At 73.6% G+C, this 56772-nt stretch carries 48 protein-coding genes (2 of these 48 running past the window's edge); 21 read left to right on the forward strand and 27 right to left on the reverse strand.

Annotated elements, in window-relative coordinates:
- A protein-coding gene (locus ACXNSR_RS35990; RefSeq protein WP_458639521.1) for a class I SAM-dependent DNA methyltransferase crosses the window boundary here: on the forward strand, positions 1 to 549 show its 3' portion. The gene continues 192 nt to the left of window position 1, outside the view; 549 of the gene's 741 nt are visible here — the last part of the coding sequence; the start codon falls outside the window, past its left edge; it ends in the stop codon at positions 547 to 549.
- A 164-nt stretch (positions 550 to 713) separates the two neighbouring features.
- Positions 714 to 1100, forward strand: a complete 387-nt coding sequence (locus ACXNSR_RS35995) for a hypothetical protein (RefSeq protein WP_458639522.1) — start codon at positions 714 to 716, stop codon at positions 1098 to 1100.
- A 3-nt stretch (positions 1101 to 1103) separates the two neighbouring features.
- Here ACXNSR_RS35995 and ACXNSR_RS36000 read toward each other — a convergent pair whose 3' ends face one another.
- Positions 1104 to 2141, reverse strand: coding sequence for a PP2C family protein-serine/threonine phosphatase (locus ACXNSR_RS36000; RefSeq protein WP_458639523.1), 1038 nt, complete (start codon positions 2139 to 2141; stop codon positions 1104 to 1106).
- 375 nt (positions 2142 to 2516) lie between these two features.
- On the opposite strand from ACXNSR_RS36000, the gene ACXNSR_RS36005 reads away from it, so the two are divergent.
- Together ACXNSR_RS36005 and ACXNSR_RS36010 are read left to right on the forward strand one after the other, a co-directional pair.
- On the forward strand, positions 2517 to 3407 hold the full coding sequence (locus ACXNSR_RS36005; RefSeq protein WP_458639524.1) for an SAM-dependent methyltransferase: 891 nt from the start codon (positions 2517 to 2519) through the stop codon (positions 3405 to 3407).
- Positions 3404 to 4567 (forward strand): terpene synthase family protein, encoded by a 1164-nt coding sequence (locus ACXNSR_RS36010; RefSeq protein ID WP_458639525.1) that lies wholly within the window; start codon positions 3404 to 3406, stop codon positions 4565 to 4567. The genes ACXNSR_RS36005 and ACXNSR_RS36010 overlap by 4 nt, the downstream gene beginning before the upstream one ends.
- A 57-nt stretch (positions 4568 to 4624) precedes the next feature.
- Here ACXNSR_RS36010 and ACXNSR_RS36015 read toward each other — a convergent pair whose 3' ends face one another.
- From ACXNSR_RS36015 to ACXNSR_RS36035, 5 genes are read right to left on the reverse strand one after another with little or no spacing between them, the layout of a single operon-like run.
- On the reverse strand, positions 4625 to 6031 hold the full coding sequence (locus tag ACXNSR_RS36015) for a cytochrome P450 (RefSeq protein WP_458639526.1): 1407 nt from the start codon (positions 6029 to 6031) through the stop codon (positions 4625 to 4627).
- On the reverse strand, positions 6028 to 6648 hold the full coding sequence (locus ACXNSR_RS36020; RefSeq protein ID WP_458639527.1) for a GTP-binding protein: 621 nt from the start codon (positions 6646 to 6648) through the stop codon (positions 6028 to 6030). The genes ACXNSR_RS36015 and ACXNSR_RS36020 overlap by 4 nt, the downstream gene beginning before the upstream one ends.
- Positions 6629 to 6988, reverse strand: coding sequence for a DUF742 domain-containing protein (locus ACXNSR_RS36025; RefSeq protein ID WP_458639528.1), 360 nt, complete (start codon positions 6986 to 6988; stop codon positions 6629 to 6631). Before ACXNSR_RS36025 ends, ACXNSR_RS36020 begins: the two co-directional genes overlap by 20 nt.
- Positions 6985 to 7395: a roadblock/LC7 domain-containing protein gene (locus ACXNSR_RS36030; protein WP_458639529.1), complete on the reverse strand. Its 411-nt coding sequence runs from the start codon at positions 7393 to 7395 to the stop codon at positions 6985 to 6987. Before ACXNSR_RS36030 ends, ACXNSR_RS36025 begins: the two co-directional genes overlap by 4 nt.
- A gap of 3 nt (positions 7396 to 7398) precedes the next feature.
- Entirely contained in the window at positions 7399 to 8931 is a 1533-nt protein-coding gene (locus tag ACXNSR_RS36035; RefSeq protein WP_458639530.1) for a sensor histidine kinase, read from the reverse strand.
- Positions 8932 to 9320: 389 nt separating this feature from the next.
- Here ACXNSR_RS36035 and ACXNSR_RS36040 point away from each other — a divergent pair, with 389 nt between their 5' ends.
- Positions 9321 to 10496, forward strand: a complete 1176-nt coding sequence (locus tag ACXNSR_RS36040; protein WP_458639531.1) for an epoxide hydrolase family protein — start codon at positions 9321 to 9323, stop codon at positions 10494 to 10496.
- Positions 10497 to 10542: 46 nt separating this feature from the next.
- On the opposite strand, the gene ACXNSR_RS36045 is transcribed toward ACXNSR_RS36040, so the two are convergent.
- A complete protein-coding gene (locus ACXNSR_RS36045) occupies positions 10543 to 11166 on the reverse strand; it encodes a TetR/AcrR family transcriptional regulator (RefSeq protein ID WP_458639532.1) in 624 nt (207 codons plus the stop codon).
- Between the two features lie 73 nt (positions 11167 to 11239).
- Between ACXNSR_RS36045 and ACXNSR_RS36050 the strand changes: the two genes are divergently transcribed.
- On the forward strand, positions 11240 to 12028 hold the full coding sequence (locus tag ACXNSR_RS36050) for an SDR family NAD(P)-dependent oxidoreductase (RefSeq protein WP_458639533.1): 789 nt from the start codon (positions 11240 to 11242) through the stop codon (positions 12026 to 12028).
- A 102-nt stretch (positions 12029 to 12130) separates the two neighbouring features.
- Here ACXNSR_RS36050 and ACXNSR_RS36055 read toward each other — a convergent pair whose 3' ends face one another.
- Entirely contained in the window at positions 12131 to 12565 is a 435-nt protein-coding gene (locus ACXNSR_RS36055; RefSeq protein WP_458639534.1) for a hypothetical protein, read from the reverse strand.
- Positions 12566 to 12827: 262 nt separating this feature from the next.
- On the opposite strand from ACXNSR_RS36055, the gene ACXNSR_RS36060 reads away from it, so the two are divergent.
- The 4 genes from ACXNSR_RS36060 to ACXNSR_RS36075 all read left to right on the forward strand — a co-directional run bounded on the left by ACXNSR_RS36060 (position 12828) and on the right by ACXNSR_RS36075 (position 16583).
- The gene (locus tag ACXNSR_RS36060) at positions 12828 to 14126 is read left to right on the forward strand and encodes a sensor histidine kinase (RefSeq protein ID WP_458639535.1); all 1299 of its coding nucleotides are present in this window, start codon (positions 12828 to 12830) and stop codon (positions 14124 to 14126) included.
- Positions 14127 to 14141: 15 nt separating this feature from the next.
- Positions 14142 to 14864, forward strand: coding sequence for a response regulator (locus ACXNSR_RS36065; RefSeq protein WP_458639536.1), 723 nt, complete (start codon positions 14142 to 14144; stop codon positions 14862 to 14864).
- Positions 14865 to 14939: 75 nt separating this feature from the next.
- Positions 14940 to 15722 carry a crotonase/enoyl-CoA hydratase family protein gene (locus ACXNSR_RS36070; protein WP_458639537.1) on the forward strand — a complete coding sequence of 261 codons (783 nt, stop codon included), beginning with the start codon at positions 14940 to 14942 and terminating at the stop codon, positions 15720 to 15722.
- Positions 15723 to 15836: 114 nt separating this feature from the next.
- Positions 15837 to 16583 (forward strand): DJ-1/PfpI family protein, encoded by a 747-nt coding sequence (locus ACXNSR_RS36075; protein WP_458639538.1) that lies wholly within the window; start codon positions 15837 to 15839, stop codon positions 16581 to 16583.
- A 23-nt stretch (positions 16584 to 16606) separates the two neighbouring features.
- On the opposite strand, the gene ACXNSR_RS36080 is transcribed toward ACXNSR_RS36075, so the two are convergent.
- From ACXNSR_RS36080 to ACXNSR_RS36095, 4 genes are all read right to left on the reverse strand, one after another.
- Entirely contained in the window at positions 16607 to 16960 is a 354-nt protein-coding gene (locus ACXNSR_RS36080; RefSeq protein WP_458639539.1) for a UBP-type zinc finger domain-containing protein, read from the reverse strand.
- The gene (locus ACXNSR_RS36085) at positions 16957 to 18438 is read right to left on the reverse strand and encodes an ATP-binding protein (RefSeq protein WP_458639540.1); all 1482 of its coding nucleotides are present in this window, start codon (positions 18436 to 18438) and stop codon (positions 16957 to 16959) included. Before ACXNSR_RS36085 ends, ACXNSR_RS36080 begins: the two co-directional genes overlap by 4 nt.
- Positions 18435 to 20111, reverse strand: a complete 1677-nt coding sequence (locus tag ACXNSR_RS36090; protein WP_458639541.1) for an NAD(P)/FAD-dependent oxidoreductase — start codon at positions 20109 to 20111, stop codon at positions 18435 to 18437. The genes ACXNSR_RS36085 and ACXNSR_RS36090 overlap by 4 nt, the downstream gene beginning before the upstream one ends.
- 144 nt (positions 20112 to 20255) lie before the next feature.
- Positions 20256 to 21635 carry a helix-turn-helix domain-containing protein gene (locus ACXNSR_RS36095; RefSeq protein ID WP_458639542.1) on the reverse strand — a complete coding sequence of 460 codons (1380 nt, stop codon included), beginning with the start codon at positions 21633 to 21635 and terminating at the stop codon, positions 20256 to 20258.
- 221 nt (positions 21636 to 21856) lie between these two features.
- Between ACXNSR_RS36095 and ACXNSR_RS36100 the strand changes: the two genes are divergently transcribed.
- On the forward strand, positions 21857 to 22564 hold the full coding sequence (locus tag ACXNSR_RS36100) for a DUF4232 domain-containing protein (RefSeq protein WP_458639543.1): 708 nt from the start codon (positions 21857 to 21859) through the stop codon (positions 22562 to 22564).
- Here the strand turns inward: ACXNSR_RS36100 and ACXNSR_RS36105 are convergent.
- Positions 22559 to 23317 carry an ABC transporter ATP-binding protein gene (locus ACXNSR_RS36105; RefSeq protein ID WP_458639544.1) on the reverse strand — a complete coding sequence of 253 codons (759 nt, stop codon included), beginning with the start codon at positions 23315 to 23317 and terminating at the stop codon, positions 22559 to 22561. The genes ACXNSR_RS36100 and ACXNSR_RS36105 overlap by 6 nt on opposite strands.
- A gap of 196 nt (positions 23318 to 23513) precedes the next feature.
- Here ACXNSR_RS36105 and ACXNSR_RS36110 point away from each other — a divergent pair, with 196 nt between their 5' ends.
- The 6 genes from ACXNSR_RS36110 (at position 23514) to ACXNSR_RS36135 (ending at position 34556) form a co-directional block, all read left to right on the forward strand.
- Positions 23514 to 26801: an FtsX-like permease family protein gene (locus ACXNSR_RS36110; RefSeq protein ID WP_458639545.1), complete on the forward strand. Its 3288-nt coding sequence runs from the start codon at positions 23514 to 23516 to the stop codon at positions 26799 to 26801.
- Complete coding sequence (locus ACXNSR_RS36115; protein WP_458639546.1) at positions 26798 to 29659, forward strand: hypothetical protein; 2862 nt, start codon at positions 26798 to 26800, stop codon at positions 29657 to 29659. The genes ACXNSR_RS36110 and ACXNSR_RS36115 overlap by 4 nt, the downstream gene beginning before the upstream one ends.
- Complete coding sequence (locus ACXNSR_RS36120) at positions 29656 to 30618, forward strand: ABC transporter ATP-binding protein (RefSeq protein WP_458639547.1); 963 nt, start codon at positions 29656 to 29658, stop codon at positions 30616 to 30618. Before ACXNSR_RS36115 ends, ACXNSR_RS36120 begins: the two co-directional genes overlap by 4 nt.
- A 136-nt stretch (positions 30619 to 30754) precedes the next feature.
- Positions 30755 to 31387: a GNAT family N-acetyltransferase gene (locus ACXNSR_RS36125; protein ID WP_458639548.1), complete on the forward strand. Its 633-nt coding sequence runs from the start codon at positions 30755 to 30757 to the stop codon at positions 31385 to 31387.
- A 361-nt stretch (positions 31388 to 31748) separates the two neighbouring features.
- Positions 31749 to 33890: a PIG-L family deacetylase gene (locus tag ACXNSR_RS36130; protein WP_458639549.1), complete on the forward strand. Its 2142-nt coding sequence runs from the start codon at positions 31749 to 31751 to the stop codon at positions 33888 to 33890.
- Between the two features lie 219 nt (positions 33891 to 34109).
- Positions 34110 to 34556: a hypothetical protein gene (locus tag ACXNSR_RS36135; protein ID WP_458639550.1), complete on the forward strand. Its 447-nt coding sequence runs from the start codon at positions 34110 to 34112 to the stop codon at positions 34554 to 34556.
- 58 nt (positions 34557 to 34614) lie between these two features.
- Here ACXNSR_RS36135 and ACXNSR_RS36140 read toward each other — a convergent pair whose 3' ends face one another.
- A complete protein-coding gene (locus ACXNSR_RS36140; protein ID WP_458639551.1) occupies positions 34615 to 36093 on the reverse strand; it encodes a glycoside hydrolase family 15 protein in 1479 nt (492 codons plus the stop codon).
- 349 nt (positions 36094 to 36442) lie between these two features.
- Here ACXNSR_RS36140 and ACXNSR_RS36145 point away from each other — a divergent pair, with 349 nt between their 5' ends.
- A complete protein-coding gene (locus ACXNSR_RS36145; protein WP_458639552.1) occupies positions 36443 to 37942 on the forward strand; it encodes a hypothetical protein in 1500 nt (499 codons plus the stop codon).
- Positions 37943 to 37958: 16 nt separating this feature from the next.
- Here the strand turns inward: ACXNSR_RS36145 and ACXNSR_RS36150 are convergent, their stop codons facing one another.
- The 3 genes from ACXNSR_RS36150 to modA all read right to left on the reverse strand — a co-directional run bounded on the left by ACXNSR_RS36150 (position 37959) and on the right by modA (position 42303).
- On the reverse strand, positions 37959 to 39110 hold the full coding sequence (locus tag ACXNSR_RS36150; protein WP_458639553.1) for a methyltransferase domain-containing protein: 1152 nt from the start codon (positions 39108 to 39110) through the stop codon (positions 37959 to 37961).
- Positions 39111 to 39553: 443 nt separating this feature from the next.
- Positions 39554 to 41485 (reverse strand): ABC transporter permease, encoded by a 1932-nt coding sequence (locus tag ACXNSR_RS36155; RefSeq protein WP_458639554.1) that lies wholly within the window; start codon positions 41483 to 41485, stop codon positions 39554 to 39556.
- Positions 41482 to 42303 (reverse strand): molybdate ABC transporter substrate-binding protein, encoded by an 822-nt coding sequence (gene modA, locus ACXNSR_RS36160; protein WP_458639555.1) that lies wholly within the window; start codon positions 42301 to 42303, stop codon positions 41482 to 41484. Before modA ends, ACXNSR_RS36155 begins: the two co-directional genes overlap by 4 nt.
- 364 nt (positions 42304 to 42667) lie before the next feature.
- On the opposite strand from modA, the gene ACXNSR_RS36165 reads away from it, so the two are divergent.
- Both ACXNSR_RS36165 and ACXNSR_RS36170 read left to right on the forward strand, forming a co-directional pair.
- On the forward strand, positions 42668 to 43087 hold the full coding sequence (locus tag ACXNSR_RS36165; protein ID WP_458639556.1) for a TOBE domain-containing protein: 420 nt from the start codon (positions 42668 to 42670) through the stop codon (positions 43085 to 43087).
- Positions 43088 to 43250: 163 nt separating this feature from the next.
- Positions 43251 to 44495, forward strand: a complete 1245-nt coding sequence (locus ACXNSR_RS36170; RefSeq protein WP_458639557.1) for a molybdopterin molybdotransferase MoeA — start codon at positions 43251 to 43253, stop codon at positions 44493 to 44495.
- A gap of 19 nt (positions 44496 to 44514) precedes the next feature.
- On the opposite strand, the gene ACXNSR_RS36175 is transcribed toward ACXNSR_RS36170, so the two are convergent.
- The 8 genes from ACXNSR_RS36175 to ACXNSR_RS36210 form a co-directional block, all read right to left on the reverse strand.
- On the reverse strand, positions 44515 to 45219 hold the full coding sequence (locus ACXNSR_RS36175; RefSeq protein ID WP_458639558.1) for a M24 family metallopeptidase: 705 nt from the start codon (positions 45217 to 45219) through the stop codon (positions 44515 to 44517).
- A gap of 28 nt (positions 45220 to 45247) precedes the next feature.
- Positions 45248 to 45910, reverse strand: coding sequence for a class I SAM-dependent methyltransferase (locus tag ACXNSR_RS36180; protein ID WP_458639559.1), 663 nt, complete (start codon positions 45908 to 45910; stop codon positions 45248 to 45250).
- A gap of 87 nt (positions 45911 to 45997) precedes the next feature.
- Entirely contained in the window at positions 45998 to 46531 is a 534-nt protein-coding gene (locus ACXNSR_RS36185) for a pyridoxine 5'-phosphate oxidase C-terminal domain-containing protein (protein ID WP_458639560.1), read from the reverse strand.
- A 241-nt stretch (positions 46532 to 46772) separates the two neighbouring features.
- Entirely contained in the window at positions 46773 to 50960 is a 4188-nt protein-coding gene (locus ACXNSR_RS36190; protein WP_458639561.1) for a molybdopterin-dependent oxidoreductase, read from the reverse strand.
- A 175-nt stretch (positions 50961 to 51135) separates the two neighbouring features.
- A complete protein-coding gene (locus ACXNSR_RS36195) occupies positions 51136 to 52095 on the reverse strand; it encodes a GDSL-type esterase/lipase family protein (protein WP_458639562.1) in 960 nt (319 codons plus the stop codon).
- Between the two features lie 84 nt (positions 52096 to 52179).
- Entirely contained in the window at positions 52180 to 52758 is a 579-nt protein-coding gene (locus ACXNSR_RS36200) for a molybdopterin-dependent oxidoreductase (protein WP_458639563.1), read from the reverse strand.
- Between the two features lie 213 nt (positions 52759 to 52971).
- Positions 52972 to 53637, reverse strand: a complete 666-nt coding sequence (locus ACXNSR_RS36205; RefSeq protein WP_458639564.1) for a hypothetical protein — start codon at positions 53635 to 53637, stop codon at positions 52972 to 52974.
- 16 nt (positions 53638 to 53653) lie between these two features.
- Positions 53654 to 54001, reverse strand: coding sequence for a S26 family signal peptidase (locus ACXNSR_RS36210; RefSeq protein WP_458639565.1), 348 nt, complete (start codon positions 53999 to 54001; stop codon positions 53654 to 53656).
- Positions 54002 to 54144: 143 nt separating this feature from the next.
- Here ACXNSR_RS36210 and ACXNSR_RS36215 point away from each other — a divergent pair, with 143 nt between their 5' ends.
- Entirely contained in the window at positions 54145 to 54648 is a 504-nt protein-coding gene (locus tag ACXNSR_RS36215; RefSeq protein ID WP_458639566.1) for a hypothetical protein, read from the forward strand.
- A 13-nt stretch (positions 54649 to 54661) separates the two neighbouring features.
- Here the strand turns inward: ACXNSR_RS36215 and ACXNSR_RS36220 are convergent, their stop codons facing one another.
- Positions 54662 to 55093 (reverse strand): VOC family protein, encoded by a 432-nt coding sequence (locus tag ACXNSR_RS36220; RefSeq protein WP_458639567.1) that lies wholly within the window; start codon positions 55091 to 55093, stop codon positions 54662 to 54664.
- Positions 55094 to 55202: 109 nt separating this feature from the next.
- Positions 55203 to 56772, reverse strand: the 3' portion of a protein-coding gene (dacB, locus tag ACXNSR_RS36225) for a D-alanyl-D-alanine carboxypeptidase/D-alanyl-D-alanine endopeptidase (RefSeq protein WP_458639568.1). The gene runs 86 nt beyond the window's last position; the window shows 1570 of its 1656 coding nt (coding positions 87-1656); its start codon lies beyond the right edge, outside the window — the gene reads right to left on this strand; the stop codon is at positions 55203 to 55205.

Raw genomic sequence — 56772 nt, forward strand, 5'->3', positions numbered from 1 at the left:
GTGGTGGGCATCGAACTGTCCGAGCACATGGCAGCGGTGCTGCGGCGCAAGCTCGACGAGGAGACGCTCCCGGTGGTCGTCGGGGACATGGCCACCACCGTCGTGCCCGGCAGGTTCTCCCTGGTCTACCTCGTCTACAACACCATCACGAACCTCCTCACGCAGGACGAGCAGGTCGAGTGCTTCCGCAATGCCGCCCGCCACCTGGAGCCGGGCGGCCGATTCGTCATCGAGCTGGGCCTGCCGCCGCTGCGGTTCCTGCCGCCCGGCCAGGTCGCGGTGCCGTTCGACGTATCCGAGCAGCACCTCGGCTTCGACACCTTCGACCTCGTCGAGCAGATTCTCGTCTCGCACCACTTCACCCGCGACGGCGACGACGGCCGCTACCGCCGTGACAACTCCCGGCACCGCTACGCCTGGCCGGCGGAGCTCGATCTGATGGCACGGATCGCCGGGCTCGAGCTCGAACGTCGCGTCGCGGACTGGGACGGGGCGCCGTTCACCCAGGAATCCGCGAAGCACATCTCCGTGTGGCGCAAGCCGTCCTGAGCCCGGCCAAGGCCGTTTTCGGGAGGGGCGTCCGTCGCGCGCCTGTGACAGTCGGCGGACAGCCTCATGAAGTGCCGCGGTCAGGCTCATGGCAGGAGGGCAAAAGCGATATTTCGCCTCTAATCCTCCGGAACCCCCGCCGTCTCTTCATCGGAGTAGTTCTCATGGCTCGCACGTCACGGAAGCATTTCGCCCTGTTCGCCGTTTCGGCCGCGCTCGTCACGGGCGGCGCGCTGGTTCCCACCAGCGCGTTCGCCGCCCAGGCCGCACCGCACGCCGCCGAGGTGTACACGACGGGTGTCCACGCGGGCACGGTCGGCAAGAAGGACCGGGACGGGAAGGGCAGGTCCAAGGACAGACCCCGGGACATCGAGAACATGCCGGGCTGCAAGTTCTACCAGGGCAAGGTGTACTGCGAGCGCAAGCCCGACACCCCGAACCCGGCGCCGAAGCCCGCTCCGGTCCCGGATCCGGGCAAGGCGGCCCGGGAAAACCCGGACGGGGTGCCGGCCCCCGACGTGGGAGGGTTCGGTACCGAGCTGAAGCCCTGACGCTCACGGCTCGCACAGGCGTACGGCGAGGGCGGCGATGTCGTCGTCGAGCCGGCCCCTGCTGTGGCTGAGGAGGTCGCGGTGCAGAGCCGTGAGCAGCTCGTCCGGCGGCGTCGGGGGCTGGCGCCGCATCCAGGCCGCCAGCGGGAAGAACTCGCCGTCGCGGGCCCGGGCCTCGGCGATCCCGTCGGTGTAGAGGAGCAGCAGGTCGTCGGGGGCGAAGTCGAAGGTGTCGACGCTGTAGTGGTCGCCGATCAGCTCCGCGAGGCTGAGCAGGGGAGACGGGTTCGTGGACTCGAGGGTGAGGACCTGCCCGTGGCTCAGGAGCAGCGGCGGGGGGTGTCCGCAGTTGAGGATGTCGATGCGTTTGCCCCCGTGCGGGATCTGGACGAGAAGGGCCGTGGCGAAGCGCTCCAATGGCCCCTCGGGGGGGAAGGCGCCGTTGTAGCGGGTACTGCTGGCATCCATGCGGCGGGCGACGTCGACCATGTCCGGCTCCCCGTACGCGGCCTCCCGGAAGGCGTTCACGATCGCCGCGGCCGCCCCCACCGCAGGCAGGCCCTTGCCCCGTACGTCACCGATGAGCAGCCTGACCCCGAACGGCGTGTCGACCACTTCGTAGAAGTCCCCGCCGATGCGGGCCTCGGCCGCGGCCGCGAGGTAGAGCGACTCGATCTCGATGCCGCCGAAGCGGCGGGGCAGCGGGCTGAGCACCACCTGCTGCGCCGCGTCGGCGACGAGCCGCACCTGGAAGAGGGTGCGTTCCCGCTGGAGCCGGACGTGGCTTCCGTACGCGGCGGCCACGGTGACCGCGATGATTCCCGCGGCCGTCCACCACGTCCCCAGGTCGGGGAAGACGAAACTGAGGCCGATCATCAGGATGAGGCAGACCGTCCCGAGCAGGACGGTGGGCAGCACCGGCCACATGGCGGCGGCGAGGGCCGGCGCCGCGGGCAGGAGACGGCTGAAGGCCATTTCCGGCGGAGTGTTGTACGCCAGGCTGGCGATGACGACGGTCAGGATGACCGGCGACAGCCGCACAAGTCTTCCCGGGCCAGGGCGCCTGCGTAGCCGCGGCCGTCCAGACTCGATCACACTTCACAGGATATCTACGTAATCGGGTCATAGCCCCCTGGCGGCCGCCGCCCGCCGTTCCCCTTGCGAACAGAATCTGTCCGCAAGGGGCCGTGCGGAAGCGGACGGCGCTCGCGGGTCGGCCCCCTCGGGGCGGGACCGGGACGCTGCCCCGTGTTACTCCAGTGGGCTGACGTGCGGGATCTGAAGTGCCACGATGATCCGTGCTTCAACAGTGTGCCGGACGGGACGCGGTGAGTGCGGTGACAGCGTGTCCCGGAGGCAGCCCTACCCCACGAAAGGGCGGACACCCCCATGCGCGTCACCCCCCTCTTATCGTCCTTGGAAAGTCACCAGGGCGCGGCCGCGGACGACCCCATACGTCTCTACTACAGCCGCAAGACGCAGGAGATCCTGCACAAGTACGGCCCGGGCCCCCGTGTCCACTTCCACGTGGGCCTCTACCCGGACGGCCCGCCGGACAGCATCGCCCCCCAGCACGTGCTGCAGCAGCGGCTGTTCGACGCGCAGGAGCGGATCGTCGAGCACGCGGCCCGGTCGTGGGGCGCGTACGAGACGCCTCCCCGGCGCCTGCTGGACATCGGCTGCGGCCTGGGCGGGACGTCGCTGTACTGGGCGCAGGAGCACGGAGCGTCGGTCACCGGCCTCACCGTCGCGGCGGAACACATTCCGATCGTCGGGCACTTCGCCCGGCACGCCGGGGTGGGGGAGCGGGTCGAGCCCGTACTGGCCGACGTGCACGAGCTGGACGAGACCCGCGCGTACGACGCCGTCTACGCCAACGAGAGCAGCGGCTACACCGACCGGACCCGGCTCTTCGAAGTCGTCGCCAAGGCACTGGAGCCGGGTGGATGGTTCGGGATCCAGGAGCATTTCGCGGGCCGCTCGGCATGGCGCGAGTTCATCGACGGCTACTACAGAACGCGACTGGGAGTGAGAGAGGAATACCTCATCGCCGCCGAGGCGGCCGGCTTTGAACTCGTGCAGGAGGAGGACGTGACGGACTCGGTGGCGGAGTTCTGGGTGCAGTCCATGGCCTGGAACACCGCCGAACTCGACCGGCTCCGTGCGGGCGCCGATGCCGTGCCCGGGGCCTGGAGCGGCGAACGGCTCGAGCAGTCGACGCTCGCGCACAGCAGGTTCTTCCGGCTCTGGCGGGACCACGCGGTGCAGACGCGGCTTCTGCGCTTCCGGCTCGGGAGCCGCCGATGACGGCGTCACCCGCACCCGCACCCGCACCCGCACCCGCACCCGCACCCGCACCTGCACCCGCACCGGCGCTCGTACCCCGCCCCTCGCGCCTCGGTGCGCGCCTGCCCTCCTTCTACTGTCCCCTGGAGCGCGACCTCGTCCATCCCCGGGCGAAGCAGGTGGAGGCTCTGGCGGTCGAGTGGCTGGACGCCTTCGGCATCTACCCCGATCCGGTCGAGCGCGCATGGGGTCTCGCCACCCACAGCGCCGACTTCTCCTGCCGCATCATCCCCGACGGGGACATGGACGCCCTCGCGCTCTTCACCCAGTGGAACTACTGGGCCAACGCCGTCGACGACTGGCAGGATTCGGGATCCGACGAGGTGGGGACGGGCGCCGTCGTCGAACACGGCGTACGTCTGCTGCGCACCGTCGAGGACCCGGGGGCCCGCGTGCTGCCCGACGGGCCGATGACCCGCGCGCTGCTGGACCTCGTACGCCGCACCCACGCCATGCTCACGCCCTACGAGCTGCGCAGGTTCGTCGAGGGGACGCGCGACTGGCTGCTCGGAGCGGCCTGGCGCGCCGCCCGGGCCGAGTCCGGTGTCATGCCGGGGCTGAACGACTTCGTCGCCATGGGGCCGCTGGCGAACGGTACGCGCTTCTCGCTGACCTGGTCCGACGTCGCGCGCGGGGACCGGCTGCCGGCGGAGGTGCTCTGCTCCCGATCCCTGACGGCACTGACGGACGCGGCGGGGTTCGTCGTCAGCGCGGACAACGACCTGTTCTCCTACGACAAGGAGGACCACCTGGAGCCGAGGGAGGTGAATCTCGTCAATGTCCTCGCCCACCAGGAGAACTGCTCGCCCGCCGAGGCCGTGCCCCTCGCGGTGGCCCTGCGTGACCGGGTGATGGTCCTCTTCATGACGCTGCGGGCGCGTGCGGAGACCCGCGCGAACGCGGAACTGCGCCGTCACCTGGCGGCGCTTGGCCACTACGTGGCGGGCTCCATCACCTGGCAGAGCCGGGCACCCCGGTACGCGAGCCCGCGCAACCGGCACGAACTGCCCCTGCCGGACGCCCGGTTCGCGGTCCGGTTCGCCGAGGCCCCCAGCTTCACCGGGACCGGGCCGCCGGATGTGCCGGCCCTCGCTGCCTGGTGGCAGCGGATGCACGACTGAGCGGTACCGAGGGCCCCGGCCGGTGCGGTCGGGGCCCTGGGCCGGGCGGGGCGGCCGTCAGCCGAGCCGGAGCAGCCGCCGCCACCAGCTGACGGAGCGGTGGCGGCCCGCGACCGCGGGCGCTGCCGTCGGCTGCGGCGGGACGACCGCATGGACCGGGTGGCCGGCCGGCCGCTCGGCCGGCTGCTCCGCCTCGGGCCGCGCGTTCGATACGGGGCGCGGCGCGAACCGCACCGGCAGGGACAGCAGATGGCGTGACATGAGGGTGCCGCGCCACTGCAGTTCGCTCGCGTCGACCGCGAGCTGGAGGTCGGGCAACCGGTCCAGCAGGACCTCGATACCGGTGTCCGCGATGGCGCGGCCGATGTCCTGCCCCGGACACTCGTGCGGGCCGCTGCTGAAGGCCAGGTGGGAGCGGTTGCCGTGGACGGAGACCGAGGGATCGGGCCGGATCTGCGGGTCGGCGTTGCCCGCGGCCAGCCCGAGCAGGATCATGTCGCCGGCCTTGACCTCCCGGCCGCCGAGCAGGGTGTCACCGGTGGCCCAGCGCCCGATGATCGTGTTGATGGGCGGGTCGTCCCACAGGACCTGCTCCAGTGCGTCGGGCAGCGTCATGTGGCCTCCGGAGAGGCTGGCCCGGAAGCGCGGGTCGGTCAGCACGGTCCGCAGCGTGTTGGCGATCAGGTTGGCGGTGGTCTCGTAGGCCGCGATCAGTACGACGCGCAGGTGCATCAGCACCTCGGTGTCGCTCAGGTTCGCGGGGTGCTCGATCAGCCAGGAGGCGAGGTCGCGCATGGGCCTGGCCTTGCGCTCCACGACCAGGTGTTCCAGCGTGGAGGTGACGTACCGGTCGCTCTGGAGTGCCGTCTCTGTCCCCTGGAGCATGTCGCGCGCCGCGTTGACCAGCAGGGGTCCGTGCTCGTCGGGCGCCCCGATGAGCTGGGTCATGACCAGCATGGGCAGCTGGTCGGAGAAGGCGGACACCAGGTCGGCGTGCCCCTCACCCGCGATCTGGTCGACGAGCTGGTTGGAGAAGCGGGTCACGTAGCGGCGGATGCCGCGCTTGTCGAGGCGCTCCAGGGACTCCACCACGGCCGAGCGCAGCCGCTCGTGGACGGGTCCGTCGGTGAAGTTGCACACCGGCACCCAGGAGACCATGGGGCCGAGCGGGGTGTCGGCCGGTACCCGGCCCTCCTTCATGTCGCGCCACCCCCGCGGGTCGCGGGCGAAGCGCGAGGACGTGCGTGCCACGTCCAGGTTCTCCCGGTGGCCGAGGACCAGCCAGGCCGGGAGGTCCCCGCTGACCAGGACGGGGGCCACCGCCCCGTGTTCGGCGCGCAGCTTCTCGTACAACGCGAGGGGATCGGCCTGGGCCTCGGCTCCGTGGAGACGGTACAGGCCGCCGGCGGTGGCCGCCGCCGCGTGGGCGGGGCACTCGGGCGGTGGGGTGGGGCTGGTGCTCACATTGCCTCCTGGGTGGCTGCCTGGGCGTGCAGGTAGCGCATGAGGGTCAGCAGGACATCGCGGGACGAGTCCCGCCGTCTGGCGTCGCAGACGAGGATCGGGACGGCGGGCGGCAGGTCGAGAGCCTGGCGCAACTCCTCCACCGGATGCTCGGGTGCGCCGGGGAAGGAGTTGACGGCCACGACGAACGGGACGCCCCGCTCCTCCAGCCGCCCGATGACGTCGAAGCTGATCTCCGGTCGACGGGTGTCGAGGAGTACGACGGCACCGAGCGCGCCCTCGAAGAGCCCGCGCCACAGGAACCAGAAACGCTCCTGGCCGGGCGTGCCGAACAGGTACAGGACGAGCTCGTCGTTGATGCTGATGCGGCCGAAGTCCATTGCGACGGTGGTGGTGACCTTGCGGTCCACGCCCCAGGTGTCGTCGACGCCGACGCCGGCCCTGGTCATCGTCTCCTCGGTCGTCAGCGGCCTGATCTCGCTGACCGCGCCGACCAGGGTCGTCTTGCCCACGCCGAATCCGCCGACGATGACTATCTTCACGGCGGCCGCGGCCGTCTGCGGGAGTATGTCCGCCTCGCGCGGCCCGGCGGGCGGGTCAGAGCTTCTGAAGTCCATCGATCACTGCCTCGATCAGAGCAAGGTCGGGTAGCTGCGCGGCGGGAACGGGCGGGCGGACGTACACGCGGCCGGCGGCCATCAGGTCCCCGACCAGCACGGTGACGACGCTCACGGGCAGGCCCGCGTACGCGGCGATCTCGGCCACCGACAGCGGTGACCGGCACATCCGCAGGATGGCCGACTGCTCGGGCTGCATCTCGGGCCGGGCGGAACCCTTGGCCACGACCAAGGTGACGAGGTCCAGATGGACCTCGGTGGAGGGTCCACTGCGTCCGCCCGTGATGACGTAGAGCCGTTCCGGACTGCTGTCCTCCCAGCTTGCGGGCGGCTCGGTCACGCGTGCTGCCCGTCATGCCGGGGCGGGCTGCTCAGGTGGTCCCCCATTCGGGTCACCAGGTTGCGCATCTGCGCGCCCATCAGGCCCGCGTCCACGCCCTCGTCGGCGAGGACCGCGAGGTAGGAACCGTCGCCCGCGGCCATGAGATAGAAGAAGCCGCCGTCCATCTCGATCACGACCAGGCGCATCCGGCCCTCCGAGCGGGGCAGTTCCGCGGCCACCGCTCCGGCCAGGCTCTGCAGACCCGCACACGCCGCTGCCAGGCGGTCGGCCGTGTCGGTCTCGGCCCCGTGCTGCGCCACGCAGAGTCCGTCCGCGGACAGTACGATCACGTGCCGCGTCTGGGGCACTCCGGCCGCCAGGTCCTTGAGCATCCAGTCCATGCTGCTGATTCGCTGAGTCATCATCACTTACGCCCCCTTGGTAGCTGAACCCGACGTTCCTTCGGTGCCCGGCGCATCGTGGCCGGTCGTGCCGGACAGTCCGCTGTGGAACGCCTCCAGCCACATTCCGGGGCCGCCGTCGTCCGCCGGACGGGGCTCCGCCGCCGGACGGGCGTCGTAGGTGGCCACACGGTCCTTCCGGCGGCGCTGCGGCAGGCCGTTCGCGGTCCGCGCCAACGTCTCCGGCTGCTCGGCGGCCGGCGGCGCCGGCCTGGGCACCGGAGCCGGCCGGGGCACGCCGGCGCCCTCCGACGAGCGGTCGACGGGGTGCTCCCGCGGCGTGGCGGCCACGGCCCTGGGTCCCGAGGAGGAGCCGATGCCGTGGGCGAGACCGGTCGCGGACGTCGCCGTCGTGATCAGGTGCTGCGGCACGATCACCACGGCGCGGACGCCGCCGTACGCGGACGAGCGCAGGGAGACCTGGAACCCGTACGCCTGCGCCAGCCGGCCGACCACCGCCAGACCCAGCCGCGGCGTCTCGCCCAGGTCGTTGAGATCGATGCCGGACTGCGCCTGCGCGAGCATCCTCTCCGCCCGGCTGCGGGCCTCCTCGCTCATGCTCAGGCCGCCGTCCTCGATCTCCACGGCGATCCCCGACTGCACCTCGACGGCCGTCAGGTGGACCCGGGTGTGGGGCGGCGAGTACCGCGTGGCGTTGTCCAGCAGCTCCGCGAGGGTGTGGATCAGCGGCTCCACGACGGGACCGACGACGGCGACCTCGGTGACCGAGTGCAGATCCACCCGCTGGTAGTCGATGATCCTCGACATCCCGCCGCGCATCACGCTGTACAGGGTGACGGCCCTGCTCCACTGGCGGCCGGGGCGCGCACCGCCGAGGACCGAGATGGAATCGGCGAGCCGGCCGATCAGGGCGGTGCCGTGGTCGAGCCGCAGCAGGTCGCCGAACACGTCCGGGTTGTTGCCGTGCCGGTCCTCCATCTCGCGCATCTCGTGGGCCTGCTGATGGACGATCGCCTGCACGCGCCGGGCGACGTTCACGAAGGCCCGCTGTGCCGAGTCGCGCAGGCTCTCCTCGTTGTCGACCGCGTCGATGACGTGGGCCAGGACGGCCTGGAGGGCGGCTCTGAAGCGTGGGGTCAGGGCCTCGTCGTCGCCCCAGCGGCTGCCGTGGCCACCGCGCCCGCCCAGGGCGGTGAGCACCTCCTCGGCCGGCTGGCCCCTGCGCAGCCGCTCGATGGCCTCGGGCAGCACCGAATCGGACAGCCGGGCCGCCTCGGTCTGCTGCCGGGCCAGGGCGTGCTGGAGGGCGGCGACCTGGGCGCGCCCGGCGGCGAGCGCGCGGCCGCGCCGTCGTGCCTCGACGAAGACCGTAGCGGTGCACACGGCGGCGACGGAGATCAGGACGGTGCCGAGCGGCGCCGAGGAGGAAGCCGACGCCCCCGCCAGGCAGGCGACGGCCACGACCGCGATCGCGGGCAGCAGTCGGCTCGCTCTTCCCTCCAGGTGGGGACTTTCGGGGGGAGTACCTCTTTGCTCCATCGGCGTCCTCGAACTATCGAAAAGGGGGACCTTCTGACCGGTGGGCGGGAGCATAACGACGCCCAACTTCGCTGATGTGGGCTTTCGTTGGAGTTCATCGGACCGGAGGAACCGTTATGCGCCATCAATGGCGCCGAATTCCGGCGAGAGGAGGGGGCCGTACGCGGTGCGCGGCGGCGTAACGGGAGGTCGGCGGCGTGCCGAGCCCGTCGGCCGCGCCGGAATCCGCGCGCATGTTCCGATCGGCGTGGCCGTATCCCGCGGTCCGCCGGTGGCGCCCGGAGCCGAAATGCGGTACGGGGGCGGGTGCCGGGTGCCGGGAAACCATCACGCGTGTCGGGTGCGAGGATCCCCGGCCGGCGTGCGTCACCCCCGCTACCATGCGCCGCATGCCGGACGCCCCGACCAGCCCGCAGCCGTTCACCCCGCGGACCGCCCCCGCGGCGATCGAGGACCTGCGGGCGCGGCTCCGCGGGACGCGCTGGCCGGACGCGCCCGAGGACGCCGGGTGGTCGCTCGGGACCGACCTCGGCTACCTCCGCGACCTCGTCACCTACTGGGCGGACGGATTCGACTGGCCGGCGCAGGAAACGGCACTCGCCCGGCTTCCCCGCTTCCGCGCGTCGCCCGGCGGCATCGGGATCCACTTCGTGCACGCCCGGGCCGTCGCGCCGGCCGGGCCGGTGCTGCCGCTGGTCCTCGGCCACGGCTGGCCGGACTCGTTCTGGCGGTACACGAAGGTCGTCCCGCTCCTGACCGACCCCGGCGCGCACGGCGGCGATCCGGCGGACGCCTTCGACGTGGTCGTGCCCGACATGCCGGGCTACGGCTACTCGGACCGTCCCGCCGGCCCGCCGCTCGACTCCATCGCCGTCGCCGGACTGTGGGCCGAGCTCATGGACCTCCTCGGCTACCCGCGGTTCGGTGCCGCGGGTGGTGACATCGGCAGCCATGTGAGCCGATATCTCGCGCTCGACCACCCCGAACGGGTGGTGGCCGTGCACCGCACCGACGCGGGGGTGCCCGTCTTCACCGGCGATCGCGCGGACCTCGCGCCCGAGGAAATCGCCTGGCTCGACAGCGCCGCGGCCTGGGGCGGGACCGAGGGAGCCTACGCGGCCCTGCACCGCACGAAGCCCCAGACCGCAGCTGTCGGACTCAACGACTCACCGGCCGGTCTCGCCGCGTGGATCGTCGAGAAGCTGCGGTCGTGGAGCGACTGTGACGGCAACGTCGAGCGGAGCTTCACGAAGGACGAGATCCTCACCAATCTCACGATCTACTGGCTCACGGGGACGATCGGCCCGTCGATGCGCATGTACCGCGCGAACGCCGCGATCCCGCCCGCCCAGCACGCCCGCCGGGTCGAAGTGCCGTCCGGATTCTCGCTCTTCCCCGGTGACGTGGTCCGTCCGCCGCGGGCGTGGCTCGAGCGCACGGCGAACGTGGTGCGCGTGACCGAGCCCGCGCGGGGCGGGCACTTCGCCGCGTTCGAGGAGCCCGAGCTCTACGCCCAGGAGCTGCGCGCGTTCTTCCGCCCGTACCGGACGGCGGCGACGGGCTGAGGGTGGCGCCGCGTCCCGCGCCGGTGCGGAGGTGGGCGGCCGCCGGTCAGGCCGGGCCCAGGCCCGCGAGCAGGACGTCGAGGGCGAGGTCGGTCGCCTCGTCCAGCGGCGTGTCGTCGAGGAGGGAGCCGACGGCCAGGGCCGCGAGGCCGTGCACCACGGAGAAGGCGACCTGGGCGAGCCGCGCCGGATCGCCCGCCCGTACGACGCCCTCCTGCTGGGCGAGGGCGATCAGTTCGGCGGCGATGTCCAGGCTCCGGTGGCCGAGCTCGCGGAGCTCGGCGGTGGAGTGGTCGGCGTGCTTGGCCGTGAACATCAGACTCAGCAGTGGCGCGTGCGCGACGGCGAAGCCCACGTACGCGCGGCCCATGCGCGCGAGCCGGCCGGTGACCGGGCCCGGCTCGTCCACGGCGGCCCGCAGACGTGCGTTGAGCCGGGTGAAGCCGCCCACGGCGAGCGCGTCCAGGAGGGCCTGCCGGTCGCGGAAGTGGCGGCCCGGCGCCGCATGGCTGACGCCCAGGTCCCGCGCGAGCGCACGCAGGGAGAGGCTGTCCGCCCCCGAGGTCGCGAGCACGTCTTCCGCGCGCGCCAGCAGTGCCTCCCTGAGATTGCCGTGGTGATAGGGCGCATCGGCGTCGGCCAAGGCGGTCTCCTCCGTCGATGTTGTCATTGACAACAATGTTTGCTCTGCCTACATTTGAGTATCGACCATCGACCGGAGTCCCGGAACGGAGCGCCGACCCATGTCTATGACATACCGCGGAACCACAGCCCTGATCACCGGGGCCAGTGCCGGCCTCGGCGTCGAGTTCGCCCGGCAGTGGGCCGAGCGCGGAGCGGACGTCGTTCTCGTCGCCCGGCGCGTCGACCGGCTGGCGGACCTGGCGGCGGATCTGGAACGCCGGTACGGCATCACGGCCCGCCCCATCGCCGCGGACCTCGCCCGGCCCGGCGCCGCGGCGGCGCTGCGCGCGGAGCTCGACGAACGCGGCATACCGGTCCACACGCTGATCAACAACGCGGGCTTCGGCACCCACGGCCCCTTCGCCGGCGAGGACCCCACCCGGATCAGCGAGATGATCCAGCTCAACGTGCTCGCGGTCACGGAGCTGACCAGGGAGTTCCTGCCCGGCCTCACGGCCGACGGCCGGGGCGCCCTCGTCACCGTCGCCAGCGCGGCCGCCTACCAGCCGACCCCGGCGATGGCGGTCTACGGCGCCACGAAGGCCTTCGTCCTGAACTTCACCGAGGCCGTCGCGTACGAGACGCGCGCCTCCTCCCTGCGCGTGCTCGCCGTCTCACCGGGGCCGGTCCGCACCGAGTTCTTCGACGTCGTCGGCAGCCGGGACGCGGCCGTGGGCCGGATGGCCACCCCGGAGCAGGTTGTCACCGCGGCGCGCCGCGCGCTGGAACGCGGCAAGACCCCGCCCAGCATCGTCGTCGGCCTCGGCAACCGGCTCTCCGCCACGGCGTCCGCCCTGGCCCCCCGCCGCCTCGCACTGACCGTGGCGGGCCGTGCCCTCAAGGCGTGACCCGGCGCGCAGCACCGGCGTCCGCGGGGCGCACCCGAGCGCCGCAGGGCGGGCCGTCACAGGGGTGACGGCCCGCCCTCCGGTACTTCACGCGGGACCGGCCTACCAGGCGGCGCGGCAGTTCAGCAGCTTGGTGGCGCCGACCTTGCGGTCGCAGGCGTAGGCCTTCACGTCCTTCTTGTTCTTGAAGGTCCAGCTCCTCGTGCCGTTGACCACCGCCACGTGGTTCGTCACCTTGTGCCAGGCGCCGTCCTTCCAGTCCTGGTAGGCGAGCGCCAGGACGGCCTCGTAGCCGTCGCCCGCCACCTTGTCCTTGGCCGTGGCGCCCTGGAACGACCCGGAGTAGAGCTTCTCGCCGGTCCCCGGGATCGTTCCCGACACGTGGTACTCGTAGGTCCCGCTGATCTCGGCCTTGCCGCTGGTGGACGTCTTGTTGAAACCGATGGTGGCCGCGCTCGCGGTGCCCGCCAGCCCGATGACGAGGGCCGAGGCGACGGCGGAGGCTCCGACGAGCGTGCGCTTCACAGCAGTGGTCATGGCGGTGTCTGCCTTTCGCGGGGAATCAGAAGTCGGTGGGTGTGCAGCCGCCGCGGTCGGTTCCGGCGGTCGGCCCGACAGAAAGCTTGGCGGGCGGGCGGCCGCACGGCGGCACGCACCGGGATGATCCGGGTCTCCACCCGGTGCGGGTGGCGGGCGGCCTCCCTGCAACTCCGGCGGTAGCCGGACCGGGCGGGAGCGGTAGGCCCCGTCCTGCGACAGGCCCATGGTCCGGCCGCCCGGCGGCCCGTAGGCTGCGCCGATGCACGCTGGATCGGGATTCCTCGACAGGTTCGGGGGAAGCTGCCGGCCGCCGGCCGTCGACTCGTTGCTCGCGCTGGGCTACATCGGCGCAGGTCTGTTGCTGGGGCAGGAGCAGCCGCCTGCCGGATGGCGGTCCATGGACGGGATCGGGGCGCTGCTGACCGCCCTCGTGGGCCTGGTCATGATCGCCCGCCGTACCGCGCCCGTCGCGGTGTTCGCCGCCAGCGGCGCGCTGTGGGTGCTGTTCATCGCCTGCGGGTACTGGCCGGTGGTCAACTCGATGCCCCCGCTCCTGGGCCTGTACACGGTGGCGGCGACCCGTCGCCCCCGAACCGCCGTCCTGTGTGCGGTCGTTGTGGCGGGAGCGTGGCTGTACGCCGGGATCGGCAACATCGAACACAGCTCCATGCCGACCGTCCTCGCCCAGGCGGTCCTGTTTCCGGCCGTCGTCCTCGTCGTGGGGCGCGGCTCGGGAGCACTCGCCGAACGCAACAGACAGTTCGCCGAACTGACCGTCCAACTGCGCGGACAGCAGGAGGAGATCGCCCGCCAGGCCCTCACGGAGGAGCGGGTGCGCATCGCGCGGGAACTGCACGACGTGGTCGCACACCACATGTCGGTGATATCGCTCCAGGCCGGCATGGCCTCGTACGTGTTCCCCACGGACCCGGCGGCGAGCCGACGGGCCCTGGACACCATCGCCGACACCAGCAGGGAGGCGCTGGAGGAGATGCGCCGGATGCTCGTCCTCCTGCGCGTCGGCCAGGAAGGACAGCGGGACGGACAGGAAGGCGGACAGGAGGCCGGACAGGAGGCCGGACAGGGGGAGGACGGCGCCGCCTACGCCCCGGCCCCCGGGCTCGACCTGCTCGACCGGCTCCTGGAGCGGGTGCGGGGCGCGGGCGCCGAGGTGACCATGGAGACCGAGGGGACCCCGGTCCGGCTTCCGCAGGGCATGGCCCTGTGCGTCTACCGAGTGGTCCAGGAAGCCCTGACGAACGTGCTCAAGCACGCGGGACCGACCAGGGCGGCCGTGACCATCCGTTACGAACGCCGCACCGTCGTGGTGTGCGTGACGGACGAAGGTGACGGCACGTTCCGGCCAAACGAGGAGATGTCACCTGGTCACGGCTTGATCGGCATGAGAGAGCGCGCGAAGATCTACGGCGGGTCGGTCACCGCCGGCCCCCGCGCCCTCGGCGGATTCGAGGTACGGCTCACCCTTCCGGCGCCCACCTCCGGCGACCGGCCGGGCGACCTCCCGGCCCCGGGCACCGGGGACGTCCACCTCCGATGAGGACCGAATTCCCCGATGCCCACGGTACTGGTGGTCGACGATCAACTGCTCATCCGCGCCGGACTGGTGGCGCTGCTGAACGCGGCGCCGGGGCTGTCCGTGGCCGGCGAGGCGTGCGACGGGGAGGAGGCCGTCCGGCTGGCCGAGGACACCGCACCCGACGTCATCCTCATGGACCTCCGGATGCCGGGCACCGACGGCATCACCGCGACGCGGCGCATCCTGCACCGCGCGGGCGACACGGGTGACGCGCCGCCGAGGATCCTGGTTCTGACCACCTTCGACCTCGACGAATACGTCTACAACGCGCTGCGTGCGGGCGCCTGCGGGTTCCTGCTCAAGGAAACGCCTCCCGAGCGCCTGATCGCAGCCGTCCACACCGTCGCCTCGGGCGACATGCTCTTCGCGCCGACCGTCACCAGGCGCCTGATCGAGGCGTACCACCCCGGGCCGACGGCGCCGGGGACGATCGCCCCGGAATGGCACACCGTCACCGGCCGCGAACGCGATGTCCTGCGGCTCGTGGCCACGGGCGCGACGAACACGGAAGTCGCCCAGCGGCTCTTCATCAGCGAAGCCACCGCCAAGACCCACCTCAACCGCGCGATGGCCAAGCTCGGCCTCTCCAGCCGCGCCCAGGTCGTCGTCTTCGCCTACGAGACGGGGCTCGTGACACCCGGCGGCCCGACGAGCCTCCCCGGGTCCGGCTCCGGCCCCGCCGCGGGCGAGCAGGGCTGAAACGTCCGGGGAGTGCCGCGCACGGCGGCCTCCCCGCCCGCACAATGGAGGCCGGCGAGCGGGAGGGGAGCGGGCATGGCGGACGAGCAGGCCTCGGTGCGGGTGGAGCGGGACGGCCCCGTCCACACGGTGATCCTGAGCAGGCCGGGGGTGCGCAACGCCGTGGACGGTCCGACGGCCGCACGACTGGCCGCCGCCTTCCGGGAGTTCGAGGCCGATGCGGACGCGGCCGTCGCCGTGCTCTGGGGCGAGGGCGGAACGTTCTGTGCGGGCGCCGACCTCAAGGCCATCGGCACCGAACGGGGCAACCAGGTGCTCGACACCGGCGACGGGCCCATGGGGCCGACCCGGATGCGGCTGGGCAAGCCGGTGATCGCGGCCGTCGCGGGGCACGCGGTGGCGGGCGGCCTGGAGCTGGCGCTCTGGTGCGACCTGCGGGTCGCGGAGGAGGACGCGGTGTTCGGCGTGTTCTGCCGCCGCTGGGGCGTCCCCCTGATCGACGGCGGTACGGTGCGACTGCCCCGGCTGATCGGCGAGAGCCGGGCCATGGACCTGATCCTGACGGGCCGTCCGGTCCCGGCGGCCGAAGCGCACGCGATCGGGCTGGCCAACCGCGTGGTCCCCACGGGCCGATCGAGGCAGGCCGCCGAGGAACTGGCCCGCGAAATCGCCGGGTTCCCCCAGATCTGCCTGCGGCACGACCGGTTGTCCGTCCTGGAACAGCACGGACTGGCCGAGGAGGACGCGCTGGCGGGGGAGTTCCGGCACGGCCTGGTGCCACTGACGGCGGGGGAGACCCGGGCCGGAGCGGGCCGGTTCGCCGCCGGGGCCGGCCGGCACGGCGCCTTCGGTCAGTAGCGGCCGCCGGGGTGTGGCACCCGCCACAACCGGCACGGGGAACCCTTCCTCCGGCGGCTTCGACTCCTGTCGCAGAGCGGCGTCTCGGCCGCGCGCGTCGGAAGGAACCATCGGATGAACCGCAGGAACGTGCTCCGGGCCCAGGCCGCCGTCGGCGCCGCGGCCGCGTTGGGGGGTGCCGCCGGGGTGGCCGCGGCGGCCGAACCGCGATCCGCCGGCGCCGGGAAGCCGACGGGGCCGTTACGCGTCCACGTCGTCATGTACGAGGGAGTGGAGGAGCTCGACTTCGCCGCGCCCTACGAGGTCTTCTCGGCCGCCCGGTTCTTCACCGACCGGGAGATCGACGTCCGCTACGTCAGCGCCTCCGGGCCCGGTCCCGTACGTGCCGCCTACGGTACGCAGGTGAACGTGGAGCACGCCTGGGCCCCGCGCGCCGCGGACGTCCTCCTCGTACCGGGCGGCGGATACGCCCGCCGCGACAGCCCCGGAGTGTGGGCCGAGATCCGCAGCGGCGTCCTCCCGGGGAAGCTGGCAGCGGCGGTACGCCCGGGCCTGACCGTCAGCGCCGTCTGCACGGGCACCATGCTGCTGGCCGCCGCCGGGCTGACCACGAGGCGCCCCTGCACCACCCACCACAAGGCGCGCCCCGACCTGGAGAAGCAGGGCGGCCTCCTGAAGAACGCCCGCGTGGTGGACGACGGAGACCTGGTCACCGCGGGCGGCATCACCAGCGGGCTGGACCTCGCCCTGTGGCTCGTGCGCCGGGAACTGGGCGCGGACGCGGCGACCGCGGTGGAGGCCATGCTCGAGTACGAGGCCCGCGGCACGGTGTGGACGCCGCCCGTCGCCGCCGGCCGGTAGCCGCGGGTCGGACCGTCAGCGGTTCAGCGGTTCAGGCGCTGCGTCCAGTCCTCGGGGACCCGGCCGGCCGGGCCCGGGGCCGGCTGGTCCGCCGGGTGCTCGCGCGGAGCGGCCAGTTCGGGGCCGGAGTCGTAGAGCGCGTCCGTGTCGTAGTTCCAGAACCACTCCTCGCCCGGCTCGAAGCTCTGCACCAGGGGGTGGCCGGAGGACTTCCAGTGGGCGGTGGCGTGCTGGGCCGGCGAGGAGTCGCAGCAGCCGACGTGGCCGCACTGGGCGCAGCGCCGCAGGTGGAACCACCAGCCGCCCAGCTCGTCGCACTCGACGCAGCCGGTGCCGGTGGGCGCGGTGCCGGGGTCGATTCCCTCGATGTCGCTCATACGGGCTCCTCAGTGGTCGCGGTCGCGGTCTCGGATCCGGTCTCGGGGGCCGGGGCGGTCAGTGGCAGCAGCACCTGGAACCGGGTGTCCCCCGGGGCGGACTCGACCTGGAGGCTGCCGTGGTGCTTGTTCACGACGATCCGCCAGGAGATGTCGAGGCCCAGGCCGGTGCCTTCGCCGACCGGCTTGGTGGTGAAGAAGGGGTCGAAGATCCGGCTGCGGATGTCCGCCGGGACACCGGGCCCGGTGTCGCGGAACTCCACCAGCAGGCGGTCGCCCTCGCGCGCCGTGCGGACCGTCAGCGTGCCCTCGCCGCCGGTGCTCCCGATGGCGAACACGGCGTTGTCGATGAGGTTGGTCCACACCTGGTTGAGCTCCGCCGGGTAGGCGGGCACCTCCGGCAGGGAACGGTCGTACTCCTTGACCACCCGCACCCGGGAGCCGAGCTTGCCGGACAGCATCAGCAGGGTGCTGTCGAGGAGTTCGTGGACGTCGACGACCCGGTACGGGGCGCGGTCGAGCTGCGAGTACTGCTTGGCGGCGTCCACGAGATGGGAGATGCGGGTGGTGGAGTCGTCGATCTCGTCCATCAGCAGTTCGGTCTCGACCGTGTAGTTGAGCCAGCCGATCGCCGACGGCAGGATCTCCTCGGCCACGGTCGCCGCGACCTGGTCCAGCCAGTCCGTGTCCAGTCCGGCCTGCACGAAGGTCGGCGCGAGCCGCCAGCCCTCCGCGATGCCGTGGTCGTCCAGCCAGTCGGCGAGCTCGTCCTCACGGTCGGAGGCCTCCAGCGGGCTGAGCGCCGTCGCCTTCGCGACGCGTTCGACGGTGCGCTCCTGGATCTCGATGAGGTCGGCGATCGTCTCGCGCGAGTACTGGCCCTGGGAGATGTGGGCCAGCTTGTGCCGCATCTTGCCGACCCGTTCCCGCAGCGTCGCCGTGGCCCGGACGGCGGCCGCCGCCGGATTGTTGAGCTCGTGGGTGAGGCCGGCGGACAAGGAGCCGAGCGCCAGCAGCCGTTCGCGCTGCCCGATGGCCCGCTGGGTGTTCTTCGAGCCGAAGAACAGCCCCTCCAGCAGGTGCGCCGCCATCGGGAACCACTCCTGCATGATGTCCGCGAACGACTGCGCGGGCAGCACGAAGAACCGCGTCGGCTCGGTCACCCGCATCGAGTTGGTGTACGTCTGCGGCACCTGGTCGCCCAGGTAGGCCTGCATGGCCCCCGCGTACACGCCGCGCTGCGAGGTGCGGCTCACCTCGACGTCGTCGCCGCCGACCCGGCGGAACAGCACGACGGTGCCCTCGATCATCACGTAGAAGCAGGTGGCCGGGGAGCCCTCGGTGTAGACCGGACCGGGTTCGAACCGCTCCACCCGCCCCTCGGCGCACAGCCGTCCGAGCTGCTCCGGGGTGAGCTTCTCGAACAGGAACAGCGAGGCGATCTCCTGCGGGCTGCACGGCATGGGCCGGCCGCTCATGACTGCTCCAGGTACCGGTGGACGAGCATCACGGCCATGGCTCCCTCTCCGACGGCGGACGCGACGCGTTTGGCGGACTGGGCGCGCGCGTCGCCCGCCACGAACACGCCGGGAATGTTGGTCTCCAGGTGGTAGGGCGGCCGGTCCAGTTCCCATGCGGCCGGTGGCCGCCCGTCCGCGGTGAGGTCCGGCCCGGTCAGGATGAAACCGTGCTCGTCGCGCAGCACCGTACCGTCCAGCCAGTCCGTCAGCGGGGCCGCGCCGATGAACACGAACATCCACTGCGCGTCGACGAGTTCGCTCGCTCCGCCGTCCAGGTCGCGCAGGGTCAGCTGTTCCAGGTGCCCCTCGCCGTGCGCCGCCTCGACGACCGTCCGGGTGCGCACGGTGATGTTCGGCGTCTCCTCGATCTGCTGGATCAGGTAGTACGACATCGACGCCGTCAGGGACTCCCCGCGCACCAGCAGCGTCACGGACTTGGCGCCCCGCGCCAGGTACATCGCCGCCTGTCCGGCCGAGTTGGCGCCGCCCACGATGTACACGTCCTGCCCCTGGCAGGAGGCCGCCTCGGTGAGCGAGGAGCCGTAGTACACCCCGCAGCCGGTCAGCTGGTCGCAGCCCGGCGCGCGCAGCTGCCGGTACGACACCCCGGTCGCCAGGATGACGCTGTGCGCGGCGATCGCCGAGCCGTCCGAGAAGCGGACCACGCGCGCCGCGCCGTTGACCTCCAGCCCCGTGACCTCGCGCGCCGTGAGGATCTCGGCGCCGAACCGGCCGGCCTGGCGGCGCGCGCGCTCGGTGAGCTGGGCGCCCGACACGCCGTCCGGGAAGCCGAGGTAGTTCTCGATGCGGGAGCTCTGGCCGGCCTGCCCGCCGGTCGCCGACCGCTCGACCAGTACGGTGCGCAGCCCCTCGGAGGCCCCGTACACCGCGGAGCCGAGCCCGGCCGGGCCGCCGCCGATGACGACGAGGTCGTAGAAGTCGGCCGCGGGCGTCGTCGCGAGCCCCACGTGGGAGGCCAGTTCGGGTGCCTCCGGTTCGATCAGCGCGGTGCCCTCGGGCGTGATGACCAGCGGTAGCCGCTGCCCGTCGGCACCGGCCGCCTCCAGCAGCCGCCGCCCCTCCGGTTCGTCGGAGGAGTACCAGCGGTACGGCACCTGGTTGCGGGCCAGGAACTCCCGCACGTCCGAGGAGCGCGCCGACCAGCGGTGCCCGACCACCTTGGTGGCGGGTACCGGACGGTAGTCGCTGGTGCGCCAGGCCGTGATCAGGTCGTCCACGACCGGGTAGAGCTTCTCCTCCGGCGGGTCCCAGGGCTTGAGCAGGTAGTGGTCGAGGTCGACGACGTTGATCGCGTCGATCGCCGCGTTGGTGTCGGCGTACGCGGTGAGCAGCACCCTCCGGGCGCCCGGGTACACCGCCAGGGCCTGTTCGAGGAACTCGATGCCGTTCATCTGCGGCATCCGGTAGTCGGCGAGGATCACGGCCACCAGGTCGCCGCGCAGCTTCAGCTCGCGCAGCGCGTCCAGCGCGGACTCGCCCGACTCGGCCCGCACGATCCGGTACTCGGCGCCGTAGCGACGCCGCAGGTCACGGGCGATGGCCCGGGAGACCCCCGGGTCGTCGTCCACGGTCAGGATGACGGTCCGCGCTGTGTCGGCGGCCTGTGCCATACGTCGTCTCCACCCCGAGTGCTCTGGGCGGGCGGCACGGCGAGCCGCCCGCGCCGCTTCCCGCCCATCGTAGGGTCGATCCTCCGGGAACGCTCCGGGACGACGCGGAGAGTGCGCTCCGGGTACACACCCGATCGCTCCTGGTCAATGGACCGTCGTGCCCGCCCCGACCCATCCGTCGCCGCCGAGGGGGAACTCGTAGCCGGTGCGGCCCCCGCTTCCGCTGGTGCGGAACGGCTTGCCGTTGTGGTCGATCCTGAGAGTGCCGTGGCGGGAGCCGCTGGACCAGGACAGCTCCAGGTACCAGCTCACGTCGTGGGCGGAGGTGGCGGCCTTGACGTGGAACACCTCCGGATCCGACTCGCTCACCGAGAAGGGGAAGTCCCGCTGGCCCGGCAGGGGCGCGACGGCCGGGCGCGCGGAGTCCAGGGCCACGCCGAAGGAGCGGGTCGGGACGCCCGCGCCGCAGCCCACCCCCGGGTAGCCCATGGCGTAGTCGTTCCAGGGGAGCGGCGCACGCTTGGCGACCGTGCGGACGGTCAGGCCGTCCAGTACCACCGTGCCCGCGCCGGTTCCCTGCAGGGTGAGGGTGACGTACTGCTCGCCCGCGGGTACGGCCCCGGCTGCCGCCACCCAGGCGGGTGCGTCCCGTTCCACGGGAGGCGGTCCCACCTGGGCCGGGGGCTTGTCGATCAGGTAGTGCTGGCCGCAGGGGGCCTCCCAGGTGTGGGGGCGGGTCGTCACCTTCACCGGCGTTCCGGCGGCGGTGTCGCCGCCCCCGCTGCTGCCGTCTCCCGCTGCGGGGGCTGCCGGCGTGGTCTCCGATGACGAGGCTCGGGGCGCGGACGGCGACGACGACGGCGAGGCGGACGAAGGCGGGGCCTGGGCGGGCGACGTCCCGGCCGGGCCGTCAGGGGGCTGCTGCCCGGCGGGGGACCGGCTCATGGCACCGACGGGGCCGTCCCGGAGGTCGACGTCCTGTTCCGGCGGGCGCGCGTCGAGGGTGAGCACGCCGGCCAGGGCGGTGACGGCGGCCACGACCGTCACCGCGATCCCGGCGATCACGGCCCCGCGCGGGCGGCGACGCCGGGTCGGGGCGGTCGGCGCGGTCGGCTCGGCGGTGGTCCCTTCTGCGACCTCGGCCACCGCCTCGGCCGTTTCGGGTGCGTCCGTCACGTCGTGGACCTCGGCCGCGTCGACCGGAAGGGTTCCGGTTGCGACGGGTGCCCCGGCCACTTCCTGCACGGTGCCGCTCGTGTCCGCCCCCTTGCGCGGGCGGTTCGTATCGGCCCGCACCCAACTCCGGTGCAGGGCGAGGAGTTCCTCGGGCGAGGCCTTGCACAGGCGGGCGAGCCGTTCGACCGGTGCGTAGTCCGCAGGGACGACCTCGCCGCTGCAGTAGCGGTGCAGGGTCGACGCACTCATGTGGAGCCGCTTGGCGAGCGTTCCGTAGCTGAGGCCGGACCGGTCCTTCAACTCCCTCAGCAGCCCGGCGAACCCGGACCCAGCCGTGTCCTGCGACACCGTTCCCCCCACCCGTGTCCTGTCCCGCATCCCAGGAACAGGTTGTTTGCGCAGATCAGAGCCTGTGCAGGCATTCCAGCGTTCCTGATGGCCCAGCGGATGTGGCGGCTGGGACGGATCACCGCTCAGGCTGAGGTCATCCAAGCACACCGCTCCCGGCGGACGGTCCCGGCGGACCCCGACCGGGCCCTTCCGTCATGCCCCATGAGAGGCCGTCAGCCATGCACGCGTTCCACCGCACACCCCTCGTCCGAGCCGCCCGTACCTCCCGCCCGCACGCCTCCCCGCGCCTCGCGGGTGCGGCCGTCGCCTCCCTCGTGGTCCTCTCCCTCACCGGGTGCGAGGACGGTACGGGCTTCAAGGACGGGGGAGAGGCAGCCGCTTCGAGCCCCGCCGCGCAGGCCGCTCCGCCGCCCGCCTCGACCCCGGCGGCGGGCCCCAAGGGCTCGCCGACGCCGACGGGGCCGGCCCCCTCCGCTCCGACTGCCGCGGGGGGACAACAGCACGTCCTGTGCAACGGCGCGAACACCGGCGTCACGGTGCAGCCGGTCTCCCGGCCGCTCAACCACATGCTGATCACGGTGAAGAACACCGGCTCGAAGACCTGCGATCTGACCTACTACCCGGTGCTCCGCTTCGACGAGATGCAGTGGGTGCCCGCCGCGCAGCAGCAGACCCGGCCCCAGGCCGTGGTGTCCCTCGCCCCGGGCGAGTCGGGCTACGCGGGGGCCCTGCTGTCGGCGGCCGACGGCAGCGGCGAGGGCGGGACGACCGGACACCGGCTCACGATCGCCTTCCAGGGCAGGACGCCCCTCAGCAACGCGGGCGCGTCCGCGACCCCGCCCCTCCCGGCGGCCGGTGTCGCCTACGACAGCTCGCTGTCGGTCACGTACTGGCAGCGCAACAGCGCGGACGCGCTCGGTTCATGAGCCGGTCGGGACGATGCGGCCGTCACGCAGTTCCACGACCCGGTCGGCGAGCTCGATCAGGTTGGGGTCGTGGGTCGCGACGAGGATGGTCACCGACTCGCTGCGCACCACAGCGCGCAGCAGTTCCATGACCGAGCGGCCGGTCTCCGAGTCGAGCTGGCCCGTCGGCTCGTCCGCGATGATCAGGTCCGGGTCGTTGGCCAGGGCGCGGGCCACCGCCACGCGCTGCTGCTGGCCGCCGGAGAGCTCGCCGGGCCGCTGTTCGGCGTGGTCCGCGAGTCCGACCAGGGCCAGCAGGGTCCGGGCGCGCTCCTCGCGCTCCTTGGCGGGTACGCGCCGCAGCCGCATCGGAACACCGACGTTCTCGGCGGCGGTCAGGACGGGTATCAGGCCGAAGGACTGGAAGACGAAGCCGATGCGGTCGCGGCGCAGGGCGAGCAGGCCCGGCTCGTCGAGGGCCGCCAGGTCGGTGCCGTCGAGGGTGATCCGGCCGCCGCTCGGGGAGTCGAGGCCGCCGACGAGGTTCAGCAGGGTCGTCTTGCCGGAGCCCGACCGGCCCCGGAGCGCGGTGAGTTCGCCGCGGCGGACCTCGAAGGACACGCCGCGCAGGGCGTGGACGGCCTGCGGCCCGCTGCCGAAGCTGTGGTGCACGTCGTCGACGACCACGATCGGGGAGCCGTCGCGTTCGCGTTCGCCTCCGCCGTCCCGCCCCGCCCGCGTCGCGACCGTCGCCGGTGCCTGGTGATCCCTCATCGCGTCTGTTCCCCCGTCGAATCGTCCGCGCGGAGCGCCCGTCCCCGCGTCCCGCAGAATCTGCCGCTGCAGCTTTCTGATCGCATTTGCGCATCCGTCGCACCAATCACGCAAGCCCCTTCCCTCCACCGATCACATCTGACAGCATCGTCCGCTATCCGGTACTTCAGGTCCGGACGGGGGAGGAAAACAACACGTGCTCGGCTTCGTCGTGCGCCGACTGCGCGGGCGATGGCCGCTCGCCGTCGCCGTGCTGCTCACCGTACTGATCACCGCGACCACACTGACCGCGCTGACGGCATTCACCCGTGGCGTGGGCGAGGAAGGGCTCCGGCGGGCCCTGACCGGGACGGCGCAGCCCCGGACCACCGTCGTCATCACCAGCGGCCGGCCCGCCGATGCCCGCACCAAGGACGACGAGGCCGTACGGGCCTTCGCGGACGAGGTGTTCGGGCGGCTCCCGGTGGCCTCCGAGAGCGTGGCCCGCAGCCGCTCGTACGGACTGCCGGGTGTCGCCGCCTCCGGCCGCGACGCCGACCTGACCCTGCTCGCCGCCCTCGGCAAGGACCACGTACGGCTGCTCGCCGGTGCGTGGCCCGCCCCGGTCGCCGCACCCCCGGGCGCCGGCGCCCCGCCGGCGCCGACCCAGGTCGCCGTGCCGCGGGCGGCGCTCGCCCGGCTCGGCCTGGCCGAGTCCGCGCTGCCCGCCCCCGTCCGGCTGGACGACCGGTTCGGCGGCGCACCGCTGACCGTGCTGGTCACCGGTGTGTACCGGGCCGTCGATCCGGACGCCGCCTACTGGCGGCTCGACCCCCTCGGCGGCCGCGAGGTCCAGGCCGACACCTTCGCCATCTACGGCCCGTTCCTGGTGGACGACAGCGCCTTCACCACCGGCGGCCTCCTGCAGAACCACCGCCTCACGCTGCTCACCCCGGACCTGCGCACGGTCCGCACCGCCGAGGCCGAGGCCGTCCGGACCGCGACCGGCCCCGCGAGCGACACCCTCGAACGCGCCCGCTCCCTGCGGGCCGCCACCGAACTGCCCACCCTGCTGGCCGAGCTGGACGCCGGCACGGTCGTCGCCCGTTCCACCCTGCTGATGGGCGCGCTCCAGCTCGCCGTCCTGTCGACCGCCGCACTGCTGCTCGTCGCCCACATCCTGACCGTCCGCCAGGAACCGGAACGCGTCCTGCTCACCGCGCGCGGCGCATCCCGGCGCCGCCTCGGCGCGCTCACCGCGGCCGAGTCCCTGCTGCTCGCCCTGCCCGCGGCCGTCCTGGCACCCCTGCTCACCCCGCCCCTGCTGCGCCTGTTCGGCCGGTTCGGACCGCTCGGGCGGGTCCACCTGGAGATCCCGGACACCTGGCTGGTCTGGCCGGTGGCGGGCGGCTGCGCCCTGGCCTGCGTCCTGCTGACGACGCTGCCCTCCGTCCTGCGCGGGGCCTCCGCCGCCGTACTGCGCCGCGTGGGCAGCCGCCAGGCGCTCGTGACGGGCGCCGCCCGCTCCGGCGTCGACCTGGCCGTCGTGGTCCTCGCCGTCCTCGGCTACCAGCAGCTCTCGCAGTACGGCGGTACGGACGCCCCCGCGCCCGGAGCCTCCGCCGGCGGGCTCGGTGTCGACCCCGTCCTGGTCGCCGCCCCCGCCCTGGCCCTGTGCGGCGGCACCCTGCTGGTCCTGCGCCTGCTGCCGTTCGCGGCACGGGCCGGGGGACGGCTGGCGGCGCGCGGCCGGAGCCTGGGCCCCGCCCTGTTCGGCTGGCAGCTCGCCCGACGGCCCGGCCGGGCCACCGGGCCCGTGCTGCTGCTCGTACTCGCCGTGGCCAGCGGGATCCTGGCGCTCGGCCAGCACGCCGGGTGGTCCGCGTCCCAGCGCGACCAGGCCGACTTCGCGACCGCGGGCGGCCTGCGGATCTCCGGCAGCAGCATGTCCCCGATGGGGCAGGGCGGACGCTACGGGGCCCTGCCCGGCGGCGACCGCCTCATCCCGGTGGTCCGCCGGGAGCAGAAGCTGCCGGACGGGAAGCCCGCCGACCTCGTCGCGCTGGACGCCGCCAAGACGGGCGAACGGGTGCCGCTGCGCGAGGACCTGCGCGGCGGGCACGGCATGCGCGACCTGTTCACCCCGCTCGCTGCCGGCGAGCCGGGCGCCGCGGCCGCCGCCGCGGGCTCCGGTGTCACCCTGCCCGGCTCCCCGCGCCGGATCGACCTCGACGTGTCGGTCCGGTCCTCCGGGATGAGCTGGGCCGCCGTGAGCCTGCTGCTGCGCGACCGGTTCGGCGCCGTCTACGGGACGCCCTCGGTCACCCTGCCCCAGGGCGGCGACGTCACCCTCCCCTTCCTCCTCGACGCGCTGACCGGCGCCCCGGTCGGATCGACGGCCACCCCGCTGACCCTGGCGGGGATACGCCTCTCGTACGCAGGCGACGGAGACGACCCGGGCGACGGCAGCGAACTGACCCTGCGCCGGATCGCCGTCTCCAACACCGCGGACGGCGCCGCCACGGGCGTCGCCGCACCCGCGAACGCCGGCGGCTGGCGGACCTCGCTCCCGCAGGCGAGCGGCCCCCGGAGGGTCCCCGAGCCCGTCCCGGTCGCGGCCGGCTCCACGGACCTGCTGCGGCTGCGCTACTGGGGCGGCTTCGGCACCCTGCAGGGCGCCAACACCGTGGTGTTCCCCGCGCCCGCCGGCCCGGCCCCCACCGCCGTCCCCGCGGTCGCCACCACCCGCTACCTGGCGTCCCTGGGCGCCGCCGTCGGCGATACGGTCCCCGTTTCGCTGGACGGCGCCGGCGTCCAGATGCGCATCACCGCCTCCGTGGACTCCCTGCCCGTGGCCGGCCGCTCGGCGCTCGCCGTCGACCTGCACGTGCTCGGCCGGTACCTGCTGGAATCCGTCGGCCAGCAGCCGCCCACGCCCACCGAGTGGTGGCTGCCCGCCGACTCGGCCGCCGACCCGGTCCCGGCCCGCGCGGCGGACAAGCTGCGCGAAGGTGCCCGGATCGAACGCGTCCAACTGCGCGAAGAGATCACCGAACGGCTGCTGGACGACCCGCTGAGCGCCGGCCCGCAGAGCGCCCTGGCCGCCCTCGCCGCCGCCTGTGCGGTCCTGGCGGCCATCGGCTTCGCGACCTCCACCGCCGCCGAACGACGCGTGCGCGGACGGGAGTTCTCGGTCCTGCTCGCACTCGGCACCCCGCGCCGCTCGCTGGCCCTCGCGTCCGCCGCCGAGGGCGGGGTGCTGATCGCCATCGGGTCCGCGGTCGGGACCGGGCTGGGTGTCGCCCTCGTCCACCTGATGGCGCCCCTGGTCGTGCTGACACCCGCCGCCGGGCGGCCGTTCCCGCCCGTACGCGTGGACATGCCGTTCTGGCAGACCGTGCTCACGGTCGCCGCCATCGCAGCCGTTCCCCTGCTGTCGGCCGCGCTCAGCGGCCCCCGGGGCCGCGACATCGCCGCCCGGCTGCGTCCCGTGGAGGAGATGTGACCACCCCGCCGCCCGCCACCCCGCCGTCGGCCACCGCCCCCCGGCCCGCGCCCTGGGTCAGGACCCGGCTGAGGGCGGCGCCCCTGGCCACCCTGCTCGGTGCCGCGCTGGCCTTCGTCGCCGTCCTGCTGGCCGCCGCGCTGCCACGGGCCCAGGACCGGGGCGCCGACCAGGCCCTGCGGTCCTTCCTGGAACGCAGCGCAGCCGGCAACGCCAGCCTGCAGGTGGACGCTCCCTCCCCCGACAGCGGGCAGAGCGCCCAGGCCCTGGACGCCACGCTGGAGAAACTGCTCGAGCGGACCGGATCCACCTTCCGCGTGGACCCGGAGTCGACGGTCCACGGCGCACGCACCACCAAGCGGCAGGAGCTGCTGAATCCGGAACTCTCCCGTCCCTCCGGCTTTCCGCCCAGCATGAACCTCCTGCACGTCCGCCAGGCGGAGGCCCATGTGAAGCTGGCGGAGGGACGCTGGCCGAGCAGCACGCCCACGGCCCCCGCCCAGGCAGCCCCCGGGGAGACGGCGCCCCTCCAGGTCGCCCTCTCGCAGAAGGCCGCCGCGACCCTCGGCGCCCGCGTCGGATCCGTCCTGAAGACCGCGGCCCGAGTGGACACCACACCGTCCGTCGAGGTCGTCGGTCTCTACACCGTCCTCGACGAGAGCGACGACTTCTGGACGGACAACCTGGGGTGCCTCGCCCGCGCCTGCGAGCACTACTACAACGAGAGCCTCGCCTGGGACGTCGACGCCCTCGTCGGCACCGGGGACCTCGACCGGATGAGCACCTGGAGCCGCACCGCCGAGGACTTCTGGCAGCTGCCGGTGGACATCGGCCACCTGCGGGCCGACCGGCTCGACGCCACGAGGAAGGACATCGCCTCCTTCCTCGCCGGGCCCACCGCGGCCACCCTCGCCCGGGAGACCGGCCGCCCCGGGCTGCACACCACCTCGTGGCTGCCCGAGCGGCTGGAGGAAGCCCGCGTCCGGACCCAAGCCGCGGCGCCGCTCGCCGCGATCGGACCCGCCGGGGTCGGCGGCGTCGCCTTCGTCGTCCTGTGCCTGGCCGGCGCACTCGCGGCCGACCGCCGCGACGCCGAACTGCGACTGCTGCTCGCACGCGGCGGCTCGCGCGCCGCCATCGTCGGCCGGCTCATCGGCGAGGGCGCCGTCACCGTAATTCCGGCGGCCGCGGCCGCCACCGCGCTCGCCGTCCTGCTGCTGCCCACCCCCCGGCTCGCGCCCACCCTGCTCTGCGCCGCGGCCGTGGCCCTGCTCGCCCTGCTGGCCTTCCCCGTACGGGCGGCCGTACTGCTGACCCCGGCCCGCCCGGCCGGGCGGTGGCGCAGGCCCGTGGCCGAACTGCTCGTCCTCATCGCCACCGCCGCCGCCGTGGTGGAGGTCCGCCGCCGCGGGGTCGCCCCACCCGGCAGCGACCTCGACCCGCTGCTCGTCGCCGCCCCGCTGCTGCTCGCCCTGTGCGGCGGGCTGCTGCTGGCCCGGCTCCAGCCGGTGGTCACCGGATGGCTCGCCCGGGCCGCAGGCCGCGGCTCCGGACTCGTCGGCTTCCTGGGACTCGCGCGGGCCGCCCGCGGCCCGGCGACCACCGCCACGGGGGCCCGCGGCCGGACCGGCCCCTCCGTCCTGCCGATGGTCGCGCTGCTCGTCGCCATCACCACCGGGGGATTCGGTGCCGCCGTGCTGCATTCGGTGGAGTCGTCCCGGCTGGGGGTGGCCCGGCTCACCGTCGGCGGCGACGCGGCGATCTCCGCGTACGGGAAGACCCCGCTCCCGGCGGGGCTCGCGAAGGCCGCGGGCGAGCTGCCGGGCGTACGGACGTCCGTGCCGCTGTGGATCGACCACGACTCCGCCCTGCTCGGCACCTCCGTGAGGTCCAGCCAGGTCACCGTGATCGCCGCCGAGCCGGCCGCGTACGCGGAACTGTCCCGGGTCCTCGGCTGCGGATCCTTCGATCCCGCCCTGCTGGCCGCCGGCGGTACGCCGTCCCCCGGCGCCCCGGTGCCCGCGCTGTTCAGCGCGAGCCTGGCCGGACAGGCCAAGCAGGGCGGCACGTACACGGTGCAGCCCGGTGACGGCGGGGAGCTGAAGGTACGCGTCGTGGGCATGGTCAACTGCACCCCGGCCCATCCGGCGCGGGACGCCGCGACCGTCGTCGTGCCGGCGGGCGCCGCGACGGCCCTCATGGGCGGCGCCGACCGCGCCAACCGGTGGCTCGGCCTCGGCGACATCGACAGTGACCGGCTGCGCGCGCTGGTCCGCTCCAAGCTCCCGGCGCCGTCCGGGACCACGGCCCCGGCACCGGCACCGATCCCGGGTTCCGGTTCCGCCGCGGGCCCGGCCCCGCTCGACGAGGTGTACCCCGTGCACACCAGCGCCGAAGCCGTCACCGCGCTGGGCGCCGATCCGCTGCAGCGCTCGGCACAGCGCCTCTTCTGGGCCTCGATGGCCGGAGCGGCGGGCTTCGCCCTGCTGGCCGTACTGCTGACACTGATGCGGACCGTCCCCGAACGTGCGGCGCTGCTGGCCCGGCTGCGCACCATGGGGCTGCGCCGCAGGCAGGGCGTGGCGCTGATCCTCGCCGAGACCCTGCCCCAGACCCTGGCCGCGACGCTGGGCGGGGCCCTGGTGGCAGCGGCCGCCGTGGCCCTGCTGGGCCCGGCGATGGACCTGTCCACGCTGGTCGGCGCGCACGTACCGAACGGAGTGCGGCTGACGGCGGGCCCCGTACTGACCCAGGCCCTGGGCCTGGCCGCCCTGGTCGCCACGGCCGTGTGCGTGGAGGCGGCGACATCCGGGCGACGGCAGATCACCACCGAGTTGAGAGCGGGAGACCAGCGTTGAACACCGACCAGCCGACGTACGAGGAGCTGCGCCGCCGGGCGACGGCCGCCGCGGAGCCGCGCACCCCGGCGGCGGACGCCGCGATCGCCTGCGACCGCCTGGTCCGGATCTTCAGCCAGGACGGCATCGAGGTACAGGCCCTCCAGGGGCTGGAACTGACGGTCGAGCAGGGCGACCTGATGGCCCTCGTCGGTGCCTCCGGCAGCGGCAAGTCCACCCTCTTGAACATCCTGGCCGGCCTGGACGTCCCCACGGCCGGCAGCGCGGCGGTCGCCGGCTACGACCTGCTGGAACTGTCGGCGCGGGACCGGCTGCGGTACCGGCGCGAAGCGGTCGGGTTCGTCTTCCAGCAGACGGCCCGCAACCTGCTGCCGTTCCTGACGGCCGCCCAGAACGTCGCCCTGCCGATGCAGTTGAAGGGCGACAGCCCCCGCCGCGGCGCGAGCGCGCGCCGCACGGCCCGGGTCGGGGAGATCCTGGAGGCCCTCGGGATCGGCGACCTGGCGCACCGGCACCCGGCGCAACTGTCAGGCGGCCAGCAGCAGCGCGTCGCGATCGCCGTGGCGATGGCGAACGACCCCAAGGTGCTGCTCGCCGACGAACCCACGGGCGAACTGGACTCCGAGACGGCCGCGGCGGTCTTCGAGACCTTCCGGACCGTGAACAAGGAACTCGGCGTGACGGTGGTCATCGTGACGCACGACCCGATGGTGGCGGGCGAGGTCCGCCGGACCGTGGCGATCCGCGACGGCCGCACCAGCAGCGAGGTCCTGCGCCGCCTGGTCACCGACGAACACGGCGAGGAGTCCATCAGCGAACGCGAGTACGTCGTCCTCGACCGCTCCGGCCGCGTCCAGCTCCCCCCGAAGTTCCTGGAGGCCCTGGGCATGGAACACCGAGTGGCGGTCGACCTGGCCCCGGACCACATCGAGCTCCGCCCGGACGGCGCGGGTCAGTGAAACAACTGCTGGAATGCCGCGCCTCGTGGTGGGGTGCGGCTGCCGGGCGCTGCTCCTGAAAAGGCGTGGCTGCCGGGCGGTCGTGATGCGAGGATCGGTCCGCAACTCGATCTGCATCCGCGTCCCGGGGGTCCGCATGGAAGTCGCTTCGCTGCTGCCTTTGACCACGGCCCGGTTGACGCTGCGTCTGTTCACTCCCGGCGACGCCGACGACCTGTACGCGTACCAGAGCCTGCCGAGCGTGGCGCGCTACTTGTACCGGCCGGTGCACACGCGTGAGCGCAGCGAGCAGGTTGCCGCCGAGCGCGCGGCGCAGACGGCCTGGCGCGACGACGGGGACAAGCTGGCGCTCGCTGTCTGCCGACGCGATGAGCCCGGCGTCCTCGGCGAGGTCAGCCTTGCCCTGGCCGTTGCCCGCGCCGCCCAGGCCGAGATCGGCTGGACTCTCGCCCCAGGCCACCAGGGGCACGGCTACGCGACCGAGGCGGCCGCGGCGCTGGCCGGGTTCGCCTTCGGCACGCTGGGCGTGCACCGGCTCTACGCACGGCTGGATGTGGAGAACACCGGGTCCGTGCGGGTCTGTGAGCGCCTCGGGATGCGCCGGGAGGCGCACCTGGTCGAGAACGACCTCGACGGGGATCGCTGGGGCAGCGAGTACATCTACGCGGCGCTGTCCGGGGATCTCGGCGCGCACGTACTTCATGGCCCGCGACGGACCCGGCGCCTCGACGGGCCGCATCCGGCTGGGGTTCGGCCCCTTCTGCCGTGAGAGCTGCGTCACTGCCGGAGTCGGCCGGTGGGCGTGTGGAATGCGCCACTTACGGGGGTCCGTGGCGAAAGGGGCGGCGCGCTCGACGGTCGTGCCGAACCCCGGCAATCCGCAGGTGGGCAGCACATACGCCGGTTTCGGCCGGTTTTCCTAGCCAAGTGCACATAACTCGCAAATGGGACAAAAACTCCCTTTCGTTTCACAACTCCCTTTGCGGTCATACGTGACTTGATGGTGTGTCAGCCCCGAACGTGCGGGACATAATCGGCCGCGGTCGTCTCCGGAAGCAGTGGAGCCATCGGGACACCGATCGACTTCCCAGGCGGATCACCGCACCGGACCGACCCTCGAGGCGCTGTACATGTCCCTGGCCCGCCGTACCCGACTCGCGGCCCTGCTCGCCGCGCTCTGCGTCGGCACCGCCGGCGTCACGGCCTGGGCCTACGGACACGGGACCGAGCGCCCGCAGGCGGCCCCCGCGGCGCTGGTCACCCCCAGCGTGACCGAGGGCTCCGCCCTCCAGGTCGTCGCGCACCCCGACGACGACCTCTTCTTCATGAACCCCGACCTCAGCCGCTCCATATCGACGGGCATCAAGGTCACCACCGTCTACCTGACCTCCGGCGAGTCCGACGGCAGGAACGAGGCCCACAGCCCGCACCTGCAGGACGCCGCCGGCCCCGCCGACCGGGCCGCCTACGCGGAAGCCCGGCAGAACGGCATACGCGCCGCCTACGCGCAGATGGCCACCGGGGACCGTGCCAGCGCCTGGCAGCGCAAGTCCGTACCCACCGCAGGTGGCGGCAGCGCCGAAGTGGACGTCCTCGTCGCCCGTCCCCAGGTCAATCTCGTATGGATGGAGCTGCGCGAGGCCCGCAGCATCTCCGGGGACAATCCGGAGAGCCTCCGCGGCCTGTGGGACGGCCGGACCCCCGCCCTGGGCGCGCAGCTGACCTCCGGCACCCCGGTCAAGGACTGGTTCTCCTACACCAAGGACCAGACCGTGGCCGCCATCGCGGGCGTGTTCGAGACGTACCGGCCGACGACGATACGCACGCAGGACCCGACCCCCGGCAGGTCCGAGGGCTCCGGGGCCTTCCTCGACCACCAGGACCACATGTACGGCGCCCGCTTCGTGCAGGCCGCCGTCGAGCGCTACGCCAAGACCACGGCCCGGCCGCACTTCTCGGTCCAGAACTACGTGAGCTACCCGAACAGCTCGCTGCCGCCGACGCTCGACCCGCAGACGGCCGAGGAGAAGCTCGGCTACCTCAAGACCTACGCCTGGACCGACCACCAGGACTGGTGCGGCAGCCCCGCCGGCTGCGGCGACCGCAAGACCGCCACCCGGCCCACCGGCGCCGGCTGGAACCAGACCATCCGCTACAGCCGCGGCGACGGCACCTCCTGGATGACCGAGGGAGTCTCCGGACGGCTGTGGGCCTTCGCCGCGCTGGACGGCCGTATGGCGTACTGGTCGCGCAGCGGCCCGCAGGCCCTCTGGCAGGGCCCCGAGTTCCTGCCCGGCGACGGCATCGACTCCGGGGCGGCGGCCGTCCGGCTCTGGGACGGCCGGATCGGCGTGTTCGCCACCCGCACCACCCTGGGCGCGACGCCCGAGGAGTACGGCCGGGAGATCGTCTACGCCGTCCAGAGCGAGGTCGACGGCGGATTCGGTCCGTGGCGCTCGCTCGGCACCCCGGACACCGCGGACAGGTCGGGCACCTCGGCCATCAGCGGGCCGTCCGTCGCCCTGGACCCCGAGGGCCGGATGACGGTGTACGTCCGAGACTCCCGCCGGACGCTGCGCGCCCGGGCCCAGGAGACCCCGGGCGGCGACTTCGGCGCGTGGCAGGCCCTCGGCGGCGCCGGCCTCCAGGGCGACCCGGTCACCGCGACCGACGGGGCCGGGCGGCGCCACGTGTACGCGGCCACGGCCGGGTCCGTACTGGCCTGGGTCCAGCCGGCCCCGGACGCCCCGTTCGCCGGCCCCGTCCCGACCGGGCTGCCCCAGACGACGGGCGCGCTCTCGGTGCGCCCGGAGGGCGACGGCGTCCGCGTGTTCTTCCGCCGGCCCGGCATCGGCACCGTCGCCACGAGCCTGGCCCGCGCCGACGGGCCCGCACCGGAGTTCTCCCCGGTCGCCGAGGCCGGCGGCCTGGGCGGCTACGGCGCCGTGGGCATCGCGGGAGACCTGCTCGCGGGCCGGGCGGGCGCGGGCACGGTCGGCGTCGCCGTCACCGACGGTCCGCAGCCGTGGCAGGAGTCCCAGATGCTGTACACGGGCGCCCCGGCCGGTGTGGCCGAGGGGGCCGGTACGGCCGTCGCCGCGGCGCTCGGCCTGGACGCCGATCTGCACGTCATCACGACGGTCCCCGCGGGTGGCGCCGCGCTGCCCGGCAGCCGGACCCCCGCGCCGTGGCACCGGGCCGTCCAGCCCTGGACGCTCGCGCAGGCCGGCCGCCCGGGTACGACCGGCGCCGGGGGCCAGTCCCCTCGGTGACCTGCGCCGCAGCGCTCGTCTGCAGCGCTTGCCCGCACCGCCCGCCCGCAGCACCGGCGCCCCGGACCGCCGGGTGGCAGGGCCGGGTGCGGCGAGCGAGGATGGCAGCCGGACCACCTCGCGCAGCCAGGGCGGCCGCACGCGGACCAACGGGCGATCGGGGCTTCCATGACCCCTCCTCTCCTCTCGTGCCGACGCAGGTGCGCAGGGCCCGCGACGGTGCGCGCCGTCGCCGCCCTCGCCGCCTGCACGGCCCTGGTGGCCGGATGCGACACCGCCACCGCGCCCGACTGGGGGTACCCGGAACTCGGGAAGAACCTCCGATCGCTCTCCCGTGATCTCGATGAGGCCTGTGGGCGGACGGAGGCCCCGGCGAGCTGCGCCGAGGACCTCGACCGGCTCACGGCGCCGACGGAGCGGGCTTTCGCCCAGGTCCTGGAGCACAAGCTGCTCGACGTCGGCGCCGTGGCGGCGATGAACGAGCTGGACCGGGCGAGGCAGCTGCGCGTCGCCGCCGCCGAGGAGGCCCGGTCCCGGCAGGATCCGCACCACCTCCCCCTCGCGCGCGCGGTGGCGGCCGAGAAGCTCGCGTACCAGGGCCTGCTCGACGAGCTGGAACGCCTGCGCACCGCGCCGCCGCCCGGCGACGGAACGGACCCGGTCTGAGGCACGGACCTCCGACCCGCACGAGCCGACACGCTCGCGAGGCCGCGGCGCTTCGGCGCTACGGCCTCCCGGGTGGCGCGGGGAGCGTCCCGCCGTCGAGGGCCACGAGCGTGAGGACGACGATCGAGCCCGTCCATGCCAGCGGCGCGACCGAGGAGGGCCGGCCGGCCCGGTCCACCTTCTCGGGCAGCTCCCCGAGCGGGTTCCGTTTGGCGAGGACCCAGTCCAGGACCCGCCGAGCCTTCGCCGGCTGCCCCGTGGCCGCCCAGGCGAGGGCGAAGAACGAGGTGCTGGGGGTCCAGGCGTTCGCACCCCAGGGCGCGGTCGGATCGTTCCCGGGCGTGAGCCCGCCGTTGGGCAGCAGCAGCGCCTCGTACGTGGTGTCCAGCGCCCGGGGCAGGTCGGCCGGGGCCGTGTTGAAGGGGGGCGCCATGAAGGCCACCGCGCTGTCCCGGCCGTGCCGTCCGTCGACGGTGCGCTGATAGCCGAGGGGGGCGAACGCCCGGGAGATCCCGGTGGAGAGCCGCCCGGCAGCGCCGGACCAGCGGGCCGCGTCCCCCGGCAGGTCCAGTACGCGGGCGAGGTCGGCGGCGGCGTTGAGCCCGGCGAGCAGGGGTGCGGCCGTACCGATGTTGGCGGTGGTCGTCATCACCTCCCAGTAGTCCGGTGAGGCCGGGGGCAGCCCGTCCGGCCCGAGGGAGGCCGCCGTGTGGTCGGCCGCCCTGCGGATCATCGGGTAGAGGGCGGTCAGCCGGGCGCGGCGGGTGGCCGCGGGCGCCGTGCGGTACCACTGCCAGGTGGCCCACGGAACCCAGCCGTTGGCGTCGAGCTGCCACCGTCTGCTGTCCGGCGGGCCGGATCCGTCCAGTTCCGTCCGCGCCTCCCAGGTGCCGTCCGCGCGCTGGCTCGCGGCGCTGTAGCGCAGGATCCGGTAGGCCTCGGCATCGTGCCCGGTGTGTGCGAACGCGGCGGAGGCGAAGCTGGAGTCGCGGGGCCAGGAGTACATCCAGCCGGGAGACCAGCCCGCCGCCAGGGCCCCGTTCGGCCGCAGCAGGGCGCGCATGGCCAGCAGGGCCCGCTCGGCCGCCGCGCGCTGGGCCGCCGAGCTGCCGGGCACCCGGCCGGCCGCCAGCCAGGCACGGCTCTCCGCGATCTGCAGACGGGCCGTCGGATCCTCCGGGGCCACCACGACCGACGCCGTCCGGCCGTTGGGAAGGTACCTCCACCGGCCGGACAGCAGCCGCAGCACGTGGCTCCGCTCGACGTACCGTGCGCCCCCGGCGCCGTCGGCCGTGACGCCCTCGGCGGCGGTGGCGTTGGAGAGGAGCCCGACGGTAGGGGCGATCACCATCGACAGGGGCGCGTAGCGGCCCTCGGCTTCGCCGTGGCTCTGGTGTCCGAGGGGCCGGACCAGGAACACCGGCCGCCCTTCCCCGGCGGGCCGGCCGACGGGACTGCCCGCGACGCACACCGGGAGGGCGACGCCCGCGACGCACGCCGTGACGGCCGCCCAGCGGACGAGCAGGGCAGCAGGCATCGCCACTCCTTCTGTCGGGCTTCCGTGCGCGCGGCCCCCGGAGCTCCCATCGTGGGCCGGACGCGCGGAGCCCGCCATGACATGCCCGCCGCCCGGGTGACGGATGGGGGAGGGCCCGAAGCGGCCGCGCGTGCCCGCACGGAGCAACGGACGCGACACCGCAGGAGGCGGCCGCAACAGGGCGAAGGCGCCCGCGGCGCACGGCAGGAGGGCCGCGGGCCCGGCCCGGGCGGCTCCCCTCTCGGATGCCGGTGGGCGGTGAACCGTGCACATTGGTGTGACCGGAACCGGCAGGCCCATCTGCGGCCGGACGCCGGCCCGGCCCCGCTCCGCTGCGAAGGACTGGTGAATGAGCACTGCTCCGACCGAGGGGAACCGCCGGTTCGTCCGCAGGCTCCTGCCGGTCGCGGGCAGCTGCCTCGTGGCGGCGGCCGGAGCCCTGGTCGCCGTCGGCTGCTTCCTCGGCCTCTACCTGCGGCCCACCTCGGACGACTGGTGCGCCGCCTGGAAGTCCCGCGATCTGGGCGTCCTCGGCATCACGCACGACTTCTACGCCACCCAGAACGGCCGGATCACCAACGCCTTCCTGAGCGGCATCGTCTACGGCGACGGATTCACCGGGATGAAGATCCTGCCGACCGTGATGGCCGTCGCCTTCACGATCGGCCTGGTCCTGCTCGGGATCCAGTTCCTGCGGTGCCTCGGCGTCAAGCCCCCGGTCCTGCTCCTGGTCGCCGCCTCCCTGGCCGTCCAGGCCGTGATCTACTACGGCGGCACCCGCAGTTACCAGGTCCTGCTGTGGGCACCGGCCACGATCTCCCACACGATTCCGAGCGTCATCGGAGTGTGGGCGCTGCTGCTGGCCGTCTGGACCGTCCGCCGGACCCGGGCCGCCGTACGTGCGTGCGGCTTCGCCGCTGCGTTCCTCATCGGGTTCGCGATGGGCACCCTGAGCGAGTCGTTCTCCCTCGTCAGCGGACTCCTCGCGGCCTGCGTGGGACTGCTGGCCGTGCCCCGCCTGGGGCTGGCGCGGACCTGGCGTCCGTTCACCTGGTGCCTGCTCTGGTGCTCCGGGATCGTCTGCGGGCTGATCGTGCTCACCACGTCCCCCGGCGCCCGGTGGCGCCGTGCCCAGCAGCCGGCCAAGGAGTCCATGCTCTCCGCGGGCGAACTCCGGGGCACCTACGAGGACTGGCTGCACATGTGGGACACCGTCACCGGCCAGTGGGCCTACCTCGGAGCCGCCGCCGTCGGGCTCCTGCTGGGCCTGGGGGCCGGGCTCGCGGCGCCCGTGCCCGCGCCCGGGAAACGGGAGTCGGGCCGGGCCGTCCCGCGGAGGATGCTGGTCGCACTCCTGTTGCTGCCGGTGCTCGTGGTGGTGCTGGGATCGTTCGCGGTGGTGGTGGGGCTGCGCAGCGGCTACGGACCGAGCGGATGGACGTACGCCCGTACCTGGACGAACTACCTGGTCCCGATGGAACTGGCCCTGTGCGCCTACGGCGTCCTGCTGGGGGTGTGGGCCCGCCGGTACCCGGCGCGCCGGGTGGCCCACGTCGCGGCCCTGCCGGCGGGCATCGTGGTCGCGGCCGGACTGGCGCTGGCCTCGCTGGCCGTGCTCGTCCCGAGCGTCGAGCGGCTCACCACCGCCACGGTCACCCGCGCCGTCGCCTGGGACGCCCAGAACTTCCGCATCCGGACCGAGGCCGCGGCGGGGGCCACCGACGTCGGATACCGGCCCATGCACATCGGGAGCCTGGCCGAGCCCTTCTTCACGTCCTCCTACGAGCGGGACTGGGTCGCGGCCTGTGTCGCGAACTGGTACGGCATCGAGCGGATCCACCGCGTCTGAGCGCGGCCCTGCGAGCTCAGCCGCGCGGCACCGCACGGGCCAGGAAGTGAGGGGCGGCGTCCTCGTACTCCTCCAGGTGCCAGCCCGTGGTCTCCAGCGCCCGGCGGAGGTTGTCCTCGGCGAGGAGGTCGTCGGGGTCCGGGGAACGGCCGTGCCGGGCGGCCCGCTCCGCGCGGCCCGACGGGTGGAAGAGCAGCAGGACGCCGTCGGCCGCGCTGACGCGGGCCCATTCGCGCAGGGCGGCGGCCGGGTCCGGGAGGTGGTCGAGCAGTCCCGCCGAGAAGATGCCGTCCACGGAGGCGGCGGCCAGCGGGAGCCGGGCGCAGTCGGCGGCGACGAGGGACCCGTGGCGGGTGCGGCCGTGCCGGGCGGCGGCGGCCAGCATGGCCGGGGTGAGGTCGACGCCGAGCACCTGCCCCCGGGGTCCGACCTGCGCCCGGAGCGCGGGCATGGCCCGTCCGGTGCCGCAGCCGAGGTCCACCGCACGCCCGCCGGGTGCCAGCCGAAGCCGCGCGATCGCGGCTTCGTACGCGGGGGTCTGGTAGGCGAACCGCTCCTCCCAGGCGTCGGCCCGACGGGTGAAGAATGCGCGGGTGGCGGTGTGTTCGGCGCGGGCGGCCACGAGGCCGGCGAACCGGCCGAGGAGCTGCTCGCCCCAGGGGTCCAGGGGGAGCTCCTGCGGCAGGAAGCGGACGCCCCAGGCGCTGGCGCCGATCCGGAACGCCTGCTCCGGATACCCGTCGCAAGAGGCCAGGACCACGGCGTCGGCGGGCAGTTCCAGGGGGTCGCAGGCCGGCCGGAGGCCGGGGGAGGGCCGGGCGGCCCCGGCGAACAGCGGGTCGGAGCCGGCGGCCCGGGTGAGTTCCACCGGCGGGCGGTCGGGTGCCGGGTCGGGCCGGGCTCCCGGGGCGGTGCCCGCCGCCCGCACCAGCAGTCGGGTGCCCGGTTCCAGGGCCAGTACGGGCACCTGCGCGGCGAGCGCTTCCCTCAGCAGGCCGGGATCGGCGGCGCCCAGGACGATCAGGCCCTCCACCCCGGCGAGGTCGGTGCACGGACCGGCGTCGTCGGCGTGCGGGACGGTCCGGGAGGTCAGTCCCGCCGCGGCGAGCACCCTGCTCACGGCGGGGGGAGCCTGCCCGGCCGCGGGCTGCACGACGACTACCGCCATACCTCAGTCCTTGCATTCGAGTTGATGTGGCTGTTTGGGGCTGTATCTGCGCAAGCATGCCCACAATCCGACCGCATATGCCAGAGGCGCTCCGGCCTGTGAGACGGCCGGCCCGAACGCAAAGAGGCCCCCACGTGCCGAACACCGCGATCGGCATGCAGGGGCCTCTTTTGCCGGTGCTCCCCAGGGCGGCGAGAGCCGCTCGACCGTCACGGGGCCGGTGTACGTGTCGGTCGGCCGAGGTCGACCCGGCAGGGCGACTGGACGATGACACGGAGACGGGCCGAAGCGGCCTGCCCGACGTCAGTCAATCATTCACGAGGTGAATGCGCCAGAGCGGCTGGCATATGCGAGGCTCAGTGCTCGGTTTTCGTGGTATCTGCCCGTTCCCGGGCGGGCCGTCGATCGGAGTATCGCACCATAACGGGATCACGGATCACGGATCACAGGGGCACGAGGGTGATCTCGGTGGCCTTGACGCTGCACCACACCGCGGTGCCGTCGGCGATCGCCAGCTCGGCGGCCGCCTGAGGGGTGATCTCGGAGACGACGTCGGCGGCGGCCCGGGACGTGACGAGGACCCGGAGCCGGCTGCCCGCCGCCGTGATCTCGCGGACGGTGCCCGGCCAGACGTTCCGCGGACTGCCGGCCGGCTGCTCGCGATGGAGGGAGACGGCCTCGGGCGCGACGATGGCCAGGGCCTCGGAGCCCTCCGCCACCGGTTCCGCCACCACGACGGACCCGCCGGCGACCAGCTTGAGCCCGTCCGCCGTGGTCGTCCCCGGCCAGGCGTTGCGGCCGAGCATGCGGGCGACCCAGGGGGAGCGGGGATTGCGGGTGACTTCGGCGGGGGGTGCGTCCTGGAGTGCGCGTCCGTGGGCGAGTACGAGGACGCGGTCGGCGAGCGATACGGCCTCGACGGGGTCGTGGGTGACGATGAGGCAGACTCCGCCGAAGCCGGCGAGGTGGGTGCGCAGGGTGTGCCGTACGCGGGCGCGGGTGGTCTGGTCGAGGGCGGCCAGTGGTTCGTCCAGGAGGAGGAGCCGGGGGCGGGCGGCCAGTGCGCGGGCCAGTGCGACCCGTTGGGCCTGGCCGCCGGAGAGCTGGGCGGGCCTGCGGTCGGCGAGATGGCCGACCCCGAGCCGGTCGAGCCACAGGCGCGCCCGCGAGCGTGCCTCGGCGCGGCTCGTGCCCTGCGCGCGCAGCCCGTACGCGGTGTTGCCGAGCGCGGTCAGGTGCGGGAACAGCGCGCCGTCCTGCGGTACCCAGGCCACGCCGCGCCGGTGCGGGGGCAGGGCCGTCACGTCGTGGTCGCCGAGGCGTAGTTCGGCGTGGGCGCGGGGGGTGAGGCCGAGCAGGGCGCGCAGCAGGGTGGTCTTGCCGGCGCCGTTCTCGCCGACCACGGCGATGGTGGTGCCGGGTTCCGCGTCGAGGGTGAGCTCGTTGAAGCCCGTGACGGTGGCGTGCAGGGACCAGCGGCCGGTGGGCGCGGAGGCGGCGACCGCGTCCGCCTCCGGCTCGGGGGACCGGGCGACCGGGTCCTCGGTGGGGGTCGTGTGACGGGTGTCGCGCACGGCGTGCCCGGAGGTCCAGCGGCCGCGCAGGGCGACCAGTACCGCCATGGCCACGACGAGCAGGAGGAGGGACAGCGAGGTCGCGGCCGCGGGGTCGTCCTGGAGGAGCAGGTAGACCTGGAGGGGGAGCGTCTGGGTGGCGCCGGGCAGGTTCCCGGCGAAGGTGATCGTGGCCCCGAACTCGCCGAGCGCCCGCGCCCAGGTGAGGGCGGCTCCGGCGATCAGGCCGGGGGCGACCATCGGCAGGGTGACGGTGAAGAAGACCCGCAGCGGGGTGGCGCCGAGGGAGGCCGCGGTCTCCTCGTAGCCCGGCCGCAGCCCGCCCAGGGCCCCTTCGAGACTGATGACGAGGAACGGCATCGCCACGAAGGTGGCCGCCACGACGGCTCCCGAGGTGTGGAAGGGCAGGGTGATCCCGAAGGCCTCGTCCAGGAAGGGGCCCAGCAGTCCGCGCCGGCCGAAGCCGAGCAGCAGCGCGACACCGCCCACCGTCGGAGGGAGCACCATCGGCAGCAGCACCAGGGACCGTACGACGGTCTTCCCGCGGAAGTCGACCCGGGCCAGCAGCCACGCCAGGGGCACGCCCAGGAGCAGGCTGAGGCCCAGCGCCCAGAAGGAGACGACGAGGGAGAGCCGCAGGGCCTCCAGGGAGCCGGGCGTGGTCAGGTGCTCGCCGAGTTCGCCCCACTGGGTGCGGACGAGGATCCCGGCCAGCGGGAGCATCAGGAACGCGACCGCGAACAGCGCGGGCAGGGCCAGGAGGAGCGGCGGGCGGGGCCCGGCGGTGCGGTGCCCGGTCACGGCTGCTGGAAGCCCGCCTCCTGGAGGGTCTTCTGGGCCTCCGGCGAGGACAGCCACTGGACGTAAGCGTCCGCGGCGGCGGGGTTCTTGCCGGCCTTCAGTGTGGCGGCCGGGTAGCTGGCGATGGCGTTCTGGTCGGGCGGGATGGCGACCGCCCCGACCTTCCCCTTGGCCGCGGTCGTGTCCGTCCTGTAGACGAGGCCGGCGTCGGCCTCGCCCAGTTCCACCTTGGACAGCACGGCCCGTACGTTCGGCTCCAGCGAGACCGGCTCGACCGTGACGCCCTGCTTGTCGAGGACCTCCTGGCTGTAGCGCCCGGCGGGGACCTCCGGAGCGGCCAGGACGACCTTCAGGTCGGGATCGGACAGGTCCTTCAGAGAGGCGATCTTGTGGGGGTTGCCAGGAGCGGTGGCGATCACGAGCTCGTTCTTCGCGATCACGGTCGGGGTCCCGGTCTCCGCCTTGAGGCCGTCCATCGTCTTGGTGTCCGCGGTGACCAGGGCATCGGCCGGGGCTCCCTGCCTGACCTGCGCGGCCAGTTCCTGCGATCCGGCGAAGGAGAAGGTGATCTTCGTGCCCGGGTGCTCCTTCGTGTACTGCGTCCCCAGGGTCTTGAACACGTCGGTGAGGGAGGCGGCGGCGAGCACGGTCAGGTTCGCGGCCGGTGCGGAGCCCGATGCGGAGGCGGTCGCAGCGGCGGCGGCGCCGGAGGTGCCGGTGCTGCCACCGCCGCAGGCGGCCAGGACGGGAACCAGGAGGGCGCCGAAGAAGAGGCCGACGGCCGCACGGCGCTGTCGGCCGGTCTGGAGGAAGCGCATGGCGGGATGTGTTCTCCTGTCCGGTCGTCCGTATTCCGTGCACACACGGCACGAGATACGGGAGCGCTGCTGCATTTGCTGCCAATGGACCATCGGAAGGCCAGCATCTGCAATTCGTCGTGCCTTGCCCGATGGGGTGCCGATTCCGCCAACCGGGTCAAAAATCCCAGTTCAGGCAGGTGGGCGGCCCAGAAAAAGACAGGCCCCAGGGCCTTTCCGGAATACGCCAGGAGGTTGCGTCCATTCGGTTGGCGAATGCGATGGGGCCGATCCGGACCCTCTGCTTCATCGGGTACGTTCGGGCATGACGCAGGTCGCAGAAGTGCCTGCGATTTCGTTTCCGACCATGTGAGGCGTGTTTTCCATGAGCCTGTCCATCCGCAACCAGATCGCCGGCACCGTCACCGCTGTCACCGCCGGCGAGGCCATGGCCTCGGTGAAGGTGCGCCTGGTCGGCGGTCAGGACATCACCGCCGCCATCACCACCGACGCCGTCAAGGACCTCGGCCTCGCCGAGGGCTCCTCCGTCAAGGCGCTGGTGAAGGCCACCGAGGTGTCCCTCGCGACCGGTCCGGTCGAGGGCATCTCCATCCGCAACCAGATCGCCGGCACCGTCACGGACGTCGCGACCGGTGGCGCCATGGGGTCGGTGAAGGTCTCCGTCGAGGGCGGGGAGCTGACCGCCGCGATCACCAAGGACGCCGTCGAGGCCCTCGGCCTGACCTCCGGCACCTCCGTCGTCGCCCTGATCAAGTCGACCGAGATCTCCCTCGCAGCCGCCTGATCCCCACCCGCATCACCCCGAGGGCCGCGCACCGCACCGGTGCCCGGCCCTCGGGCACGCCCGCCCGCTTCACAACCGCGTGACGCCGGAGGTGAGCGGATCGGAGCACGACCGCAACCCTCCCGGGGGCACCCGGAAACGCCCCGGGCCGACAGTCGTGTCCATGCCTCCGACGACCGCGCCCGCGTCCGCCCCCGCTCACGTCTCCGCCCTCGTCTCCGACCCCGTGCCCCCGGTCCCGGCACGGCCACCGGTGGTGTCCTGGGCGCGGGCCCGGGTCCTGGCCCACGGCGCGGCGCGCCCGCTGCCCGCCCGTACGGTCCCGCTGCGCGAGGCCGCCGGACTCACCCTGGCCGACGCCCTGTCCACCCTGCGGCCGCTCCCGGGCTTCGACACGGCCGCGATGGACGGCTACGCGGTGTCCGGCACCGGCCCCTGGCGGGTACGAGCAGCCGTCCGCGCGGGCGCGCCCTGGGCGGGCGTGCTCGGCGCGGCGGAGTGCGTGGAGATCTCCACCGGGGCCGAGGTGCCGGCCGGGGCCCTGGCCGTGCTGCCCCTGGAGTCCGCGGTGACCACGGACGACGGCCTGGTGTCCGGCCCCGTTCCGTTGCCGGGCCGGCACATCCGGCGCACGGGCGAGGACGCCCCCGCGGGCCGCCGTCTCGCCCCCGCCGGCACCGCGATCGGTCCCGCGCTGCTCGGGCTCGCCGCCTCCTGCGGCCACGACACCCTGCGGGTACGGCCGCGCCCGCGGGTCGGCGTACTGGTCACCGGGGACGAGCTGGACCGCGCGGGAGTCCCGGGCCCCGGCCGGGTGCGCGACGCCCTCGGGCCGCTGCTCCCGGCTCTGGTCGCCGAACTGGGCGGTGAGACCGAAGGGGTGCGGTACGTTCCCGACCGGCCGGCCGGACGGCTGGCCCGGGCGGTGCACGCGGAGCGGGGCGCCGACATCGTCGTGGTCACCGGCTCCACCTCCGTCGGCGCCACCGACCAGCTGCGCCGACTGCTGGCCGACGCCGGGGCGCGGAGGGTCGTCGACACGGTCGCCTGCCGGCCCGGCCACCCCATGCTGCTCGCCGAACTGGGCCCGGACCGCTGGGTGGTGGGGCTGCCGGGCAACCCGTACGCGGCCCTGGTCGCCGCCCGTACCCTGCTCGGCCCCCTGATCGCGGGCCTGTCCGGACGCGCTCTCGGCCGCCTGCCGCACGTACCGGTGCACGGGCGGTCGCGGCCCGCACCCGGACTGACCCGGCTGGTGCCCGTGACCTGGGACGGCGCGCAGGCCACGATCATCGACGGGCACCGCGCCGCCTTCCTCCAGGGGGCCGCCATGGGCGACGCGCTCGCCGCGATCCCCCCGGACTGGACCGAAGGCGCTCCGGTGCCCCTGGTCCCGACGGTCGGCTGACGGCCCGGCCGGCGGTGCGTCAGACGAGGTCCAGCAGCCGCTTGTACGAGCCCCCGAAACCGCGGATCCCGTCGGCCAGATGGATCTCCAGGACCCAATGGGCCTGCCGGCCGCCCTCGACGGTCCGGCGCAGCGGACGGTCGTTCTCCGGGCAGATGTACGCCTCCGGCCGGGCCTCCCCGACGCCTGCCGCGGGATCCGCCCCGACCAGGTGACCACAGTGCCATCCGCCCACTGCCCAGCCCGCCCCGGCGGCGAGCGTCAGGAGCTCGGCGTGCAGGCGCGCGCCCGTGAGGCGGGCGTCGGCGAGCAGAGCTTCGCGGCAGGCGGCGAACATCCTCGGCAGGTCCCGGGCGAGCCGGTGCCTGTCCGGGTCCTCGCCGAGGACGAGGGTCGAGGCGAAGCCGGCCTCGGACACCGCGAGCACCGAACCGAGTTCGGCGACGACGACGTCGTCCTCGCCGATGACCCGGTCCGGTGTCCGCGGACCGTGCGGAAGCAGGGCGTGCGGGCCCGAGCGCACGATCGGCCCGGGCAGGCCCGCGGCCGTGCCGAACAGCTCCCTCGCCAGGTCACCGATCCGGTCGGCCGCCTCGCGTTCACCGCGGCCCGGCGCCACCAGGCCCCGGGCCGCGGTGGCGGCGAAGAGGGCCTCGGCCATGCGCTGGGCCTCCACCAGCCCCAGGGCGCGCAGTCGTTCGTCCATCCGGTCGGGTCCTGACATCGCGTTCTTCCTCTTCTTTCGTTTCGTCCTACGGGGTCGCGCGCACGATCACGAGCGATCCCTCGTAGGTCGGCCGACTGCGCAGGTGGCCGAATTCCTCGTCCCAGGTCCCGGACTCCAGGTCCGCGCGCAGGGTCCGGTCGAAGTGCTCGCGGACCCGGTCGTCGACGAAGCTCCAGGCCGAGCACGCCTGCCGGGCGGCCGGGTCGAGCAGCGCCTCCGGGCGCCCGTAGTAGGCCTCGTTGAACCCACCTGTGCAGTCCAGGGGGATGGGTACGGTCTGGACCGTGCCGGAGCCGCCCAGGGCCGAGGCGAGCGCCTCGACGGTCGGGTGGCGCTGTGCCTCGGCGTCGAGGACCTCGGGCGCGTACCGGTACAGCCAGAAGTCCCGGACCAGGTCGGGGTCGCAGGTCAGGATCACCACCGGCCCCCGGGTCACGCGCCGCACCTCGCGCAGCCCGGCCCGTACGTCGGGCCACCGGTCGACGCCGAACAGGGTCATCGCCGCGTCGAACTCGCCGTTCGCGAAGGGCAGGTCCCCGGCGACCGCGCCGGCGTCGAGAACGGTCCGCGAACCGCCGAGGGCCTCGGCGATGAACCGGGCGATGCGCTCGTCGGGGCGGCGGTGGGGGGAGTGGCCGGCGGAGAGGGAGCCGATGGCTCCCCCGTCGTACGGGGTCCGTGTGGTCATACGGTGTTGCCTCGCCTTGTGAGCAGGAACGGGGGAGTGGCCCGCACACCGGTGGTTGTGCCGTCGGGTGAGGGTGTTCGTGGGGTCCTACGACCAGAGCCGGAAGCGTTCCCGGCCGTCCCGGGCCCGCTCGTGGCGCAGCCGGGTGTGCACGCGGCTGCGGGCCGCCTGCCAGAACTCGGCCTCGGCCGGGGCGAGGGTGTGGAGGGTCCAGCCGGAGTCGACGAGCGAGGGCTCCTGCCGGATCAGTGCCAGGGCCTTCTCCAGGGCCTGGTCGCGTTCCGCCGGGTCCGCCAGGTACCGGCTCTGGCGGGCCGGCAGCGATTCGGCGCGCGCGGCGTCCGACCGCGCGGCCCGCGGACGGACGGCCGGCTGCTGTCCCGCGGGGCTGAAGCCGTGCCCGGCGAACTGCCATCCGGCGCCGTCCACCCCCTTGAGGATCAGCACGCGGGCGTCCGGGTCGTGCAGGCCGTCCGCGACGGCGTCGGATAGCCAGGACAGGAAGAGCCGTACGGGATCGGCAGGAGCCCACTGCGATTCGAACTCCGGAAAGGGGCCCGCGGAAACCTCCGTGCCCCGCAGCCGGCCACGGGCGGCGCTGCCGTGATCTCCCTCGCCCATCAAATGACCTCCTCCGCCGGCACCTTCGGACACCATCCTGCATCTGCGGCCAATATTCGACAATCACCTGGCAAATGCTTGTTCGAAGAGCCAAAACGCACTGCGTCTGAGCAGGCGCTATTGGAGGTGTCGACAATGCGCACGCGTCCACGGCAGGCGCGCACCACGACGGAGGAAAGCCCTCGTGGCGGTCGGAACGACGGACGTGCCGGAGGCCGGCGCGTCCAGGGGCCGCCCGCGCTCAGTACACGTCGCGGCCGTACCGCTTGGCGGCGGAGAGCTGCTTCAGGTAGGCGGCGGCCTCGTCCGCGTCGAGGCCGCCGTGCTTCATGGCTATCCCGTGCAGCGCCCGGTCCACGTCCTTGGCCATCCGGCTCGCGTCACCGCACACGTAGAAGTGGGCGCCGTCCTGGAGCCAGGACCACAGCTGGGCGCCCTGCTCGCGCATGCGGTCCTGGACGTAGACCTTGGTCCGCTGGTCCCGGGAGAAGGCCAGGTCGAGCCGGGTGAGCGTGCCGTGCCGGTGGAGCTGCTCCAGCTCCTCGCGGTAGTAGAAGTCGGTCGCGCGTCGCTGCTCGCCGAAGAACAGCCAGTTCCCGCCCCGGTGGCCGAGCGCCCGGCGGTGCTCGAGGAAGGCCATGAACGGCGCGACGCCCGTCCCCGGACCGACCATGATCGCCGGGGTGTCGGCGCCCGCGGGCGGCCGGAAGTGCGCCGAGCTCTGCACGAACAACGGTACGGGCGTGCCCGGTTCGGCGTCCGCGAGGAAGGCGGAGGCGACGCCCTGGCGGCGGTGGCCGCCCGGCCCCTCGTAGCGCAGGACCGAGACGGTCAGGCTGACCGCGCGGGGGTCGACCAGCGGGCTGGAGGAGATCGAGTAGAGGCGCGGCCCCAGGCGCCGCAGGCGCTCGGCCCACTCCTGGGCGCCGATCCGGACCGGGAACTCGGCCAGGACGTCGACGGGCTGGCGCCCCCAGGACCACCGGGCGAGACCGTCCTTGTTGTCGGGGCGGGTCAGCCGCTTGAGCGTGCGGTCGCCGGTGTGCTCGGTGATGAAGCGCAGCAGGTCGGGCGTGAGCCGGGTGATGTCCAGGTGCCGGTGGAGGGCCTCGGCGAACGGCATGGGCTCGCGGCCGGGCACCACGACCTCGGCGTCCGGGGAGAGGCCGGTGGCGGCCAGCCACTGCGTCACCAGTCCGGGGCAGTTGACCGGCTGGACGCCGAGGGCGTCGCCGGCCTCGTACGCAGGGCCGTCCTCGCCCAGGTCGAAGGTGAACCGGCGGACCTCCTTGGCGGCCCCGGGCAGGCTGAGCAGCCGGTTGCCGGACAGTCGGGCGGTGTAGGGGGATCTGCGGTCCGCCGCCGGCCGGGGCTTCCCGGCGGGTTCCGGGTCCGGGGCGGCCGCGAGCGCCTCGCGCACCTGCTCCAGCCACCGCCGCGCGGGCTCCTCGTAGTCGGGCTCGCAGTCCACGCGGGGCAGGAGGCGCCGGCCCCCGAGCTCTTCGAGGCGCCGGTCGAGCCGGCGGCCGTGGCCGCAGAAGGCGTCGTAGGCGGAGTCGCCGAGGGCGAGCACCGCGTACCGGACGTCCTGGAGGCGGGGCGCGTCGGCGGCGCCGAGGGACTCCCAGAACGCGGCTCCGTTGTCCGGTGCGTCACCGTCGCCGAAGGTACTGGTGACGATCAGCAGATCGGTGCCGGGCGTCAGGGCGGCGGCCGTCCGGTCCGCCATGCCGTGCACGCTCGCCGGGAAACCGTGCCCGGCCAGCGCCGCGCCGACGGTGGCCGCGAGGTCCTCGGCGTTGCCCGTCTGCGAGGCCCACAGGACCACGGTCTGCCGGACCGGGCGGTCCGGGGCGGCGGGAGCGGCGGCCGGATCGGCCGGGGGCGCGGCGGCCAGGGCGGCCGCCGTACGGGAGTACGCGCCGGCGAGGACACCGTCGACCCAGAGCGCGTGCCCGGGCTCGAAGGGGGCACCGGCGGGAAGCGAGGGCACGCCCGGGCCGGGCGGGGCGGCGGCGAGCCCGGCGAGGAAACCGGCGAGGTACTGGCGCTCCCGGTCGCAGAGGACGGGCGGGGTCCGGTCCTCCAGCCCGAACACCGGGGCGAGGGCGGCCGTCGCGGGGTCGGCTGCCGGCGCGACGGCCACCGGGGCGGTGGCGGTGGCAGCACCGGATCCGGCCCCGGCGGACCCGGAAACCGCGCCCGCACCGGCGGGCAGGGCCGCCACGGGGACCGGGGCCTTCGTCCTGGCCAGGGTCACCGCGCACATCTTGAATCCGGGCTGGAAGGAAAGGGGGTCGACGGAGTCGTCCGTGACGGCGTTGACGCTGAGGTACTCGCCGAACAGGTCGTTCCAGTGGAAGGGGGCGAAGCAGTTCCCGGGCCGGACCCGGTCGGTGACGACGGCGGGCAGCACGGCCCGCCCGCGCCGGGAGGCCACCTCCACCCCGTCGCCCTCCCCGATGCCGAGCGCGGCGGCGTCCTGCGGATGGATCTCCACGAACGGCGCGGGATCGAGCTTGCCCAGCTTGGCGACCTTGCCGGTCTTGGTCAGGGTGTGCCACTGGTGCTGCAGACGGCCCGTGTTGAGCACGAACGGGTAGTCGTCGTCGGGGAGTTCGCCGTCCGGCAGGTGGGGACGGGCGAAGAAGACGGCCCGTCCGGACGCCGTCGGGAAGAGCAGCCGGGGGCGGCCGCCGTCCGGGCGTCCGGCCGGGTTCCGGCCGACCCCGTCGTCGAGGTAGCGGACCGGGTTGCGGTCCGGCCCGCCCGGCGCGGCCGGCCACTGCACCGGGCCCGAGCGCAGCCGCTCGTACGTGACCCCGCGCAGGTCCCAGCCCGTCTTCGGGTTCCAGGCCTGCCGGAGCTCGTCGAACACCTCCTCGGCGCAGGTGTACGTGAACGCCTCGGCGAACCCCATCGCACAGGCGATCCGGGCGATCAGCTGCCAGTCGGGCAGGGCCTCGCCCGGCGGGTCGACGGCGCCCCGCACCAGGGTGACGTTGCGTTCCGAGTTGATCATCACGCCGTCCGCCTCGGCCCACAGCGTCGCGGGCAGTGCGATGTCGGCGTAGGCATTGGTCTCGGTCTCCGCGAACACGTCCTGCGTGATGACGAGTTCGGCGGTCTCCAGGGCCTTGATCACGGTGCTGCGGTTGGCGACGGAGGCCACCGGGTTGGTGCAGATGATCCAGCACGCCTTGATCTCTCCGGCGGCCATCTTCTCGAACATCTCGACGGTGCCCCGGCCGACGTCCGTGCGCAGGGTGCCCTTCGGCACGCCCCACAGCTCCTCGACGTAGTCGCGGTCCTCCGCCACCAGGACCGAGCGCTGGCCGGGCAGCCCCGGTCCCATGTAGCCCATCTCCCGCCCGCCCATGGCGTTCGGCTGGCCGGTGAGGGAGAAGGGGCCGCTGCCCGGGCGGCAGATGGCGCCGGTGGCGAGGTGCAGGTTGACCAGGGCATTGGTGTTCCAGGTGCCGTGGGTGGACTGGTTGAGGCCCATGGTCCAGCAGCTCGTCCACTCGCCCGCCTCACCGATCCAGCGGGCGGCCAGCCGGATGTCGGCCTCCGGTATGCCGGTGATCCGGGAGACCCGGTCGGGCGGGTAGTCCTCCAGGAAGGCGGGCATGTCCTGCCAGCCCTCGGTGTGCTCGGCGATGAAGGCCGGGTCGGTCCAGCCGCCCTCGACCAGGAGGTGCAGCAGGCCGTTGAGCAGCGCCAGGTCGGTGCCCGGCCGGATCTGCAGGAACAGGTCGGCCTTGTCCGCGGTGGCGTTGCGCCGCGGATCGACCACGATGAGCCTGGCGCCGGAGGCCTTGACGCGGTCCATCATGCGCAGGAAGAGGATGGGGTGGCAGTCGGCCATGTTGGCGCCGATGACGAAGAAGGTGTCCGCCCGGTCGAAGTCCTCGTACGAGCCGGGAGGCCCGTCGGCGCCGAGCGAGAGCTTGTAGCCGGTGCCGGCGCTCGCCATGCACAGCCGCGAATTGGATTCGATCTGGTTCGTCCGCAGGAAGCCCTTGGCCAGCTTGTTCGCCAGGTACTGGGCCTCCAGGGACATCTGGCCGGAGACGTAGAGCGCCAGCGCGTCGGGGCCGTGGACGTCGAGGATCTCCCGCAGGCGAACGGCCGCCTCGGCGACGGCCGCCGCCACCGGGGCGGGCGCGGGCCCGGCGCCCCGCTCGCCGCGGACCAGCGCGGTGGCCAGCCGGCCCGGCGCGGCCATCAGGTCGGCGTGCGTGGCGCCCTTGGTGCACAGGCGCCCGGCGTTCGCCGGGTGCCGCTTGTCCCCGGAGACCTTGGCCACCGTACGGCGGCCGTCGCCGCCCGTGGCGATGTCCAGGACGATCCCGCAGCCCACGCCGCAGTAGGAGCAGACCGTACGCACCCGCTGCCCGGCCGCCGCCCCTGCATCCGCCTCCGCCACAGCGGACCTCCTCGCGCCTCCGGCCGACACCGCACCGCTCCGGGCCGCTGCGGCCGTGTGCAGGCCGGTCCCGTTGCGGTCCAACGTAGGAAGTCCCTGTTGCGCGCAGGTGACGGGCGGTGCCCCCCGGGGGTTACAAGCGGCTTCGCCAAGATCACCGCCGGTGGTGAGGTGATCAGCGGCCGAGCGCGTCGAGGTGCTCGTAGAGCACCCGATGTCCTTCGGCGGTGGGGTGCAGGCCGTCGGCGAGGAGGTCGGTCCGCTCCCGCAGCGGCTCCCACAGGTCGAGGTGGTCGATGTGGTTCGCCTCGCACCAGGTCCGGAGGAAGGCGCGCAGGGCGAGGGCGCGCGCCCGGGTGAAGCGCAGGCCCTCGTAGTCGCGGGTGCGGTCCTCGTCGAGCCAGGACGGTCCGGCGACGACGAGCCGGGCACCCTGGCCCAGGGCGGTGGCGGCCAGCGCGTCGAGGCTGCCGGCGAGCCGCGCGAAGTCAGCGGTTCCGTCGGAGTCGGCGTCGGCGTCGCCCTCCGCGCCGGCGGCGGGTACGGCGGAGTCGTTGATACCGGCTGCGACCAGGAGGGTGTCGGGCCGGCGGGCCGCCAGCAGCGCGGGCGTCTGCTCGCTGACGTCGGCGAGGGTGCTGCCGGGGACCGCCAGGTTGAAGAACCGGCGCTCGGCCTCGTTCCCGGCGATGTGGGCCGCCGCCAGGTGGCCCGCCCAGCCGCCCCGCGGGTCGCAGCGTCCGTAGGCGATGCTGTCGCCCACGACGACGATCCGCTCCGCCGGGCGCAGCGGCTTCGCGTCCAGGTAGGCCCAGGTGCTCTCGCCGGAGGAGAGGACCACCCGGCGCCGGGTGTAGTCGTCGACCTCGTAGGCGTCGGCCGCGGCGAGTTCCTCGTCGGTGAGGTGCAGCACCGCGCCTTCGACCGAGGCGCCGAGCCTGCGCTCCAGGATCAGGTGCACGTCGAGCCCGCTGGCGGCGATCACGGCCGGATCGGTGATCTTCAAGGGCCGGGTGGTGTAACCGGCCAGCGAAGCCGGGGAGGTGGGCACGGCCCCGCCGAAGAGCGCGGTCTGGACCCGCTCGTCCATCAGCGTGCCGAAGGAGAACAGGGTGTGTGCGCGTGATCCGGTCACAGTGAGCCGCAGGGCCTTTCTTCACGGAGGGTCAGGTTTTCACCCTAACGGCCGACGGCCTGCGGACGGAGCCGAGGTTTCGGACTACTCCTCCTGATAGGAGTGGCGCTGCTCCTTCCAGGGGTCGCCGATGTTGTGGAAGCCGCGCTCCTCCCAGAAACCGCGGCGGTCGGCGGTCATGTACTCGACCGCGCGCAGCCACTTCGGGCCCTTGTAGCCGTAGAGGTGCGGGACGACCAGGCGCAGCGGGAAACCGTGCTCGACGGTCAGCGGTTCCCCGTTGTGGTGGGTGGCCAGCAGGGTCCGGTCCGAAGCGAAGTCGGAGAGCCGGAGGTTGGCGCTGTACCCGTACTCCGCCCACGCCATCACATGGGTGACCTGCGGGGCCGGCGGCGCCAGCGCCAGGACGGTCTGCGCCGCGACGCCGAAGAACTCGTGGTCCGTGGAGGTCGGGCCCGACGCGCAGTGCAGGTCCGTCTCGATCGCGACGCCGGGCAGCGCGGTGACCTCGTCGAAGGTCCAGGAGTACTTGCCTCCGGTGGCCGTGGCACCGAAGACCTGGAAGTTCCAGCGGTCGGGACGGAACTTCGGGACGGGGCCGTAGTGCGAGACGGGCCAGCCCTTGGCGAGGCGCTGTCCCGGAGGGAGCGGTTCGGTTCCCACGGTGTGCTGGTCCTTTTCCGGTGGCGACGACGGGACGGCGGCACGGCGGCCGCGTTCCGCGTCGCGAGCGGCGCGCCGTACGAGGATCCTGCCAGGACCGCCACCGCCGTCCGGACCGGCCGCGGCCGAACCCGGTGCATCCCCTGACAACGCCCGCATGGACCGGGGTGTTTCCGTGCCCGCATCCAGGCGACCCGGCCACGCGCGTGGGGATCACCCGGGCGGGCTCCAGCGGTCGCAGTACTCGACGTGGATCTCGCGCGCGGCACCGAGGACTCCGGCAGTGGAGTGGAACTCGGTGCAGAAGTGGGCGTGGTGCGGATGGGCGGCCATGTGTCCGGGACCGTGCCGGGCGACATCGAGGAAGTGGTGGGCGGTGTCCCGGAACACCTTCGCGCTGCCGGTCATGAACAGGGTCTCGGCGTGGAGGTGCTCGTGGAACAGATCCCGGTTCTCCCGGTAGTGCCGGGCCTCGGCGTCGGCCGGGGAGGCGCCGGTGGGCGCCGGACCGGGCAGCCGCAGGGTCTCCGTCCGCCGGTGCCCCGGGCCGAGCCGGGCGCGGAGCTCCTTCCAGCGGGCGGGCGCGAACTGGAGCGAGTGGTGCAGCAGTACGAGATCGAGCTGTCGCGCCCCGGCTTCCGGTACCCCGGGCGAGGGAGGCCGATTGGTGCGGATCGGCAGGTGGACCAGCGAGCGCGGTGACGAGGCGGCGAGCAGCCACAGACCGCCGACCAGATACGCGGCGTCCTGATCGAGGTAGGCGTCCACGGAGCGGTCACGGTCGAGGAGTACGGCCCGGGCCGGTGGCCCGTCCGGTCGGATGACCTTGTACTCCACCGGCCCGAGACGCGCTCGGTGGATCCTGACCCGAAGCTTCATACGGCGCACCGAGGCCTCAGGCCGCACGCGTCTTGTCCGCGGCGCCCACCCGGGGGACACCGTCGACCGCCGTGCAGATGCCGAAGACACGGTCGTGGCCGGTCCAGCCGTTCACCCGGCCCCGGTTGTTGCTGATCTGCACCCGCTTCCTCGCCGGGTCCACGGCCGACACCAGGTGCAGGTACACCGTCCCGGCGACCCGGGCGAGGACGATGTCCCCGGCCCTCAGCTTCGACGGGTCGACCGGTACGACCTCTACCCGCTGACGACTGCGTATCAACGGGACCATCGAGGAGCCGGTCGGCCTGAACTCCACGGTGGCTCCGCCGGCGACCCTGCCGGCCACTGCGTCCAATGCACCCATCCGTGAAGGCTCGCAGATCCGGCCGCGGCACCCCAGCGATTTTCGCCCGCCCGCGGTACGGCGGCCGCCCGGTGTGTCTGCGGCGGTCCGTTCCCGGCGGGCGGTAAGGATGGTGGGTCGGGGACGAGAGCGGGGAGCGGCACGTGGCGGCGATGGTCGGACTGTTCTGGGTCACTGCGGACGCGGTGTACGTGGGGTCGCCGCCGAACGCCTTCGGGATCGGCGCCCGGCTGACCGCCGAGGGCCTGGAAACCGTGGACCCGGACAGCCCCCGGGCATGGACCTGGGCGGAGCTGCGTTCCGCCGTGGTCGAGGACGTGCCCGGGCACAACCCGGTGGGCCGTGCGACGAAGGCCCTCGGCGCGATGATCTCGGCCGCGATCGGCGCGGACTACCTCGGCGAGGGGCCGCCCGAGATGACGCTGCGCCTGGAGACGGAGGAGGGCACGCACGAGGTCACCGTCCACGCGGCGGCGGCCGGCTACCCCGCCGAGGAGGCACGGCTCTCCCAGGACCTGCTCGACCGCTTCGTGGCGGGAACCGCCGACCCGCGGACCGTCGAGGCGTGGGGCCGGGAGCACGCCCTGGAGGGCACCCCCGAGCCGCGGGCGCGGGAAGACCTGCTGCGCACCTGGGCGCAGCCGTAGCCGGTCCCCCCGCTCAGTCGAGACAGAACTCGTTGCCCTCGACGTCCTGCATGTTGAGGCACGACTCGTTGACTCCGTCGGCGAGCAGCAGTTGCCCGCGTACCGCGCCGAGCGGGACCAGCCGTGCGCATTCGGCCTCGAGCGCGGCCAGGCGCTCCGCACCCACCAGTCCGGAGCCGACCCGCACGTCCAGGTGCACCCGGTTCTTGACGACCTTGCCTTCGGGAACCCGCTGGAAGAACAGCCGCGGGCCCCCGTCCGTGGGATCGATGGACGCGAACGCCGGACCCTGGTACCCGGGCGGCTGTGCGCGATCGAAATCGTGCCAAGTGGCGAACCCCTCCGGTGGCGGCGGTACGACGTGCCCCAGCACCGCGCGCCAGAAACGGGCGACGCGCTCGGGTTCCGCGCAGTCGAAGGTGATCTGTACTTGCTTGATCGACATCGGGCCAGCATAGGGCAGGGCCTTGGACCACACCGGGCCGGGCCCCGGGGCGATCACGCGAACGTCCTCCGGCCGCAGGGGAGTTGCGGCCGCAGGGGGGGGCGACCGGTCAGGGCGAGGACGACTCCTGGAGGTAGGCGGCGATCATCGCGAGGTCGTTGGAGATGGCCAGTACCTCGGTGGGGTCGGCGCCCGGTGTGGAGGCGCCGTTGACGCCCGCGTAGAAGGTGTCGAAGCGGCCGCCGCCCTTGTCGAGGTAGCCCGCGATGGTGATGGCGCCCACGGCCAGCCGGTCGTTGAGGGCGTCACCGCCGACGGCCGCGCCGGTCTTGGCGAACACCTTCCCCCGGGCCGGACAACTGCGGCAGTTCTCGGCCAGCAGCCCGTCGACCCCGAGGATGGGCAGGGCCTCCCGGAACAGCCGTGCGTCCGGGGTCCGTTGCCAGTAGGCCAGCATCTGCACCAGCACCTGCGGCGTGGCCCGGTCGGCGGGGTTGCCGCCCCGGCCGTCCATGAGCTGCGCCTGCTCGCGGTCGACGCCGGCCTCGTCGAGGAAGTCGGCGAGCACCGGGAAGCCGGCCGGGCACTGGTCGCTCTTCGCGGTGACGGCGAGCAGGCAGATGCCCAGGTTGGCGCCCAGGTTGTGGCTGACCTTGAGGATCAGCTTGGCGTACTGCGCGTAGGGCGGGGAGGTGTACGCGGCCACGCGCGGGCGTCCGGCGTAGTCGCGCGGCAGCCGCCCCACCGGATTGGGGCCCGACGGGTCGGCGGTGACGTGCACCCCGGCGCGTTCGAGGGCCTCGATCAGCGCGACGCGGCCGAAGGCGGCCGGGTCGCCGATCGGCGAGGTGCGCAGCAGCGGTGCGGAGTCGGCCGCGATCGTTCCGGTCAGGCGGATCCGGGTACCGCCGTCGGTGGCCGTCACCGTGATCGCGGTCGGCTTCCCGGCCGCCACGGTCTTCACCGCCGAGGTGACCGCGTAGGGCGCGACCTTGGGCCGCCAGTCCAGCCGGGCGTCCGCGCCGGGCCGGTCCCCGGGGGTGGTCATGAGGTCGATCAGGTTGTCGTTGATGATCAGGGGCGTCGGGGTGGGGACGAGCTCCGGGTCGGGGACGAACAGCCGGCTGTCGACGATCACGTCGCCGTCGACGCGGGTGATGCCCGAGTCGCGGACCTGCCGGGCGAGCTTGTCGATCCCGGCGAGCGGGTTCTCCGGGGTGAGGGTCGCGCCGGGGAAGTCGTTGGCGTAGGTGTGGTCGAGGTCGGTGTACGCGACCGTGCCGTCGGGGCGCGTCCGGCCGCCCATCGTGAGGTCGCCCTGGGCGACGAGGTCGAGGTCGCCGGTCAGTGTGGCGCCGTCGCGCGAGCCGACCGCGTAGAGCGGGGTCACGAAGCGGTGGTCGGCGCCGAGGGTGTGCCAGGGCCCCGACACGCTGATCAGCTTCGCGGTGGATCCGGGGATGAAGAACTGCTCGGGGAAGAGGCTGTGCACCACGCGCCCGCTCTCCGGGTCGGTCTGGAGCAGACCCCACTGGGCATGGCGGTAGTCCGGCTTGCGCATGATCTCCGTGATGCGGGGGTCGAGGCCGGCGAGTCCCGTGTCACCGGTGGCGGACGGCGCGGTGGCGGAGGGCGCGGTCGCGGACGGTGAGGGGGTCGGGTCCGCCGCCGTCGCGGTG

This window comes from Streptomyces sp. NC-S4 (assembly GCF_054353315.1).

Bases quoted from the DNA above. Each gene is read 5' to 3' on its own strand.
- ACXNSR_RS36075 (WP_458639538.1), top strand. From the start codon at position 15,837: ATGAACCGCAGGAACGTGCTCCGGGCCCAGGCCGCCGTCGGCGCCGCG.
- ACXNSR_RS36140 (WP_458639551.1), bottom strand. From the start codon at position 36,093: ATGCCTGCTGCCCTGCTCGTCCGCTGGGCGGCCGTCACGGCGTGCGTC.
- ACXNSR_RS35995 (WP_458639522.1), top strand. From the start codon at position 714: ATGGCTCGCACGTCACGGAAGCATTTCGCCCTGTTCGCCGTTTCGGCC.
- ACXNSR_RS36210 (WP_458639565.1), bottom strand. From the start codon at position 54,001: ATGGGTGCATTGGACGCAGTGGCCGGCAGGGTCGCCGGCGGAGCCACC.
- ACXNSR_RS36020 (WP_458639527.1), bottom strand. From the start codon at position 6,648: ATGGACTTCAGAAGCTCTGACCCGCCCGCCGGGCCGCGCGAGGCGGAC.
- ACXNSR_RS36055 (WP_458639534.1), bottom strand. From the start codon at position 12,565: ATGACCACTGCTGTGAAGCGCACGCTCGTCGGAGCCTCCGCCGTCGCC.
- ACXNSR_RS36170 (WP_458639557.1), top strand. From the start codon at position 43,251: ATGCCTCCGACGACCGCGCCCGCGTCCGCCCCCGCTCACGTCTCCGCC.
- ACXNSR_RS36040 (WP_458639531.1), top strand. From the start codon at position 9,321: ATGCCGGACGCCCCGACCAGCCCGCAGCCGTTCACCCCGCGGACCGCC.
- ACXNSR_RS36125 (WP_458639548.1), top strand. From the start codon at position 30,755: ATGGAAGTCGCTTCGCTGCTGCCTTTGACCACGGCCCGGTTGACGCTG.
- ACXNSR_RS36175 (WP_458639558.1), bottom strand. From the start codon at position 45,219: ATGTCAGGACCCGACCGGATGGACGAACGACTGCGCGCCCTGGGGCTG.
- ACXNSR_RS36080 (WP_458639539.1), bottom strand. From the start codon at position 16,960: ATGAGCGACATCGAGGGAATCGACCCCGGCACCGCGCCCACCGGCACC.
- ACXNSR_RS36150 (WP_458639553.1), bottom strand. From the start codon at position 39,110: ATGGCGGTAGTCGTCGTGCAGCCCGCGGCCGGGCAGGCTCCCCCCGCC.
- ACXNSR_RS36050 (WP_458639533.1), top strand. From the start codon at position 11,240: ATGTCTATGACATACCGCGGAACCACAGCCCTGATCACCGGGGCCAGT.
- ACXNSR_RS36010 (WP_458639525.1), top strand. From the start codon at position 3,404: ATGACGGCGTCACCCGCACCCGCACCCGCACCCGCACCCGCACCCGCA.
- ACXNSR_RS36065 (WP_458639536.1), top strand. From the start codon at position 14,142: ATGCCCACGGTACTGGTGGTCGACGATCAACTGCTCATCCGCGCCGGA.
- ACXNSR_RS36035 (WP_458639530.1), bottom strand. From the start codon at position 8,931: ATGGAGCAAAGAGGTACTCCCCCCGAAAGTCCCCACCTGGAGGGAAGA.
- ACXNSR_RS36145 (WP_458639552.1), top strand. From the start codon at position 36,443: ATGAGCACTGCTCCGACCGAGGGGAACCGCCGGTTCGTCCGCAGGCTC.
- ACXNSR_RS36205 (WP_458639564.1), bottom strand. From the start codon at position 53,637: ATGAAGCTTCGGGTCAGGATCCACCGAGCGCGTCTCGGGCCGGTGGAG.
- ACXNSR_RS36100 (WP_458639543.1), top strand. From the start codon at position 21,857: ATGCACGCGTTCCACCGCACACCCCTCGTCCGAGCCGCCCGTACCTCC.
- ACXNSR_RS36070 (WP_458639537.1), top strand. From the start codon at position 14,940: ATGGCGGACGAGCAGGCCTCGGTGCGGGTGGAGCGGGACGGCCCCGTC.
- ACXNSR_RS36220 (WP_458639567.1), bottom strand. From the start codon at position 55,093: ATGTCGATCAAGCAAGTACAGATCACCTTCGACTGCGCGGAACCCGAG.
- ACXNSR_RS36090 (WP_458639541.1), bottom strand. From the start codon at position 20,111: ATGGCACAGGCCGCCGACACAGCGCGGACCGTCATCCTGACCGTGGAC.
- ACXNSR_RS36085 (WP_458639540.1), bottom strand. From the start codon at position 18,438: ATGAGCGGCCGGCCCATGCCGTGCAGCCCGCAGGAGATCGCCTCGCTG.
- ACXNSR_RS36180 (WP_458639559.1), bottom strand. From the start codon at position 45,910: ATGACCACACGGACCCCGTACGACGGGGGAGCCATCGGCTCCCTCTCC.
- modA (WP_458639555.1), bottom strand. From the start codon at position 42,303: ATGCGCTTCCTCCAGACCGGCCGACAGCGCCGTGCGGCCGTCGGCCTC.
- ACXNSR_RS36105 (WP_458639544.1), bottom strand. From the start codon at position 23,317: ATGAGGGATCACCAGGCACCGGCGACGGTCGCGACGCGGGCGGGGCGG.
- ACXNSR_RS36030 (WP_458639529.1), bottom strand. From the start codon at position 7,395: ATGATGACTCAGCGAATCAGCAGCATGGACTGGATGCTCAAGGACCTG.
- ACXNSR_RS36165 (WP_458639556.1), top strand. From the start codon at position 42,668: ATGAGCCTGTCCATCCGCAACCAGATCGCCGGCACCGTCACCGCTGTC.
- ACXNSR_RS36185 (WP_458639560.1), bottom strand. From the start codon at position 46,531: ATGGGCGAGGGAGATCACGGCAGCGCCGCCCGTGGCCGGCTGCGGGGC.
- ACXNSR_RS36060 (WP_458639535.1), top strand. From the start codon at position 12,828: ATGCACGCTGGATCGGGATTCCTCGACAGGTTCGGGGGAAGCTGCCGG.
- ACXNSR_RS36045 (WP_458639532.1), bottom strand. From the start codon at position 11,166: ATGACAACATCGACGGAGGAGACCGCCTTGGCCGACGCCGATGCGCCC.
- ACXNSR_RS36130 (WP_458639549.1), top strand. From the start codon at position 31,749: ATGTCCCTGGCCCGCCGTACCCGACTCGCGGCCCTGCTCGCCGCGCTC.